Annotated in this window: 41 protein-coding genes and 1 tRNA gene (1 of these 42 cut by a window edge); 24 read left to right on the top strand and 18 right to left on the bottom strand. The window is 63.2% G+C overall.

Annotation, left to right across the window (positions count from 1 at the left end; all coding sequences use genetic code 11):
- The 3 genes from clpB to rraA all read left to right on the top strand — a co-directional run.
- On the top strand, nucleotides 1-2,500 hold a 2,500-nt coding region (gene clpB, locus VE092_RS16575), incomplete at its 5' end, for an ATP-dependent chaperone ClpB (protein WP_324878605.1).
- A gap of 415 nt (nucleotides 2,501-2,915) precedes the next feature.
- Nucleotides 2,916-4,664, top strand: coding sequence for a diguanylate cyclase (locus VE092_RS16570; RefSeq protein WP_324878603.1), 1,749 nt, complete (start codon nucleotides 2,916-2,918; stop codon nucleotides 4,662-4,664).
- A gap of 43 nt (nucleotides 4,665-4,707) precedes the next feature.
- On the top strand, nucleotides 4,708-5,199 hold the full coding sequence (gene rraA, locus VE092_RS16565; RefSeq protein ID WP_324878601.1) for a ribonuclease E activity regulator RraA: 492 nt from the start codon (nucleotides 4,708-4,710) through the stop codon (nucleotides 5,197-5,199).
- 113 nt (nucleotides 5,200-5,312) lie between these two features.
- On the opposite strand, the gene VE092_RS16560 is transcribed toward rraA, so the two are convergent.
- On the bottom strand, nucleotides 5,313-7,544 hold the full coding sequence (locus VE092_RS16560; RefSeq protein WP_324878599.1) for an FUSC family membrane protein: 2,232 nt from the start codon (nucleotides 7,542-7,544) through the stop codon (nucleotides 5,313-5,315).
- Between the two features lie 400 nt (nucleotides 7,545-7,944).
- On the opposite strand from VE092_RS16560, the gene aceA reads away from it, so the two are divergent.
- A complete protein-coding gene (gene aceA / locus VE092_RS16555; protein WP_006462605.1) occupies nucleotides 7,945-9,249 on the top strand; it encodes an isocitrate lyase in 1,305 nt (434 codons plus the stop codon).
- A gap of 163 nt (nucleotides 9,250-9,412) precedes the next feature.
- Here the strand turns inward: aceA and VE092_RS16550 are convergent, their stop codons facing one another.
- Genes VE092_RS16550 through modA form a run of 3 tightly spaced genes read right to left on the bottom strand, consistent with a single transcriptional unit; the run spans nucleotide 9,413 to nucleotide 11,581 of the window.
- Nucleotides 9,413-10,081, bottom strand: a complete 669-nt coding sequence (locus tag VE092_RS16550) for a sulfate/molybdate ABC transporter ATP-binding protein (protein ID WP_324878597.1) — start codon at nucleotides 10,079-10,081, stop codon at nucleotides 9,413-9,415.
- Between the two features lie 38 nt (nucleotides 10,082-10,119).
- The gene (modB, locus tag VE092_RS16545) at nucleotides 10,120-10,794 is read right to left on the bottom strand and encodes a molybdate ABC transporter permease subunit (protein ID WP_324878595.1); all 675 of its coding nucleotides are present in this window, start codon (nucleotides 10,792-10,794) and stop codon (nucleotides 10,120-10,122) included.
- A 16-nt stretch (nucleotides 10,795-10,810) separates the two neighbouring features.
- Nucleotides 10,811-11,581 carry a molybdate ABC transporter substrate-binding protein gene (modA, locus tag VE092_RS16540; RefSeq protein ID WP_324878593.1) on the bottom strand — a complete coding sequence of 257 codons (771 nt, stop codon included), beginning with the start codon at nucleotides 11,579-11,581 and terminating at the stop codon, nucleotides 10,811-10,813.
- 128 nt (nucleotides 11,582-11,709) lie between these two features.
- On the opposite strand from modA, the gene VE092_RS16535 reads away from it, so the two are divergent.
- The 4 genes from VE092_RS16535 to VE092_RS16520 all read left to right on the top strand — a co-directional run bounded on the left by VE092_RS16535 (nucleotide 11,710) and on the right by VE092_RS16520 (nucleotide 16,485).
- Nucleotides 11,710-12,111 (top strand): winged helix-turn-helix domain-containing protein, encoded by a 402-nt coding sequence (locus tag VE092_RS16535; RefSeq protein ID WP_324878591.1) that lies wholly within the window; start codon nucleotides 11,710-11,712, stop codon nucleotides 12,109-12,111.
- Nucleotides 12,104-13,840, top strand: a complete 1,737-nt coding sequence (locus VE092_RS16530) for a ClcB-like voltage-gated chloride channel protein (protein WP_324878588.1) — start codon at nucleotides 12,104-12,106, stop codon at nucleotides 13,838-13,840. The genes VE092_RS16535 and VE092_RS16530 overlap by 8 nt, the downstream gene beginning before the upstream one ends.
- A 245-nt stretch (nucleotides 13,841-14,085) precedes the next feature.
- Nucleotides 14,086-14,973 (top strand): 23S rRNA (adenine(2030)-N(6))-methyltransferase RlmJ, encoded by an 888-nt coding sequence (locus VE092_RS16525; RefSeq protein ID WP_006462599.1) that lies wholly within the window; start codon nucleotides 14,086-14,088, stop codon nucleotides 14,971-14,973.
- Between the two features lie 147 nt (nucleotides 14,974-15,120).
- Nucleotides 15,121-16,485 carry an EAL and HDOD domain-containing protein gene (locus VE092_RS16520; protein ID WP_324878586.1) on the top strand — a complete coding sequence of 455 codons (1,365 nt, stop codon included), beginning with the start codon at nucleotides 15,121-15,123 and terminating at the stop codon, nucleotides 16,483-16,485.
- Between the two features lie 113 nt (nucleotides 16,486-16,598).
- On the opposite strand, the gene VE092_RS16515 is transcribed toward VE092_RS16520, so the two are convergent.
- Together VE092_RS16515 and VE092_RS16510 are read right to left on the bottom strand one after the other, a co-directional pair.
- Nucleotides 16,599-17,219, bottom strand: coding sequence for a hypothetical protein (locus VE092_RS16515; protein WP_324878584.1), 621 nt, complete (start codon nucleotides 17,217-17,219; stop codon nucleotides 16,599-16,601).
- Nucleotides 17,220-17,226: 7 nt separating this feature from the next.
- The gene (locus VE092_RS16510) at nucleotides 17,227-18,114 is read right to left on the bottom strand and encodes a methylglyoxal synthase (protein ID WP_324878582.1); all 888 of its coding nucleotides are present in this window, start codon (nucleotides 18,112-18,114) and stop codon (nucleotides 17,227-17,229) included.
- Nucleotides 18,115-18,332: 218 nt separating this feature from the next.
- On the opposite strand from VE092_RS16510, the gene greB reads away from it, so the two are divergent.
- Both greB and VE092_RS16500 read left to right on the top strand, forming a co-directional pair.
- Nucleotides 18,333-18,896: a transcription elongation factor GreB gene (greB, locus tag VE092_RS16505; protein WP_324878580.1), complete on the top strand. Its 564-nt coding sequence runs from the start codon at nucleotides 18,333-18,335 to the stop codon at nucleotides 18,894-18,896.
- 119 nt (nucleotides 18,897-19,015) lie between these two features.
- Nucleotides 19,016-20,356, top strand: a complete 1,341-nt coding sequence (locus VE092_RS16500) for a DUF3422 domain-containing protein (protein WP_324878577.1) — start codon at nucleotides 19,016-19,018, stop codon at nucleotides 20,354-20,356.
- 96 nt (nucleotides 20,357-20,452) lie between these two features.
- On the opposite strand, the gene VE092_RS16495 is transcribed toward VE092_RS16500, so the two are convergent.
- Nucleotides 20,453-21,061, bottom strand: coding sequence for an FMN-dependent NADH-azoreductase (locus VE092_RS16495; RefSeq protein WP_324878575.1), 609 nt, complete (start codon nucleotides 21,059-21,061; stop codon nucleotides 20,453-20,455).
- Between the two features lie 146 nt (nucleotides 21,062-21,207).
- Between VE092_RS16495 and VE092_RS16490 the strand changes: the two genes are divergently transcribed.
- Complete coding sequence (locus tag VE092_RS16490; RefSeq protein WP_324878573.1) at nucleotides 21,208-22,179, top strand: LysR family transcriptional regulator; 972 nt, start codon at nucleotides 21,208-21,210, stop codon at nucleotides 22,177-22,179.
- A gap of 91 nt (nucleotides 22,180-22,270) precedes the next feature.
- Here VE092_RS16490 and VE092_RS16485 read toward each other — a convergent pair whose 3' ends face one another.
- From VE092_RS16485 to VE092_RS16465, 5 genes are all read right to left on the bottom strand, one after another.
- Complete coding sequence (locus tag VE092_RS16485; RefSeq protein WP_324878571.1) at nucleotides 22,271-24,535, bottom strand: bifunctional (p)ppGpp synthetase/guanosine-3',5'-bis(diphosphate) 3'-pyrophosphohydrolase; 2,265 nt, start codon at nucleotides 24,533-24,535, stop codon at nucleotides 22,271-22,273.
- A 35-nt stretch (nucleotides 24,536-24,570) separates the two neighbouring features.
- Nucleotides 24,571-24,774, bottom strand: a complete 204-nt coding sequence (rpoZ, locus tag VE092_RS16480) for a DNA-directed RNA polymerase subunit omega (protein ID WP_006462590.1) — start codon at nucleotides 24,772-24,774, stop codon at nucleotides 24,571-24,573.
- A gap of 59 nt (nucleotides 24,775-24,833) precedes the next feature.
- Nucleotides 24,834-25,472, bottom strand: coding sequence for a guanylate kinase (gmk, locus tag VE092_RS16475; RefSeq protein ID WP_006462589.1), 639 nt, complete (start codon nucleotides 25,470-25,472; stop codon nucleotides 24,834-24,836).
- Between the two features lie 82 nt (nucleotides 25,473-25,554).
- On the bottom strand, nucleotides 25,555-26,469 hold the full coding sequence (locus VE092_RS16470; protein ID WP_324878568.1) for a YicC/YloC family endoribonuclease: 915 nt from the start codon (nucleotides 26,467-26,469) through the stop codon (nucleotides 25,555-25,557).
- 122 nt (nucleotides 26,470-26,591) lie between these two features.
- On the bottom strand, nucleotides 26,592-26,768 hold the full coding sequence (locus VE092_RS16465; RefSeq protein WP_158243294.1) for a hypothetical protein: 177 nt from the start codon (nucleotides 26,766-26,768) through the stop codon (nucleotides 26,592-26,594).
- Nucleotides 26,769-26,824: 56 nt separating this feature from the next.
- Here VE092_RS16465 and rph point away from each other — a divergent pair, with 56 nt between their 5' ends.
- The 6 genes from rph (at nucleotide 26,825) to sodC (ending at nucleotide 33,726) form a co-directional block, all read left to right on the top strand.
- Complete coding sequence (gene rph, locus VE092_RS16460) at nucleotides 26,825-27,553, top strand: ribonuclease PH (protein WP_006462587.1); 729 nt, start codon at nucleotides 26,825-26,827, stop codon at nucleotides 27,551-27,553.
- A 155-nt stretch (nucleotides 27,554-27,708) separates the two neighbouring features.
- Nucleotides 27,709-28,299, top strand: coding sequence for an RdgB/HAM1 family non-canonical purine NTP pyrophosphatase (rdgB, locus tag VE092_RS16455; RefSeq protein ID WP_324878564.1), 591 nt, complete (start codon nucleotides 27,709-27,711; stop codon nucleotides 28,297-28,299).
- Entirely contained in the window at nucleotides 28,296-29,540 is a 1,245-nt protein-coding gene (gene hemW / locus VE092_RS16450) for a radical SAM family heme chaperone HemW (RefSeq protein WP_324878562.1), read from the top strand. Before rdgB ends, hemW begins: the two co-directional genes overlap by 4 nt.
- Before the next feature lie 142 nt (nucleotides 29,541-29,682).
- Complete coding sequence (locus VE092_RS16445) at nucleotides 29,683-30,882, top strand: EAL and HDOD domain-containing protein (protein ID WP_324878560.1); 1,200 nt, start codon at nucleotides 29,683-29,685, stop codon at nucleotides 30,880-30,882.
- A 5-nt stretch (nucleotides 30,883-30,887) separates the two neighbouring features.
- Nucleotides 30,888-32,957: a putative bifunctional diguanylate cyclase/phosphodiesterase gene (locus VE092_RS16440; protein WP_324878608.1), complete on the top strand. Its 2,070-nt coding sequence runs from the start codon at nucleotides 30,888-30,890 to the stop codon at nucleotides 32,955-32,957.
- Nucleotides 32,958-33,198: 241 nt separating this feature from the next.
- Nucleotides 33,199-33,726, top strand: a complete 528-nt coding sequence (gene sodC / locus VE092_RS16435) for a superoxide dismutase [Cu-Zn] SodC (protein WP_324878558.1) — start codon at nucleotides 33,199-33,201, stop codon at nucleotides 33,724-33,726.
- Between the two features lie 9 nt (nucleotides 33,727-33,735).
- Here sodC and VE092_RS16430 read toward each other — a convergent pair whose 3' ends face one another.
- The 4 genes from VE092_RS16430 to VE092_RS16415 all read right to left on the bottom strand — a co-directional run bounded on the left by VE092_RS16430 (nucleotide 33,736) and on the right by VE092_RS16415 (nucleotide 37,377).
- Nucleotides 33,736-34,851: a sterol desaturase family protein gene (locus VE092_RS16430; RefSeq protein ID WP_324878556.1), complete on the bottom strand. Its 1,116-nt coding sequence runs from the start codon at nucleotides 34,849-34,851 to the stop codon at nucleotides 33,736-33,738.
- A gap of 200 nt (nucleotides 34,852-35,051) precedes the next feature.
- A tRNA-Ser gene (locus VE092_RS16425) sits at nucleotides 35,052-35,145 on the bottom strand.
- A 152-nt stretch (nucleotides 35,146-35,297) separates the two neighbouring features.
- A complete protein-coding gene (locus VE092_RS16420; RefSeq protein ID WP_006462578.1) occupies nucleotides 35,298-36,551 on the bottom strand; it encodes an aspartate kinase in 1,254 nt (417 codons plus the stop codon).
- A 547-nt stretch (nucleotides 36,552-37,098) separates the two neighbouring features.
- Nucleotides 37,099-37,377, bottom strand: coding sequence for a DUF4148 domain-containing protein (locus tag VE092_RS16415; protein ID WP_324878553.1), 279 nt, complete (start codon nucleotides 37,375-37,377; stop codon nucleotides 37,099-37,101).
- Between the two features lie 229 nt (nucleotides 37,378-37,606).
- Here VE092_RS16415 and VE092_RS16410 point away from each other — a divergent pair, with 229 nt between their 5' ends.
- Nucleotides 37,607-38,518 carry a LysR family transcriptional regulator gene (locus tag VE092_RS16410; RefSeq protein ID WP_324878551.1) on the top strand — a complete coding sequence of 304 codons (912 nt, stop codon included), beginning with the start codon at nucleotides 37,607-37,609 and terminating at the stop codon, nucleotides 38,516-38,518.
- A 27-nt stretch (nucleotides 38,519-38,545) separates the two neighbouring features.
- On the opposite strand, the gene VE092_RS16405 is transcribed toward VE092_RS16410, so the two are convergent.
- Nucleotides 38,546-38,974 (bottom strand): thioredoxin family protein, encoded by a 429-nt coding sequence (locus VE092_RS16405; protein ID WP_324878549.1) that lies wholly within the window; start codon nucleotides 38,972-38,974, stop codon nucleotides 38,546-38,548.
- A gap of 111 nt (nucleotides 38,975-39,085) precedes the next feature.
- On the opposite strand from VE092_RS16405, the gene tsaB reads away from it, so the two are divergent.
- From tsaB to VE092_RS16385, 4 genes are read left to right on the top strand one after another with little or no spacing between them, the layout of a single operon-like run.
- A complete protein-coding gene (tsaB, locus tag VE092_RS16400) occupies nucleotides 39,086-39,805 on the top strand; it encodes a tRNA (adenosine(37)-N6)-threonylcarbamoyltransferase complex dimerization subunit type 1 TsaB (RefSeq protein ID WP_324878547.1) in 720 nt (239 codons plus the stop codon).
- Nucleotides 39,802-40,296: a ribosomal protein S18-alanine N-acetyltransferase gene (rimI, locus tag VE092_RS16395; RefSeq protein WP_324878545.1), complete on the top strand. Its 495-nt coding sequence runs from the start codon at nucleotides 39,802-39,804 to the stop codon at nucleotides 40,294-40,296. Before tsaB ends, rimI begins: the two co-directional genes overlap by 4 nt.
- Entirely contained in the window at nucleotides 40,293-41,300 is a 1,008-nt protein-coding gene (locus VE092_RS16390) for a uracil-DNA glycosylase (protein ID WP_324878543.1), read from the top strand. The genes rimI and VE092_RS16390 overlap by 4 nt, the downstream gene beginning before the upstream one ends.
- A gap of 25 nt (nucleotides 41,301-41,325) precedes the next feature.
- Nucleotides 41,326-42,333, top strand: a complete 1,008-nt coding sequence (locus tag VE092_RS16385; protein WP_324878541.1) for a DUF1853 family protein — start codon at nucleotides 41,326-41,328, stop codon at nucleotides 42,331-42,333.
- A 35-nt stretch (nucleotides 42,334-42,368) separates the two neighbouring features.
- Here the strand turns inward: VE092_RS16385 and lplT are convergent, their stop codons facing one another.
- On the bottom strand, nucleotides 42,369-43,640 hold the full coding sequence (lplT, locus tag VE092_RS16380) for a lysophospholipid transporter LplT (RefSeq protein WP_324878538.1): 1,272 nt from the start codon (nucleotides 43,638-43,640) through the stop codon (nucleotides 42,369-42,371).
- Nucleotides 43,641-43,879: 239 nt separating this feature from the next.
- Here lplT and alr point away from each other — a divergent pair, with 239 nt between their 5' ends.
- Both alr and radA read left to right on the top strand, forming a co-directional pair.
- Nucleotides 43,880-44,959 (top strand): alanine racemase, encoded by a 1,080-nt coding sequence (gene alr, locus VE092_RS16375; RefSeq protein ID WP_324878536.1) that lies wholly within the window; start codon nucleotides 43,880-43,882, stop codon nucleotides 44,957-44,959.
- 47 nt (nucleotides 44,960-45,006) lie between these two features.
- On the top strand, nucleotides 45,007-45,024 hold the 5' portion of the coding sequence (gene radA, locus VE092_RS16370; RefSeq protein ID WP_324878534.1) for a DNA repair protein RadA. Its footprint extends 1,368 nt past the window's final position; only the first 18 of its 1,386 coding nucleotides appear in the window; the start codon lies at nucleotides 45,007-45,009; its stop codon lies off the right edge, out of view.

Genomic DNA, 45,024 nt, shown 5'->3' with positions numbered 1-45,024 from the left:
CGAACCCGTTCACCTGATGACCGCCCTGGTCAATCAGGATGGCGGCTCCATCCGTCCGCTGCTCACCCTGACCGGGATGGACATCAATTCTCTGCGCTCGCGCCTCGGCGAGGAGCTGGATCGCCTGCCGCGCGTCAGCGGCGTGGAAGGGGACGTGCAGCTCTCCAACGGCCTCGGCCGGCTGCTCAACGTCTGCGACAAGCTGGCTCAGCAGCGCAAGGATCAGTTCATCTCATCCGAGCTGTTCGTGCTGGCTGCCCTCGACGAGAAGGGCACGCTGGGCGAGCTGCTGCGCGCTCAGGGGCTGACCAAAGAGAAGCTCGAAGCGGCCATCGACAAGGTGCGTGGCGGCAAGAAGGTGGAGGATGCCAACGCCGAGGAGAATCGCCAGGCGCTGGAGAAATACACCATCGATCTGACCGAGCGGGCCGAGATCGGCAAACTCGACCCGGTGATCGGCCGTGATGACGAGATCCGCCGCACCATCCAGGTGCTGCAACGCCGTACCAAGAACAACCCGGTGCTGATCGGTGCCCCCGGCGTCGGCAAGACCGCCATCGTCGAAGGGCTGGCCCAGCGCATCATCAATGGCGAGGTGCCGGAGGGGCTCAAGAACAAGCGGGTGCTGTCGCTGGACATGGGGGCGCTGGTGGCCGGTGCCAAGTATCGCGGCGAGTTCGAGGAGCGGCTCAAGGCCGTGCTGAACGATCTGGCCAAGGAGGAGGGCAACGTCATCCTCTTCATCGATGAGCTGCACACCATGGTCGGCGCTGGCAAGGGTGAAGGCGCCATGGATGCGGGCAACATGCTCAAACCGGCGCTGGCCCGTGGCGACCTGCACTGTGTCGGTGCCACCACGCTGGATGAGTACCGCCAGTACATCGAGAAGGATGCCGCCCTGGAGCGTCGCTTCCAGAAGATCCTGGTGGATGAGCCCAGCGTGGAAGCCACTATCGCCATCCTGCGCGGCTTGCAGGAAAAGTACGAGGTGCACCACGGTGTGGACATTACCGACCCGGCCATCGTGGCCGCGGCCGAGCTGTCGCACCGCTATATCACCGACCGCTTCCTGCCGGACAAGGCCATCGACCTGATTGACGAGGCCGCCTCCAAGATCAAGATCGAGATCGATTCCAAGCCGGAAGTGATGGACAAGCTCGACCGTCGCCTGATCCAGCTCAAGATCGAACGCGAAGCCGTCAAGCGCGAAAAGGACGAGGCTTCGCAGAAGCGCCTGCAGCTGATCGAGGAAGAGATCGAAAAGCTGGAGCGCGAGTACGCCGATCTGGAAGAAATCTGGAAGGCCGAGAAGTCGACCGCCCAGGGTGGCCAGCAGTTGAAGGAAGAAATCGAGAAGGTGCGCCTGCAGATGGAAGAGGCTACCCGCAAGAGTGACTGGCAGAAGGTGTCCGAATTGAAGTACGGCAAGCTGGCCGAGCTGGAAGCCGCGCTGGAAGTGCAGAACAAGAAGGACGCGGCCGGTGCCACCACCGAGAAGCCCAAGCTGGTGCGTACCCAGGTGGGCGCCGAGGAAATTGCCGAGATCGTGGCCCGCGCCACCGGTATCCCGGTGTCGCGCATGATGCAGGGCGAGCGTGAAAAACTGCTGCACATGGAAGACGTGCTGCATGAACGCGTGGTGGGCCAGGAAGAAGCCATCGTGGCCGTTTCCGACGCCATCCGCCGTTCGCGTGCCGGCCTGGGCGACCCCAGCAAGCCTTACGGTTCCTTCATGTTCCTGGGCCCCACCGGCGTGGGCAAGACCGAGCTGTGCAAGGCGCTGGCGTCCTACCTGTTCGATACCGAGGAGGCGATGATCCGCATCGACATGAGCGAGTTCATGGAGAAGCATTCCGTGGCCCGTCTGATCGGCGCGCCGCCGGGCTATGTCGGCTATGAAGAAGGCGGTTACCTGACCGAAGCGGTGCGGCGCAAGCCCTACAGCGTGATCCTGCTCGACGAGATCGAGAAGGCGCATCCGGACGTCTTCAACGTGCTGCTGCAGGTGCTGGACGACGGTCGCATGACCGATGGCCAGGGCCGTACCGTGGACTTCAAGAACACCGTGATCGTGATGACCTCCAACCTGGGTTCGCACAAGATCCAGAGCATGGAAGACAGCGACCCGGCCTTGGTCAAGCTGGCCGTGATGGCCGAGGTGCGCACGCACTTCCGTCCGGAGTTCATCAACCGGGTGGACGAGATCGTGGTCTTCCACGCGCTGGACGCCAAGAACATCGGCGCCATCGCCAAGATCCAGCTGCGCATCCTGGAGCAGCGCCTGGCCAAGCTGGAGATCGGCCTGCAGATCAGCGAAGCCGGCCTGCAGAAGATTGCCGAAGCCGGTTTCGATCCGGTCTATGGTGCAAGGCCGCTCAAGCGCGCCATCCAGCAGGAGATCGAGAATCCGCTGTCCAAGGAAATCCTGGCAGGCAGGTTCGGTCCCAAGGACGTGGTCCATGTGGATGTGCAGAACGGGCAGTTGAGCTTCAGCAAGTAATTTCCGGCGTGTCACGACACGATAGGGCGGCGGGACATGGCTTCATGTCCCGCTTTTTTTTTATGCATGTTTGGTAGGCATCGATTCATCGCGGTCGGCATGCGCTGCACATCCGTTCCAGGGACTTGTAATACATTTAATTTACTTGCCTGATTTGCTACACTGCACGCCCAGCGTGCCTCCAGGGCGGATCGCGCGCTGCTTTTTCTTTCGCCGCATTGCAAAAAACGCTCACCAAGAGCAGGCGAAATGTGATATTTACATCCTCCAAGGGGGACGCGCCAGAACACCAGGGGCAGGTGCGCCATCGATAGGGCCTCAGGCCCGCGCTGCAATCGCCGGGATGGATTTAATTTCCCGGGAGCAAGGAATTCATGGTCAGATCTGGAACTCGCGGTCAACGCAGCAAGAGCACATGGGGGCGATTCTGAAGCAATCGTCCCTGCAGCGGCTATTCATCCTGCCGTTCATTTTCCTGATGGTCTGCCTGGTGCTGACCATTGGCTGGTTCCTGTATCGCGCCGGTGACGATGCCACCGAGGTATTGGCGCGCAACGCCCTCACCGAGATCATGGGCCGGGTCTCCCAGGGTATCGACCGCCAGACCATGGGCGCGCGCGAGACTCTCAACGTGGTGGCGCCACAGCCGGTGCCGCCGGCGGAGGCCGGACAGCCGCCGGCGACGCTGCCGTTTCCCAAGACCCGCAAGGAACTGGAAGAGCGGCTGTGGCTGGCCAATTCGTTGTTCGACGACCCCAGCTACGTCTATTTCGGTGGTGTCGACGGCAGCTTCCTGGGCATCAAGCAGGAGCAGATCAACGTCTTCATGTACAGCGTGCGAGAGCCGGGCGAGAAGAACTACGTCTATTACCTGCGCGGCCCAGGCACCGAGATGAAGCTCACCGCCGTGCAGGACTACGAACCGCGCAAGCGACCCTGGTATGTGCAGGCGGTCCAGCAGGGGCGCGAGACCTGGTCGCCGGTGTATGCGGATTACCGTCAGCCCAATGTGGTGGGCATCAACCTTTCCAAGCCCATCTTCGATACCGACGGCACGCTGCTGGGCGTGGCCAACAGCAGCATCGGCCTGCAGCAGCTCTCCACCCTGTTGCGCCAGCTTCCCTTGAGCCCGCATGGCGCGGCCTTCGTGACCGAGCTCAAGGGCGACATGGTGGCCACCTCGCTGGATGAGTCGATCTACCAGTCCAACGACCAGGGCTCGGACCTGTTGCGCCTCAACGCCGCGCACAGCAAGGCTCCGCTGGTCCAGCAGGCTTTCGAGGAAGTGCGGCGCTACCTGAGCATCCACAACCCTGCCCCCGGCCGGCTGGTGCTGCTGGGTTCGCGCAGCGAGGGCAGCAAGATCGAAGTGGCCTTCCGCCTGCACCATGACCAGGCCGGGCTGGACTGGCTGGCCATCAGCGCTGCGCCGCGCTCGGACTTCCTGGGTTCGGTCACCAGCGGCGTCTACCAGACCCTGCTGCTGGGCCTGATGGCGGTGTGCCTGACTTTCGTGATCGGCTTCCTGCTGCTGCGCTGGGTGCTGCGCGATATCCGCAAGCTCACGCTGGCGGCAAAAAGCATCGGCAATGGCAGCCCGTTCCCCGCGCTCAACATCGATCGTAATGACGAGATCGGCCAGCTGGCGCTGAGTTTCGTGGAAATGGAGCGCAACCTGCGCACCGACCGCCTCACCAATGTGTTGAACCGTGACTCCCTGATCGCTCAGATCGACTTCCGCCGCCGCAACAGCTCCGAGGCCAATCCGCTGCACTTCGCCTTGCTCTTCATCGACCTGGACCGTTTCAAGGCCGTCAATGACGAATATGGTCACGACGAGGGCGACAAGGTCCTGATCGCCATCGCCGAACGCCTGCAGCACAGTCTGCGACATGATGATTCTGTAGCGCGTTTCGGCGGCGACGAATTCGTGGTCTACCTGCATGGCGTGACCGACATCGAGGTGGCGCGCAGCATTGCCGACAAGATCCGCCACGCCGTCAACAAGCCCATCGAGGGGCGCGATGGCCAGCAGTACACGGTGGACGCGTCGGTGGGCGTGTCGCTCTATCCGGTCGATGGACTGGATGTGGAAACCTTGCTGCGGGTGGCCGATTCACGTATGTTCGACCAGAAGCGCCTGCACCGCATTCTGTCGGTCTAGGCGGCCGTCCTGATCCACCCCTTCAGCGATAGAGGAAACCCCGATGTCCTTTGCCACCTGCGACCTGTGCGATGCCAATGAAGACAAGCTGGCCAGCGGCACCCTGCACGTACTGCCTCCCATTTTCGCCTCCTTCGGGCGGCGCCAGGCCTTCAGCGGCCCGGCCAAGACCCTGAAGGTATTCGAGGACAACGTGCTGGTCCGCGCTACGCTGGAGACCCCGGGCGACGGCCAGGTGCTGGTGGTCGATGGCGGCGGCAGCCTGCGCTGCGCGCTGGTCGGCGGCAACCTGGCGCAACTGGCGCAGGACAACGGCTGGGCCGGCATCCTGGTCAACGGTTGCGTGCGCGATGCGGCCGAACTCAATGCCTGCGACGTCGGCATCCGCGCCCTGGCCACCCACCCTCAGCGGAGCTTTCGCAAGGGGGCAGGGGATGCCGACCTCAAGGTCGGCATCGCCGGTGTAGCGGTCTATCCGGGCGACTGGATCTATGCCGACGTAGACGGCGTGCTGGTGGCGCGTACGCCACTCTGAGCGACTTCAGCCAAACGCGGCGTCCCCGCGCAGTACATGGACAATAGCCCGCAGACGCGGGCTATTGTCCATTGTCCATGTCTTGCGCGGGGCACTGAATGTCGTTCCAGGCATCAGTCCGGTATCTTGCGCAGTTGCTTGTCGATGGCGGCCGTCTGGGCCACGATTTCCTTGAGATCCTGATTGAGCAGACGACTGCGTCGGCGCAGGTTGTCCCATCCCGACCAGGCGCTGGCCTCGGCCGGGATGGGTTCCGGCGTGACCGGACCGATCAGCTCGATCTTGCCCGAGAGCGCCTTGTCTTCCGGCGCCTGCGGCGATACCACCACCGCACCGCCACGCTTGCGCGGCTTGGGCGCCAGCAGGCGCTGGGCTTCGGCCAGGTGTTCGCTGGCTTCCAGGTAGGTATCTTCGATGAGCTTGCTGATGGCGGCCTGCGGCAGATTTTCCTGCTGGCGCCGCAGCATCAGGCGCAGCGCCGCGATATGCGCCGCCACCAGGTAGTTCTGCACGATGAAGCGGTTCAGTTCGTGTACCGCCCGTTGCTTGGTGGCCGGTTCATCCATCATGCGCACCAGCGCCGAGATCAGGGCCGCCAGGCTGTCCATGAAGCCCTTGCGGCAGACCCGATAGAAGAAATCGTCCTGCACCTTCCCTTCGAGCATGTCGCGGCTGGCGGTCAGGTAGCGCTGGCTGGCCTTGAGCACGTTGCGCAGCAGCTTGGGCAGGTCGCGGTATTCCCAGGCCGGCAGCACATAGGAGAAGACGGTGGCGATGAGCACGCCGATGATGGTGTCGATCAGGCGTTCGCCGATCACGCCCTGGTGGCCGGCCGGCACCAGCAGGTTCAGCAGCATCAGGATCTGTACCGAGGCGGCGATGGCGGTATAGCGATACTTGATGTAGGTAAAGGCCGGTGCCGCCACGCTGGCCGCGAACAGCACCGCCAGTTGGCCCAGCGGATTGTGCACGAAGCGCAGGATCAGCATGGTGATCAGGCAGCCGATGACGGTGCCGATCAGGCGGTCCGCCATGCGCTGCTTGGTGGCGCTGAAGTTGGGTTTGAGGATGATGACGATGGTCAGCACGATCCAGTAGCCGTGCGCCATGTAGGGCAGGTGGCTGGCGATCCAAAGACCCGTGGTCACGGCCAGCGCGACCCGGATGGCGAAGCGGAAGATCGGTGACTGCCAGCGCAGGTTCACCAGCAGCATGTTGAACTTGAACTTCTGCTGGGTCAGGAAGGGGGTCATGTCCGAACCCGGCAGGATGGGCAGCGGATCCACCGGGTTCTGGGTGGCCTGGTGCACCTGGCCGATCAGCTCGATGATGTCGCGGATCTTGTTATAGGTCACGCGCAGGATGGTGCGGGCTTCTTCCGAGGCCTGGCGCGGGCCTGGCAGGGCCAGTTCCTGCATCTCGAACTGCACCGCGCGCAGTTCGGCCTTGTAGTTCACGCTGGGCTCGGAGGCCTTCTTGCGGGTGATGGCGTAGGCGATAGATTCGATGTCCTGGGCAGCTTTGGTGGCCAGGTCGCGCAGGAACACCATGACATCGCTGTCGCCGAAGTGCTGGCGCAGGAAGGCGTAGTCGGCGTGGGTGGAGAGCACCTGCTCGTACAGCTCCAGCATGGACAGGTGTACCTGCACCAGCAGGCCATCCTGCTTGGTATGCAGGTCGCGCAGGATCAGGTCGCGCGAAGCCTGCTGCTTGTCGGCCACCACGATCTGCTGGCGCACCAGGCGGTTGAACTGTCCGGCCAGGTCATGCTTGACGTCGTAGAAGTCGGCCTTGATGCGCAGGTAGCGTGCCAGTTCGAACAGCGCCTCGGCCAGCACCTGCTGCTTGATGCGGCGGCGCAGGAACCACGACACCGTCATCGAATAGGCCAGGTAACCCAGGCCGCCGCCCAGGAACAGTACGGCATGCAGGAAGGCGTCCGAGATCGGCACCTGGTTTTCCATCGACAGGGTCATCACCATGAGCGCGGCGAACTGCAGCGGCATGGTCTTCTTACCATAGACCACCATCATGCTGGCGAAGAAGCTGACCACCACCATCATCGCGCTGACCAGCCAGGGCACCGGGGCGCACAGGCTGATGACCAGCATCACCACCGTACAGAGCAGCACGCCGGCCAGCATTTCGTTGAACTTGTGGCGCAGCGGGCTGGGCAGGTCCATCAGGCTGGTACACAGCGCACCCAGGAATACCGTCATGGTGGTGGGCATGTCGGCCACGTTGAACACCAAGAGGGTCAGGCCGACCACCCCGATCGCGATCCGCACACCTGTATAGAAATAATGACTGAAGAGGAAGGTGCGAATGTCCAGGGCGTAGTGCATGTAGACAGGGCGGCGTGATATCGCCGTTTCATGAGTTAGGTGCTTATTCTCTGCCTTCTTGGTTGTTTAAACAACCTGAGAGGACAGGTGCGAGTGGTGTGGATATGAACGATGACGACGCAAGAGGTTTCACATTGCGCCTTTTTTACGATACGAAATCTTCATTTCGCAATATGAAAAGTGCAGGTGCGCTGCATCAAAATCCTTTTTCATTGTCCGGATTTTCGTTCCGCATCGCAAAATCGTGATCATAAGTCATTGAATTTATTGGTATAAAAATTTTACAGATATCTTATATAAGACATTGTTGCTCCGCTCCCGCAGGCCTACTATGAAGTCATGGAATTCGCGATTTCATCCAGTTTCAAGCCACTTCATCATTGACCAAAAGGAGATCCACATGAGCACACGTGAACAGCAAATCCAGGCCCTGGAACGCGACTGGGCAGAGAACCCGCGCTGGAAGGGCATCAAGCGCAACTACAGCGCCGCCGATGTGGTCCGCCTGCGTGGTTCGCTGCAGATCGAGCACACCCTGGCCAAGCGCGGTGCCGAGAAGCTGTGGAACCTGGTGCACAACGAGCCCTTCGTCAACGCCCTGGGCGCCCTGACGGGTAACCAGGCCATGCAGCAGGTCAAGGCCGGCCTGAAGGCGATCTACCTGTCCGGCTGGCAAGTGGCCGGCGACGCCAACCTGGCCGGTGAAATGTATCCCGACCAGTCCCTGTATCCGGCCAACTCGGTGCCGATGGTGGTCAAGCGCATCAACAATACCTTCGCCCGCGCCGACCAGATCCAGTGGTCCGAAGGCCGTGACGACATCGACTTCTTCGCGCCCATCGTGGCTGATGCGGAAGCCGGTTTCGGCGGCGTGTTGAATGCCTTTGAACTGATGAAGTCAATGATCGAGGCCGGTGCGGCCGGCGTGCATTTCGAAGACCAGCTGGCCTCGGTGAAGAAGTGTGGTCACATGGGCGGCAAGGTGCTGGTGCCGACCCGCGAAGCCTGCGAAAAGCTCAACGCGGCGCGCCTGGCGGCTGACGTCATGGGTACCCGTACCCTGGTGATCGCCCGTACCGATGCCGAGGCGGCTGACCTCCTGACCTCGGACGTGGATGCCAACGACAAGGCCTTCCTCTCCGGCGAGCGCACTGTCGAAGGCTTCTTCAAGACCCACCCGGGCATCGACCAGGCGATCTCGCGTGGCCTGGCCTATGCGGAATACGCCGACATGGTCTGGTGCGAAACCGGCAAGCCCGACCTGGCCTTCGCCAAGACCTTCGCCGAAGCCATCCACGCCAAGTTCCCGGGCAAGCTGCTGGCGTACAACTGCTCGCCGTCCTTCAACTGGAAGAAGAACCTGGATGACGCCACCATCGCCAAGTTCCAGCGCGAGCTGGGCGCCATGGGCTACAAGTTCCAGTTCATCACGCTGGCGGGTTTCCATGCGCTGAACTACTCGATGTTCAACCTGGCCCACGGCTATGCCCGCAACCAGATGTCGGCCTTCGTGGAGCTGCAGGAAGCCGAATTCGCCGCCGCCTCCAAGGGCTTCACTGCGGTCAAGCACCAGCGCGAAGTCGGCACCGGTTACTTCGACGCGGTGACCCAGGCGATCCAGCAAGGCCAGTCGTCCACCACGGCCCTGCATGGTTCGACCGAAGATGAACAATTCTTCGATGACAAGGCCAAGAAGGCGGCCTGATCCGAGCGTGCAATGGTTTGAGTGTGAATGTGTGATGTAGCGCCGGTCCGCATCCTTGCGCGGGCCGGCGGGGTGATCCCCGAACTTGCGACCGTACCTCAAAAGGGTGCGGTTTTTTTTCGTCTGTAGTTTTCGTCTCTAGTCTGGGCTGTCCCGGGATGCGTCAGGCCGCCCGCAAGCGGCCGTCGCGTACTTCGAAGACTGTCTGGCCCAGGGCCTCGACATCGGCCGGGTCGTGGGTGATCAGCAGCATCGGCACCTGCAGGCGGGTCTGCAGGTCAGCCAGTTCCTGGCGCATGCGCTGGCGCAGGGACAGGTCCAGGGCCGAGAAGGGCTCGTCCAGCAACAGCATGTCGGGCTCGGCTACCAAGGCGCGCGCCAGAGCCACACGCTGGCGCTGGCCACCGGAGATCTGCGCCGGATGGCTGTGGGCGATGGCCTCCAGCTCGAAGGCCTGCAGCCACTTCATCACCGCCGGGTGCTGGGCCGGGCGGCGTGTGTTGAAGCTGCCTCGGGTCAGGCCGAAGGCGATGTTCTGCGCCACCGTCAGGTGCGGGAAGAGGGCGTAGTCCTGGAACAGGTAGGCCACGTTGCGCTCCTGCACGCGCAGGTCGATGCCTTGTGCGGCGTCGAACAGAGTGCGGCCATGCACGCGGATATGACCGCTGTCGGGGCGCATCAGGCCGGCGATGGCCTTGAGCGTGAGGCTCTTGCCCGAGCCGGAGGGACCGTAGAGCACGATGCGCTGGCTGTCGGAAGCCAGGGCGATATCGAGCTCGAAGACACGATCAGCGGCACGCAGTTGTTTCTGGATCTGGAGGTCGATGCTCACGGCAGGCAGGGGCAGGTAAAAGGAATCACCGCGACAGTCTAGCGAATCTGCAGCTGCGAGCGGTCCGGTACCAGTCGTCCGGCCAGCATCAGCAGCACCACGCAAGTGATCGAGGTAATCACCACCAGCAAGGTGGCCGCGCCGTCGTCGCCGGCCTGTACCGCCTCATAGATGGCCACCGACAGGGTCTGCGTGCGGCCCGGCAGGTTGCCCGCCACCATCAGGGTGGCGCCGAATTCACCGAGGGCGCGGGCAAATGCCAGTAGCACGCCAGCGGTGATGCCGCGCGTAGCCAGCGGCAGGCTGACGCGAAAGAACACGCCGGCCTCGGAGACGCCCAGCACGCGGGCCGCGTTTTCCAGTTGATGGTCCACGCTCTCGAAGGCGGCCCGGGCCGCTTTCAATACCAGCGGGAAGGCCACCACGGTGGAGGCCAGCACCGCGCCTTGCCAGGTGAAGACCAGTTGGATGCCCAGGCTCTCCAGCCAGGCGCCGAAGGTGCCACGGCGGCCGAACAAGACCAGCAGGTAATAGCCCAATACGGTAGGCGGCAGTACCAGGGGCAGGGTCAGGACCGAATCGATGAAGTCGCGCAGCGGCGAGCGCCAGCGCGACAGCCCATAGGCGGCGGCCACGCCCAGGAGCAGATTGAGCAGGGTTGCCAGACCCGCGACCTTTAGCGACAGCAGCAACGGTGTCCAGACCGGATGCATCAGGCGACCTTGGGGTTCAGGGCTTCAGGAAGCCGTAGCGCGCCAGGACGGCTTGCCCGTTCGGCGAGAGCACATAGGCCACGAACTGCGCGGCCAGTTCCTGTTGCCGGCTGCCTGAGGTGACGGCGATGGGATAGGTGGCCGGCGTGTTTGAGGGAATGCGGATGGCGACCTTGACCTTGTCCGGCATCACTGCGGCATCGGTGGCGAAGACGAAGCCGGCATCGACTTCGCCACGGGCCACGTAATCCAGGCTGGTGCGCACGTTCTCGGCCATCACCCCCTTGGCCTGGACCTGCGACCACAGGCCGGCCTGTTCCAGCGCGCCCTTGGTGTAGCGGCCGAAGGGCACCGATGCCGGGTTGCCGAGGGCGATGCGCTGGTAGTCCGGCCGGGTCAGATCGGCCAGCGTGGCCGGCTGGTGCCGGGCGTCATGCGGCACGATGACTACGATCTGGTTGGCGGCGAAGTTCTTGCGGGTGGCCGGGTTGACGGCCTTTTCCGCCACCGCCTTGTCCATGGCGGTCTGGTCGGCGGAGGCAAATACGTCAGCCGGGGCGCCGCGCACGATCTGTTGCATCAGTACGTCCGAGGCACCGAAGTTGCTGATGACCTTCACACCGGGGTGCTGTTGTTCGAAGGACTGTGCCAGCTCCTTGAAGGCATTGGTCAGGCTAGCGGCGGCGGACACCACGAGATCGGTGGCCTGGGCGGCGCCGGCGGAGAACACCAGCGTGGCGGCGAAGGCGGCGCCGATGGCGGCCTTGAGACGGATTTTCTTCAGCATCGGCAATCCTGGAAATGAGAATAAGGGAGCAGGGCGGGTGAGTGGCGAAATATACGTAAGGATATAACGAACGTCAACCGCCCGCTCTGCATTGGCCGCACGTACAAGGCCCTTGTACAATCACGCGCATGAATGATGCCAAGACCTTGAGAGTGCGCGTGATGCTGGGCCAGACCATTGCCTTCGGGCCGGGCAAGGCCGATCTGCTGCAGGCGATCGCACAGACCGGATCGATCTCCGGGGCGGCCCGGGAGATGGACATGTCCTATCGCCGTGCCTGGCTGCTGGTAGAGGAAATGAACCGCTGCTTCGCCAGCCCGCTGGTGGCCACTGCGACCGGCGGCGCCCGTGGCGGTGGTGCGGCGGTGACCGAACTGGGGCAGGAGGTGCTGGCACGCTACCGTCGCATGCAGAAGAAGGCGGCGGCCAGCATTGCGGGCGAATTACGCCAGTTGCAGGCATTGATGCGACCGGCCGACGAGCAGGAAGCTGAAGACCAGAGGCAAGGGCAGGACAGCGACCATGCATGAACTCTGGATCAAGTACCGGCTGCGGGTACTCAATGCCTGTCGTGTGTCCGAAAGCCATTCCATGCTGCTGTGGGGCGCGCTGGCCGGTTTTGTCGGCGCCCTGGCCACCATCGCCTTTCGCGAATGCATCGCGCTGCTGCAGATCTGGCTGACCGGACATGACGGGAGCTTCGTCGACATCGCCAAGGGCTTGCCCTGGCATGTGCGCATCCTGCTGCCGACCTGTGGCGGCGTGATTGCCGGTCTGTTCCTGGTCTGGGCCAAGCGCACCCCGGCCGGCAATGGCGGTGACTACATGGAGGCGGTGGCCATCGGTGATGGTGCCATTCCGGTGCGCAACACGCTCTTGCGCAGCATCTCCTCGCTGGCGTCGATTGCTTCCGGCGGCTCCATCGGCCGCGAAGGTCCGATGGTGCAGTTGTCGGCCCTGTGCGCGTCGCTGGTGGGCAAGTTCTCGCACTTTCCTTCTTCCCGCTTGCGCTTGCTGGTGGCCTGCGGGGCGGCGGCCGGCATCACCTCGGCCTACAACGCGCCCATTGCGGGGGCCTTCTTCATCACCGAGATCGTGCTCGGCTCGCTGGTGATGGAGAGCTTCGGCCCGGTGGTGGTGGCTTCCGTGGTGGCCAACATCACCATGCGCGAATTGCCGGGTTACCGGGCGGCCTACGAAATGCCGTATTTCCCCGAGATCGGCGGCTGGGAAGTGCTGCTGTTCCTGGTGCTGGGCGTGCTGGCCGGCATCCTGGCACCGCAGTTCCTGCGCGTGCTGGAGCTGGGCAAGCAGGGCTTCGGCAAGTTCCGCCTGCCACTGCCGGTGCGGCTGGGCGTGGGCGGGCTGCTGGTCGGGCTCATTTCCATCGAGGTGCCCGAGGTCTGGGGCAATGGCTATAGCCTGGTCAATTCGCTGCTGCATACGACCTGGCTGTGGCAGGCGGTGTTGACGGTGTTGGTGATCAAGGTCCTGGCCACTGCCATCACAGTCGGCTCGGGGGCGGTCGGGGGGATCTTCACGCCTACGCTGTTCGTGGGGGCGGCGGTCGGCTACCTGTTCGGCGATACGGCCCAGGCTTTGCTGCCGTTCCACATGTCGCAACCCTTCGCCTATGCGATGGTGGGCATGGGCGCTTTCCTGGCGGCGGCATCCTATGCGCCGTTGATGGCAATCCTGATGATCTTCGAGATGACCCTGAGCTATCAGGTGGTGCTGCCGCTGATGCTGTCCTGCGTGGTCGCCTATGTGGTGGCGCGCAGCACGGACGGCCGTTCGATGTACGAGATCACCCTGAAGCGCCATCGCGACAACGAAGAACGCCTGCGTCTGCGCGGCACCCACATGCGTGCCCTGATCCGGCCGGCCGAGACCGTGCTGCAGGAACAGGCCAGTCTGGAAGAGATCAGCGCCCTGTTCCTGAAATACCCGGTGAAGTATGTCTACATCGTGGACGACCAGCAGCGTTACCTCGGCGTGGTGGCGTTGCAGGACATCACTTCCTGGCTGCTGGACAAGAAGGAAGCTGCAGGCCGGGTAGCTCGCGATTTTCTGCGGCCGCATTTTCTGCACGAGGTGACGCCCGACATGTCCCTGGGCGAGGCCTTGCAGCTGTTCCTTGACCATCAAGGCGAGCGCCTGCCGGTGATCGCCAGCGCAGAAGACCCGCGCCTGCTGGGGGTGGTGTTCAAGACCTCCCTGCTGGATGCGTATTTCCGGCTGGACCGGGCCGGTAGCTAAGCGCGTCGCGCCCCTGCCCGGGCGCTGGACTCGCATCCCGGGTCGGCGCCGCGGGCGGCGGCCGGGCCGCATCACCCGGCGCTGCGGGCATGTCTTCTTTGTAACAATGCCGGATTAGTCCGACAACTGCTCACGTATCCTTGATAAAATGCATGAGCTTTTCCTCTTTTCGGTGGCCCACCCAGTGACCCGCGTCGGTCCGTGCCGCCACCCGCTATCAACCCCATCCAAGAAGTGAATTTTCCATGCTGAGTTATCGCCACGCTTTTCACGCCGGCAACCACGCCGATGTCCTGAAGCACATGGTGATCATCCAGTTGATGCGCTATCTCGGGCAGAAAGAGACTGCCTACATGGTCATCGACACCCATGCCGGCGCGGGCGTCTACGCGCTGGATGGAGATTACGCCAGCAAGAACGCCGAATATGAAACCGGCATCGCCAAGCTGTGGGACCGCAAGGACCTGCCAGCGGCGGTGCAGGAATACGTCGATGTGGTCAAGTCGCTCAACCCAAGCGGCAAGATGCGCTATTACCCCGGTTCTCCCTATTGCGCCGAGAAGATCATGCGCGAGCAGGACCGCTTGCGTCTGTTCGAATTGCATCCCAGCGAAGTGAAGGTGCTGACCGATAATTTCCGCAAGCTGGAGGCGCATGCCGCCGCCCAGGGCCAGCGTCCGGCAGCGCGCGGCAAGCGCGTGATGGTGCATCGGGGCGATGGCTTCGACGCCCTGAAGGCGCTGTTGCCGCCGCCCTCGCGTCGTGCCCTGGTGCTGATCGACCCGCCCTACGAAGACAAGCGTGACTACAGCCACGTGGCCCAGGTGCTTACGGATGCGCTCACGCGTTTTCCGGGTGGCACCTATGCTGTGTGGTATCCGGTCCTGCATCGCAATGAATCGCGCCAGTTGCCCGAACGCTTGAAACGCCTGGGTGCCAAGAGCTGGCTCAATGTCACGCTGGCCATCCACGGCCCGGCACCGGATGGCTTTGGCCTGCATAACAGCGGCATGTTCATCCTCAATCCGCCGTGGACGCTGGAAGCCACGTTGAAGGAAGTCATGCCCTACCTGATCGAAGTGCTGGGCGTGGATGACAGTGCAGAATATGTCCTGGAGTCGGGAGAACTCTGATGACAGGGGCTCCTGGCGATGTGAATATTTGTGATTTTGTCGTCGAGGGTAGTCTCGCTGTCGTCGATATCGTGAGAAATCGGCTTACAATAGTAAGATTGCCACACGTCAAGAATTGCAACGCGAGGGGTTAGTAAAAGAACAATCATGTCAGACCAGTCCGCCGACCCATCCGCTTTGCCCCCGCACGCGCAACACCCTCATCACGCTCTGGATTTCTTCCTGGCCCGTCAGCCCATCCTGAGCCGCGAGCAGGATCTGATCGGCTACGAACTGCTGTTTCGCAGTGCGGCCTTCGGCCCGGCCAACGTCAAGGATGACGTGACGGCGACGGCGGCGGTGATTGCCCATGCCTCCGAGCTGGGCCTGTCCAATGTGATCGGTAATCTGCATGGCTTCATCAATGTCGATGCGGCCGTGCTGATGAGCGACTTCATCTATTTCCTGCCCTCCGACAAGGTGGTACTGGAAATCCTGGAGACGGTACGCGTGACGCCGGAACTGGTGGCGCGTGTACGCGAGCTGGTCAAGGCCGGCTATGTGTTCGCGCTGGATGACGTGGTGGCCGAGTCGCAGGAGATCGAGGAGCTGCTGCCGCTGGTGAAGATCATCAAGATCGATGTCATGGAAGTCGATCCCAGCAAGCTGCTCAAGCTGTCGGTGCACTTCAAGCGCGCCTGCAAGGAGCTGCTGGCCGAGAAGGTCGAGACCCTGCAGCAGTTCAATGACTGCATGACCTTCGGCTTCGATTACTTCCAGGGCTATTACTTCGCCAAGCCGATGATCCTCCAGGGCAAGAAGCTGGAGGCCTCGAAGATGATCATCATGCACCTGCTCACGCTGCTGGTGCGCAATGTCGACAATGCCGAGATCGTGCGTTTCATCAAGCGCGACGTTGCCCTGAGCCTGACCCTGCTGCGGCTGGTCAATACGCCGGTGTACGGCTTCCAGAAGTTCATCGATTCGCTGGGCCAGGCGCTGATCGTGCTGGGCCGCCGGCAGCTCAAGCGCTGGCTGCAGATTCTGCTCTTCGCCAATACCGAGAAGGACCGTGCCCATGCGATGTCGCCGCTGATGATCCTGGCGGCCACACGGGGCAAGATGCTGGAGCTGATCACCGCGAGGATTCGCCCGGGACGGCGCAAGATGTCGGAGATGGCCTTCACGGTAGGCATCATGTCGCTGGTCGATGCGCTCTTCGGCATGAGCATGGAAACCGTGCTGCGCCAGATCACCGTGAGCACCGAGATCAGGGAAGCGCTGCTGCGCCGCAGCGGCTTCTACGGGGTCGCCCTGCGGCTGGTGGAATGCACCGAGCAACGCGCGCCTGACCAGGCCGAAATGCAGCGCCTGCTGGATGAGCTGCAGCTGTCGGCCGATGATTTTTTCGCCGCCGAAAAGCATGCCTTCGAGTGGGGTAACAGCATTTCCAACAACAATATCGGCCAGCATGCCACCATGCAGATGGCGCCTCCGCCGGAGGGCTACATCGACGACGATGACGATGACTGAAGTTGCCGGCCGTGCGCCCGGCCCGGTTCATCCAATGACACAAGGCTGCCGCGGCAGCCTTGTGTCATTGTGGTCCTTGGGCATTGTGACGGCCGCCCCCGCTGTACGCCTCCCTACTTGCTGCGCATGCGCGCCGCCAGCCGCCGCAACAGTCGCACCAGCCGCGCCGCCGGTGACTGCGGCGAGGATGCGGCGCGCCTCCTGAGATATTGTCCGAATGAGGCAAGCTGCCGTCTGCAGGCCTGCAGCAACCGCTGTGCCTGCTGCCAGCCGGCGGTGGCCTGCAGTTGCGCGGTCAGGCGCGCCTTGATGGCCAGCAGCTGGTCGTGATAGCGCTGGAACCAGGCCAGCGACAGCAGGCTGCGTCGGGTCAGCGCATAGATGCGCGCCACCAGGGCCGTTCCCAGCACCTTGGCCGCCAGCACGATGGCCACGCCCAGCGTCGGATGGCCGTGGGTGATGGACAGCAGGGCCAGCAACTTGACCGGCAACAGCAGCAGGGTGGGCGCCAGGAAGATCAGCAGTGCCGCATAGGGCGAAAGCCGCTCCACCCAGCGCTGTAGTCGCACCAGCCAGGGCCAGTCCGGAATGCGCGCCAGCAGGGCCTGGGTGGCATCCCAGAGCCACTCTTCCAGCATCAGCAGCAGCGCCGCCGTATAGATCAGCGGTGCCAGCAGACGCCGCCGCCAGCGGCCGGCGCGCGCAGAACGATGCGGCGGGGAGGGGTGGGTCATGCCTGGATCAGAGGGCGCGCGCCTTGATCAGCGACAGCCAGCGGTCCCCCCACTTGACGTCGCTCATGCAGGAGGCATAGCCGGTCACGGTGCGGGCGGCACGTTCCAGCAACTGGATGTCGGCTTCGTGCTGGCGCGCCACGTGCGGGTCTTCCAGGAACAGCACACGGCGGCACTGTCGCTCGAGGATCAGTTCGGCAATCTGGGCGTCGCCCCCCAGCGGGCCGGACAGGAAGGGACGCACCCAGTTGCGGCCGGCATCTCCCTTGATCTTCATGGCCAGCTGGTTGAGCAGGCCGCCGGTGGTGCCGGTGGCGCAGCGGAAGGCGAAGCGGTCCAGCACCTCGAAGTGCTTCTCGGCCAGTTCCAGCATGCGCGACTTCATGGCGTCGTGGGCGATCAGGGCGATGCCTTCCTGTTGCAGGTGGAAGCGGTCATCCAGGAAGCTGTCCGGCGCCTCGCCATTGGCGATGGCTTCCAGTTCGAACCACTCCTGGGCACCGGCCAGCGTCGACAGGAAGGGCTTGCCATGGATGACGCACTGGCGTTTCAGGGCCACCGCCTCGGGGAAGGTGGAGGAGGGATCGACCGGATCGACCAGATAGATCACGGCGTCCAGCGTGCGCTCGGGGTCGGGATCGACCGTGCGCGAGACCAGCTTCATCAGGCCACCTTGCCGACCGTAGGGGAAGCGCACCAGATGCGGGTAGCCGGGCAGCAGGTTCATCTGGCTGATGGCATCGAGTGTACGGCCGACCACGATCAGCTCGGGCTGCAGGCTGTCGATGCGATGGCGCGAGCCGGTGAGCAACTTAACCAGGGCGGAATCGCCGGCGTCCTGGTGGGCGCGGTTGGCGATGAGGCCGATGCGATAGCGGGGGGCGATGGAAGACATGGGGTGCAGGAAGCAGTGGATTGGTAAAACCTGTGGCCAGGCGGGAAGGCAGATTATCGCCGAGTGCGGCCCAAAGGGCGAGCCTTGCCGTCGCCGCGCGAGGTGCGCGAGCCTGCGGCAAGCACACTGAGGCAAGGATTAATCGTCGCAACTGTACCGTTGTGGTGGCGTGCATGCGGCTACAATAAGAGCGAACCTGCATACCCATCCATTCCAGCATGAACAAGGCATTTGTAAAAGAATCCGACGGCGCCGACGACGATGACGAGATCGCCTTGCCGGCCATCCCCGCCGGGGCCAAGAACTACATGACGCCCCAGGGCCATCAGCGCATCAAGGATGAGCTGCTGCACCTGATCGACGAAGAGCGGCCGGAGGTGGTGCGCGTGGTCTCCTGGGCCGCCTCCAATGGCGACCGCTCCGAGAACGGTGACTATCTCTACGGCAAGAAGCGCCTGCGCGAGATCGACCGGCGCATCCGCTTCCTCACCAAGCGGCTGGACAATGCCGAGGTGGTCGATCCCTCGGTCCATCACGGCAGCGACCAGATCTTCTTCGGTGCCACGGTGCATTATGAAAACCAGCGCGGCGAAGAACATACGGTGACCATCGTCGGCATCGACGAGCTCGATCCGCTCAAGGGGCGCATCAGCTGGATTTCGCCCGTGGCGCGGGCGCTGACCAAGGCGCGCGAAGGTGATGAGGTGGTGCTGCAGACCCCTTCGGGCGTGGAGCAGCTGACCATCCTCGACGTCACTTATCCGCCGCCGCAGGCGCAGTAGACGCGCCGGCACACCAGCCGTTTTCGCCGCGGCCCGGCCTGACTGGCCGGCCGGCGCTGAGTCTGTCGCCATCAAGAGCGACCGGCGCACAGCATTGCAATCATCCACGAGAAAGTCCCATGTCCATCGTTTTTGCCAGCCTGAACCACCCGCAGCGCGTCGTCCTGGCTGCCGAGGTGCACTCGCGCCCCTTCCTGCAGCTGACGCGCTCGGAAACGCTCACCCACCTGGCCGTCTATGTGCGCGAAGAAGGCAATGGCGGTCGCCATGCCAGTGCCCAGCATGCGCTGCTTGACGACCTGTGCGCCCATTTCGGCGTGGTCGCTCCGGGTGGTGAGGCCAAGCACTTCTATCACGATTTCGGCCGCTTCCGGCTGAAGTGGGAGTGCCACACCGAGTTCGCCACCTACACCTTCGCCCAGGCGCACGAGGAGCCGCTCTCCACCGACCAGGCCTTTGCCCGCGCGCCGCTGGCGCACATCCCCCAGCAGTGGCAGCTCTCGCTCAAGGGCAAGCTGATGGTGGCCGCGCATGTGGTGGTGGAGCCCGGCGACGATGATCCGGCAGCGACCGCACGCCAGATGCAGCGCATCTTCGAAGGCAAGCTGATGAGTTCCAGCAAGGTCTTGCAGGGTGGGGAAATCTGGACCGATTTCCAGATCCAGTCGGATGGTTTTTCGCGTTTCGTGGTGCGTGACATCGGCCTGCGCGAGCTGCAAGGCGGGCGCCTGGCCCAGCGCATCCTGGAAATCGAGACATATCGCATGATGGCCTTGCTGGGCTTGCCGCACGCCCAGCAATCCGGCCCGCTGCTCAACCAGATCGAGGGTGACCTGGCGGCGCTGACGGCAGCCATGGTGCAGTCCGAACAATCCACCGCCGGCACCCCCGAAGAGCAGGCCGAAGACGAGCGGATACTGCGCAAGATTACCGGCCTGGCGGCACGCATCGAAAAGCTGTCGCTGGAGAACAGCTACCGTTTCTCGGCCTCGCAGGCCTATTTCCGGCTGGTGCAGGCGCGCATCGAGGAATTGCGCGAGCAGCGCATCGAAGGCGTGCCGACCATCGGCGAATTCATGGAGCGCCGGCTGGCGCCGGCCATGGATACCTGCCAGGCCATCGCCCGTCGCCAGGAAGCCCTGGCCGAGCGGATCGCCCATACCAACGACCTGTTGCGCACCCGGATCGGCATCGTGCAGGAACGCCAGAACCGGCAGATCCTGGAATCCATGAATGCCCGCGCCGCCCAGCAACTGAAGCTGCAGCAGGCGGTGGAAGGCCTGTCGGTGGCGGCCATCTCGTATTACGTGATCGGTCTGCTGGGGTATGCCGGCAAGGCGGCCAAGGCGGCGGGCCTGCCCATCAATCCGGACCTGGCCACCGGTCTGGTGGTGCCGGTGGTGGCGGTCTGTGTCTGGCTGGGCTTGCGGCGCATGCACAAGGGGCTGGGCAGCCACTGAGCCTGACACGGAACACGGCAAACGGGGCGCACCGCTGTTGGCGGTGCGCCCCGTTCACGTGGGCAGCGCAAGAGCGGGGCAAGCCCGCTGGCGCGATCAGACGGTGGCGTTGATCTTCGCCTCGGCGCCCGCAACGGCCTGCTTGGCGGCCTCTTCACCCATGGAGACGCCTTCGGCGATCACCAGCTCGACATCGGTGATGCCGATGAAGCCCAGGGCGCTCTTGAGGTACTTGCCCTGGAAGTCCAGTGCTTCCATCGGACCTTCGGAATACTTGCCGCCACGGGACAGGATGATGATGGCCTTCTTGCCGGTGACCAGGCCGACCGGGCCGGTTTCGCCGTACTTGAAGGTACGGCCGGCGCGGAAGACGTGGTCGATCCAGGCCTTCAGGGTCGAGGGTGGCGCGAAGTTGTACATCGGCACGCCGATGACGATGGTGTCGGCGGCCAGCAGCTCATCGACCAGGGCGTCGGATTGCTTGATCACGTCGGCTTGCTCGGCGCTGCGGGCATCGGCCGGAGTGAAATAGGCACCCATCAAGGATTCGCTCAGGTGCGGCAGGGTGTTGGCGGCCAGGTCACGATGAACGATCTTGCCGCCTGGATTCTTGGCCTGCCATTGCTGGGCGAAGGAGGCAGTCAGCTGGCGCGAGATGGAACCGCCGGTACGGGCGCTGGAGTCGATATGCAGCAGGGTGCTCATGGTCATTCCTTTATATTGTTCGGTTGGCATCGCCTCGACAGGAAGGCGTTTGCATTGGGATGAACAATACCCAGTTTTCATTTCTTCCAATAGATGCGAGAATCGCATTTCACTGATCCAGTTTTGGCAGGAATGCCCTCATCCCCATGTTAGACCTGAACGACATCTGGCTTTTCGTCCACGTGGTGCGCTCTGGCAGCTTCGCCGCTGCCGGACGCAAGCTGTCCATGCCGCCCAATACCATCAGCCGCCGCCTGCAGGCGCTGGAGGCCAGCATGGGGGTGCGCCTGCTGCAGCGCTCCACGCGCCAGCTCAACATGACCGCAGCCGGACGTGAATTTTTTGAGCGCTGTGCCCCGGGACTGGAAGACATCGAACACGCCAGCGCCAGCCTGACCGAGAGCCAGGGCGAGCCGACGGGCAGCCTGCGGGTGGCGGCGCCGGTGGATTTCTTCGACAATTTTTCGATCGAGTGGATGCATGAATTCATGCATCTCTATCCCAAGGTGCAGCTGGAGTTCGTGCTCAACGATGGCCGCGCCGACCTGATCGCCGAAGGGATCGACTTGGCCTTCCGCGGCGGGGTATTGCCTGATTCCAGCCTGGTGGCCAGAAAACTGGTGCAAAGCCATCTGGCGCTCATTGCCAGTCCACGTTACCTGGAGCGGCAGGGTACGCCGCAGGCCCTGTCGGACCTGGTCGCCCACGCCTGTCTGGCGACCTCGCAGGCGCCGCAGCACACGGTCTGGAAGCTGGAGGGGCCACATGGTCCCGAGAGTGTGCGGGTGGTGCCGCGCCTGTGCGTCAATACGGCCCAGGGCCAGCTGAGGGCTGCGCGGGCCGGCCTGGGGATCGCCTTGCTGCCGACCATGCTGGCGTCCGAAGACCTGCGCAATGGCACCCTGGTGAACATCCTGCCGGATTATCAGCGTGACACCATGGGTTTCTATGCGGTCTATGTGCACCGCCGCCAGTTGCCCAGTGCAGTCAGTGCCCTGATCGAGTTCTTCGCCGACAAGCTGGAGCGGGGCATCGCCGACAAGGGCGCGCAGGCCTGCCAACGTCATCTGGAAGCAGAGGTGAAGGTCGGCCTGGCGCAGGAGAAGGCGGCCGCCTGAATAGGCCCGGATATTCACCCTGATGCCCCAAATGAAGAACGCCCGCGATTGCGGGCGTTCTTCATGGCGTCATCTCATGGCATGACCGGCATCAGCCCCGGTCGCGCAGGATACGTGCGACGCTGTCGATCTTGCGGATGCCGCGCATGATGCGCGCCAGGTGCACCCGGTCCTCGACCTGGATGGTGAAGCGCAGGTATTTCATCGAGGCATTGCCACCTTCATCATCCATGGCCACCGAGACGATATTGGCGTCCGATTCGCCGATCTCGGCCGCGATGCGCGCCAGCGTGCCGCGCTCGTTGTGGATCAGGATGGTGATGCGGCAATCGAAGCGGCGGTTCAGGTCGTGGCCCCAGACCAGCTCGATCCAGCGTTCCGGTTCCTTCTCGTGCAGGCGCTTGGCGGTCTCACACTCTTGGGTATGCACGATCAGGGTCTGGTCCGGTCGCAGGTAGCCGGTCAGGCGGTCGCCCGGGATCGGCATGCAACAGGAGGACAACTGCGCCGATGCGCCTTCACTGCCGGTGATGACCACCGGGTCGGGCTTGTTGGGCAGCATGTGGCCTTCCGGATCCAGCTGCGGCACGCTCACCCCGGTGTCCATCATGGTCATGATGTGACGTGCCACCAGCGGCGCCATGCGGGTGCCGATGCCGATCTCGGCATACAGGTCATCCATGGTCTTGGCGCTGGATTCGTTGAGCAGGCGCTCGACGATGTGGGATGGCAGTTCTGGGTCGATACCCAGGGTGTGCAGGGCATTACCCAGCAGGCGGCGACCGACCGCTTGCGACTCGACCTTGTTGGCCGTGCGCAGGCGATGGCGGATCGCCGAGCGGGCCTTGCCGGTGCGTACATAGCCCAGCCAGTTGGGGCTGGGGCGCGAGGTCGGCGAGGTGATGATCTCGACGATGTCGCCGTTGTGCAGCTCGGAACGCAGCGGCGCCGGTTCGTGATTGATGATGGCCGAGGTGGTCTGGTCGCCGATGTCGGTGTGGATGCTGTAGGCGAAGTCCAGCGCCGTGGCGCCACGGGGCAGGGCGATGATCTTGGACTTGGGCGTGAAGACGTAGACCGAATCGGGGAACAGGTCGACCTTGACGTGCTCCAGGAACTCGGCCGAGTCGCCGGTCTGTTTCTGGATGTCCAGCAGCGATTGCAGCCAGGCATGGGTGCGCTGCTGCAGGTCGGTCAGGCTGCCCTCGTCATCCTTGTAAAGCCAGTGCGCGGCCACGCCGGACTCGGCCACGCGATGCATTTCGGTGGTGCGGATCTGGAACTCGACCGGCGTGCCATAGGGGCCGATCAGGGTGGTATGCAGCGACTGGTAGCCATTCAACTTGGGGATGGCGATGTAATCCTTGAACTTGCCCGGCATGGGCTTGAACAGCGAGTGCAGGGTGCCCAGCGCCACATAGCAGTTGGCGAAGCTGTCGACCACCACCCGGAAGCCATAGACGTCCAGCACCTGGGAGAACGTCAGGTGCTTGTTGCGCATCTTGCGGTAGATGCCGTAGAGGGTCTTTTCGCGGCCGTCGACCTGGGCCGGGATGCCGGCGGCGATCAGGGTCGAGGTGACCGATTCCATGATCTTGGTGACGACTTCCCGCCGGTTGCCGCGCGCAGCCTTGACGGCCTTGGAGAGCGTGCGGTGGCGCAGCGGGTAGAGGTGCGAGAATGACAGTTCCTGCAGCTCGCGGTAGATGTTGTTCAGGCCCAGGCGGTGCGCGATGGGCACATAGACTTCCATGGTCTCGCGCGAGATGCGGCGCTTCTTCTCGGGCGGCATGGAGCCCAGCGTGCGCATGTTGTGCAGGCGGTCGGCCAGCTTGACCAGGATCACCCGCACGTCGCGGGCCATGGCCAGCAGCATCTTGCGGAAGTTTTCGGCCTGCGCCTCGACCTGGCTCTGGAATTCGATCTTGTCCAGCTTGGACAAACCATCCACCAGGGAGGCCACGGAGGCGCCGAAGCGTTCGATCAGCTCTTCCTTCTTGACGCCCTGGTCTTCCATCACATCGTGCAGGAAGGCCGCCATCATGGCCTGGGCGTCCAGTTTCCATTCGGCACAGATCTCGGCTACCGCCAGCGGGTGCGAGATGTAGGGCTCGCCCGACTTGCGCATCTGGCCCAGGTGCATCTCATCGGCGAAGCGATAGGCTTCCTTGACCTTCTTCAGTTCGGAAGGGGTCAGGTACTCTTCGAGCTTGGGAATCAGATGCGCAAAAGTCGCCACGCCGCTGTGGGCAGCGGTGGGGGCGACTTCGTTGGGAGGTGCGGTGCGACCGGAACCGGTGGCACGTTTGGGGCTAGGAGCGGCTGATAAGGTGGAGTCGGTAGTGGTGAGGCTCATACTTGTCCGTTATCAGCTTCATGGACGGACCAGGATCAGGCCGGAACCTTCTTCAGCATTTCCACGCCGACCTTGCCCGCTGCGATTTCACGCAGGGCGGTCACGGTCGGCTTGTCCTTGGCTTCCACCTTGGGGGTGTGGCCTTGCAGCAGCTGGCGGGCGCGGTAGGTGGCCGACAGGGTCAACTGGAAACGGTTGGGGATCTGCTTGAGGCAATCTTCGATGGTAATGCGGGCCATGTAAAACTCCTGAATGACGGTCTTGCGTGTGGATGGATCGGTCCGGCGCCCTGACAGGCTCAGCTCGCGTGGATGCCCAGCTGTGTGAACAGGTAGGCGTTGCGGGCGGCTTGTTGCGGGAATCGGCAGCGGGCTGCCTGGACAATGGCCGTCAACTCGGATAAAGCGACGGCAAACTCTTGATTGATAATAACATATTCGAACTCCGGGGAGTGCGCGATTTCGCCGCCAGCAGCCAGGATGCGGCGGGTGATGACATGCGGTTCGTCCTGTCCGCGCTTCTTCAGGCGCTCTTCCAGCGCCGCGATCGACGGCGGCAGGATGAAGATGCCGATGGCATTGGAAAACTGCTTCTTGACCTGCTGCGCGCCTTGCCAGTCGATTTCCAGCAGCACGTCGGTGCCGTTGGCGATCTGGTCGGCGATCATCAGGCGCGAGGTGCCGTAGTAGTTGCCGTGGACTTCGGCCCATTCGAGGAATTCGCCCTCGGCCTGGCGCTTCAGGAAATCCTCCGCATCCGTGAAATAGTATTCACGGCCGTGTTCTTCGCCCGGGCGCGGGGCGCGGGTGGTGTAGGAGATGGACAGCTTGATGGCCGGCTCCTGCTTCAACAGGGCGTTGACCAGGGTCGATTTGCCGGCGCCGGAGGGCGCAACCACCATGAAGAGGCTGCCGGAAGTGGGTTTTTGGACGGGCATGGGGTCCTCGCTGAAAATGTCGTGAATATCTTGAATATCGTGAATCTCTGCCCGACAGGTCGGGCAACGCTGGCGCCTGGGCTTACTCCAGATTCTGCACCTGCTCGCGCATCTGGTCGATCAGCAGCTTCAGTTCCATGGAGGCGTCGGCCAGTTCCTTGACGGCAGCCTTGGAGCCCACGGTGTTGGCCTCGCGGTTGAGCTCCTGCATCATGAAATCCAGACGCTTGCCGACCTGCCCACCCTTCTTCAGGATGTGGCGGGTTTCGCCCAGGTGGGCCGACAGGCGCGCCAGTTCTTCGGCGATGTCGATGCGGATGCCGTAGAGCGTCACCTCCTGGCGGATGCGTTCCAGCGATTCCTCACGGGTGGCCACCGGCGCGGCGCCGTTCTGCGTCTGCAGGGCCAGGCCCAGGGCTTCGGTCATGCGTTCGGTGGCCTTTTGCTGGAATTGCTCGACCAGTTGCGGCACCAGCGGGGTGATGCGGGCCACGATGGCTTCCATTGCATCGACCCGCGCCAGGATCACCGCCTGCAGCGCCGCGCCTTCACGGGCACGGCTGTCGACGAAGGCGTCCAGGGTCTGCTGCAGGGTCGCCAGGATGTCGGTCTGCAGGGTTTCCTGGCTGATCTCGGCTTCCTCCATGACACCCGGCCAGCGCAGCAGTTCGTTGACCGACAGCGGCGCAGCATCCGGGAATTGCGCACGCAGCTGGTCTTGCAGGTTGGCCAGTTGCGCCACCACATTGGTGTTGAGCGCCTGGCTGTTGCCGCTGGCCACCTTGCGGCCGAAGGACAGGCGGCATTCCACCTTGCCGCGCACCAGGCGGCCCATGATGGCCTCGCGCAGCATGGGTTCGACCGCGCGCAGGTCGTCGTTGATGCGGAATTGCAGGTCCAGGAAGCGCGAATTCACGCTCTTCATTTCCAGGGTGACCGTACCGGCGGTGGTTTCACGGGTGGTGACGGCGTAGCCGGTCATGCTGTAGATGGTCAAGGTCGGGGCTCCATAAGCGGGCGCGGCGCCGGGTAGGGCGCGCTGACAGGTCGGGTTGCGGGCGGTGCGGGCAGTGACGGGGCAAACTCGGCTGCTGCCGCGACGGCAGTCTTGCTGATCCATTACAATGCCGGACTTGAACGTTCCGGCAGCGCCTGTGCGGTCTGCCCGGGATGTCGCCCGGTCGGAGCCCGCATTTTAATGAAGATTGGCGGCGCCGCGCTATCAAAAACATCAAAATGAGCGGTTTTGGCGGTCATCGACCGGCCCGGCACCCGGTTGCCGCCGTCGATTTCCATCCACCCGCACCGCTACCTGCTTAGCCAAGACCCTACAAACCTAGACAAGGATCACCATGACAGCTTCCCATCGCCCCAGCGGCCGTAGCGTTTCGCAGTTGCGCGAGGTTCGCCTGACCCGCCAGTACACCAAGCATGCCGAAGGATCGGTGCTGATCGAGTTCGGTGACACCCGCGTGCTGTGCACCGCCTCGATCGAGGAAAGGGTGCCTGGCTTCCTCAAGGGCAAGGGCCAGGGCTGGCTCACCGCTGAATACGGCATGCTGCCCCGTTCCACCCACACCCGCATGGACCGCGAAGCCGCAAAGGGCAAGCAGTCCGGCCGTACTCAGGAAATCCAGCGCCTGATCGGGCGCGCCCTGCGCGCCGCCTTCGATCTGGAGGCCTTCGGCGAGCGCACCCTGCAACTGGACTGCGACGTCCTGCAAGCCGATGGCGGTACCCGTACCGCGGCCATCACCGGCGCCATGGTGGCGGCCTACGATGCGTTCTCGGTGCTGCAGGGGCGCGGGCTGATCGAGACCATCCCCGTCAAGCAGTTCGTGGCAGCGATCTCGGTCGGCGTCTATCGCGGCGTGCCGGTGCTGGACCTGGATTACCTGGAGGATTCGGACTGCGATACCGACATGAACGTGGTCATGACCGATGCCGGCCACTTCGTCGAGGTGCAGGGCACGGCTGAAGGTGCGGCGTTCGACCGGGCCACCCTGAACAGCCTGCTGGACCTGGCTCAGCAGGGTATTGCCACCCTCAACGGCCTGCAGAAGCAGGCCCTGGGCCTGTAAGGCGATCAGTCCACCGGCCACCGTCGCACCATCGGGCGGCCCGGGGCAAATCGCATTACAATGCGGCCTACACCAGACACAGGGAAAACGCCATGTTGCAGCCAGGACATGGCGTTTTTCATTATTGCGACTCCTGTAACCCATTCGGACCAAGCATGCACACCAAGCAAAAGATCGTCATGGCGTCGAACAACGCCGGCAAACTGAAGGAATTCGCCAGCCTGCTGGGCGACATCGGCCTGGACGTGCGCCCACAGGGCGAGTTCGACGTCCCCGAAGCGGAAGAGCCTTTCGGCACCTTCGTCGAAAACGCCCTGACCAAGGCCCGCCATGCGGCGCGCCTGACCGGGCTGCCGGCACTGGCCGACGACTCCGGCGTCTGCGTCAATGCCCTGGGCGGTGCGCCCGGCGTCTATTCGGCGCGCTATGCCGGCGAACCCAAGTCCGACGCCAACAACAACGCCAAACTCATCGCTGACCTGGCGGCCCATGCCGACAAGTCGGCCTATTACTACTGCGTGCTGGTCTATGTGCGCCATGCCGACGATCCGCAACCGGTCATCGCCGACGGCGTCTGGAAGGGCGAAATCATCGGCCAGGCGCGCGGGGAGGGCGGTTTTGGCTACGATCCGTATTTCCTTTTGCCTGGACTGGGCAAGACCGCAGCCGAGCTGAGCCACGCCGAGAAGAACGCCATTTCCCATCGCGGCCAGGCCCTGCGCGCATTGATCGAGAAGTTGAAATGATTCCCATCAAACCGGTTCCGGCTGACATTCCCGCCGGCCAGGCCAGCGCTGGCCCGGCGCAGGCGGCACTGGCTTTCCTCAAGCCTGGCAGCCTGCAACTGACGGCCTTGCCGCCGCTGTCCCTGTATGTGCATTTTCCCTGGTGCGTGCGCAAGTGTCCGTATTGCGACTTCAATTCGCACGAGGTCAAGGGCAGCTTCCCCGAGCAGGATTATCTGGACGCACTGCGCCTGGACCTGGAGCAGGCCCTGCCGCTGATCTGGGGCCGCAAGATCAATACCATCTTCATCGGGGGCGGCACACCCAGCCTGCTGTCAGCCGCCGGGCTGGACCGCCTGTTGTCGGACCTGCGCACCTTGCTGCCTTTCGACGCCGACATCGAGATCACGATGGAGGCCAATCCCGGCACCTTCGAAGCCGACAAATTCCGTTCTTACCGGGAAAGTGGCATCAACCGGCTCTCCATCGGCATCCAGAGCTTCAACGGCCATCACCTTCAAGCGCTGGGACGCATCCATGACGGCGACCAGGCGCGCAAGGCGGTGGAGATCGCCCACGCCAACTTCGACAATTTCAACCTCGACCTGATGTACGCCTTGCCGCAGCAGACCCTGGCCGACGCCCGGGCCGACATCAGCACCGCAATCGGTTTCGCTCCACCGCACCTGTCCCTGTACCACCTGACGCTGGAGCCCAACACACTGTTTGCTCGCTTTCCGCCGGCGGTGCCGGATGAAGATGCCAGCGCCGACATGCAGGACATGATCGCCGAGCTGACCCAGGCCGGCGGCTACGCCAACTACGAAGTTTCGGCCTATGCCCGCCCCGGCCGTCGTGCCAGGCATAACCTGAATTACTGGCAGTTCGGCGATTATCTGGGCATCGGTGCCGGCGCGCATTCCAAGCTGTCCTTCCCGCATCGCATCGTGCGCCAGATGCGCTACAAGCATCCGCAGGCCTATCTGGACCACGTTCGGGCCGGCCAGCCGATCCAGGAAGAAGCGGAGATCGGTCGCGACGCCCTGGGCTTCGAGTTCATGCTCAACACCCTGCGCCTGACAGAGGGTTTCCCGCCCAACCTGTTCGCCGAGCGCACCGGCATGAGCCTGAACCAGATCGAAAAGCAGCTCGACCTGGCCGAACGCAAGGGGATGTTGTACCGCGATCACGCTTTGATCCGGCCTACCGATCTTGGACGTCGTTTTTTGAATGATTTGCAGGAAATCTTCCTGTCAGGATAAAGCCTTGTTGCAAGCTTGCCTTTATCGGGTATATTTAGAAAAAATTTAATTTTAATTAAGTATTCTGCTGGGAAACTTATTTAGAGTTTTTCAAGATGAGAGAGCGTTCCGGCAGGCTAACGGAGCGCGCCACGATAAAAATATGGCTGTTCAGGATAAAAGCGTTCCGTTTCCACTCGTGTTTTTGCAGCCGGTCGCCGACGTTCATCACGTCTGGACGGCGCTGTCGCTGCATATCTCGCCGGCCGTCGAAGACGGCAGTGCCTTGCTATCGCGCCTGTTCAACGAATTCGAACTGCATGACGCGCTCGGCGGCCTCAACTGCATCATCCCGGTGCGTGACCCGGCGATCTTCGCCCCCGAATTCAAGCATGAGATCCCCCAGGGACAACTGGCCCTGCGGGTGCCGGTGGAGCATTGCGTGGATCCGGGCAAGATCGATGCCCTGGACTGGCTGTACAGCCGCGGCTTCGCCATTATTGCCGACGGACTGCCGGCGCAGGGCGCCAGCGTATTCCCGTTCGTGGAGTCGATCGCACTCGATGCCAGCATGGGCAAGCTGCCCGAAACCTCCCAGTGGCTGCACCGCCTGCGCGGACCGCACCTGGCCGAGAACGTGGCCGACGCCCTGCAGTTCGACACCTGCCGGGTGGAGGGCTTCCGCTGGTTCTCCGGCGAATATGCCCTGCACCCCGACAGCCGGCTGTCACAAAAGAACTCGATTTCCCGTGCCCGCCTGCTGAAGTTGCTGGAGCTGGTGGCGCGCGATGCCGACGCCAATGAACTGGAATCCCTGCTCAAGCAGGACCCGGCGCTGTCCTACCAGCTCTTCAAGCTGGTCAGCTCGGCCGCCTTCGGCTTCTCGGCGCACATCACCAATTTCACCCAGGCCATCAACCTGCTGGGCCGCCGCCAGCTGCAGCGTTGGCTGCAGCTCCTGCTGTACGCGCGCTTCCCCGGCGACGAATCGGCCAATCCGCTGCTGCCGCGTGCGGCGGCGCGGGCGGCCATGATGGAGGCGATGGCGCAGCGCGTGGACTGCACCCCGGAGGAACTGGACCGGGCCTTCATCACCGGCATGTTCTCGCTGCTGGACATCCTGCTGGGCATGCCGCTCAATGACATCATCGAACCGCTCAAGCTGCCGGTGGACATCTGCAATGCACTGGTCTATCGCAGCGGGCGTCTGGGCAAGCTGCTGGACGTGGTGGAACGCTCCGAAGATGGCCGCATCCCGTTGCGACACGTCGATCTCGATGCCGCCGGGCTGGATGCCGAGGTCTATTGCCGTTGTCTGATCCAGGCCTTCAATTGGGCCACGCGTGTCAGCACAGAGGCGTGATGACGATGATTTCCTCCGTGGGCAGCGATGATCTGGCTTGCTGTTCGGCATTGCTGGACGCGATGCAGAACCTGCAAGGCATGGCATTGCATGCCGCGCTGGGAGGGATCGCATCGGGCTTTCTGAAGCGTCCCGGCGGACGTTACGTGGTGGGCGCGCCGGCCGAAGCCGGCAATGGCCTGTGTCAGCCGGTAGCGCACGAAGAGGCGCAGTTCGGCTATTTCGTCTTTCCCTCCCTGACCCGTCCCTATACCGAGCTGGAACGCGGCCGGCTGGCGATGCTGGCGGCCTTCCTCGGGCGTCTGATGCAGCGCCGCGCCGAAACCGAAAAGCGCGCCCGCTCCCTGGACCAGATCGAAGCCAAGCTGGAACAGCAGGCGCAGATCCTGAACCAGATGCACGAGTCGGTGATCACCATGGACCCGGCCGGTTTCATCACCAGCTGGAACCGTGGTGCCGAACAATTGTTCGGCTACACTGCCCTGGAAGCCATCGGCCGCAACGTGCTCTTCCTCTATGAAAACGAGGAAGAGGAAGATTCGCTGCAGGATCTGTTCCTGGAGCAGGGCGGTCGCGAGATGGAAGTACGTCGTCGCAAGAAGTCTGGCGAAGTGTTCTGGGCCAGCCTGTCGCTGTCGGTCATGCGCGACCAGCATGGCCACCCGATCGGCCTGATCGGCTACCTGAGCGATATCACCGAGCGCAAGAACGCTGAAAAACTGATCCATCACCTGGCCTATTACGATGCTCTGACCGGTCTGCCCAACCGCACGCTGCTCACCCGCACGGTAGACCAGGCCCTGCTGGAAGCCAAGCATGACAACATGCACGGCTGCGTGATGTTCATCGACCTGAACCGTTTCAAGCCCATCAACGATACCCTGGGCCACGTCGCCGGCGACATGTTGCTGGTCGAGGTGGCGATCCGCCTGCGCCGCGCCTTGCGCGAGCAGGATGTGGTGGCTCGCCTGGGTGCCGATGAATTTGCCGTGGCGCTGTTCGATATCGACAAGGACTACCATCCCGGCTATGTGGCCCAGAAGCTGCTGGCCCTGTTCGACGATCCCTTCTTCATCGATGGTCACGAATTGCGGGTGGGCGCCAGCATCGGCGTGAGCATGTATCCGGAAGATGCCAGCGATACCGAGACCCTGCTGCGCCTGGCCGACATTGCCATGTACCGTGCCAAGCAGGGCGGGGACAATAACGAAGGCGGCTACGTCTACTACAGCGAAGAGATGAACCGCAACACGCTGGACCTGTTGCGCATCGAGACCGGCCTGCTGCACGCCTTCGAATACAACGAGCTGCTGCTGTACTACCAGCCCAAGGTCGATATGAACACCCTGGCCATCACCGGCGCCGAGGCGCTGGTGCGGTGGCAGCATCCCGAGCGGGGCCTGCTGCTGCCGGGCGAGTTCATCCCGATTGCCGAGGAAACCGGACTGATCGTGCAGCTGAGCGACTGGGTGCTGGACGCCGTCTGCCGCCAGGCACGCGCCTGGAAGGAGGCCGGGCTGGCACCGATCCGCATCGCCCTGAACGTGACGGCGCGCGAATTCACGCGTTCGCTGCCCGACCGGGTACGCGCCGCGCTGAGCCGTCACATGCTCAGTGGCGACTGGCTGGAGCTGGAAATCACCGAAAGCATGCTGATGCACAGCACCGACCGCGTCATTTCCATCATGGAAAAGATCTGCAGCCTGGGCATCACCATTTCGCTGGATGATTTCGGCACGGGCTATTCCAGCCTGTCCTACCTGAAGCGTTTCCCCATCAATACCCTCAAGATCGACCGCTCCTTCACCATGGGCATCCCCGACGATACCAATGACTGCGCCATCGCCAGCGCCATCATCGGCATCGCCAAGCAGTTGCGCCACAAGGTCATCGCCGAAGGGGTGGAAACCGAGAAGCAGTTCAATTTCCTGCGCGAAGCCGGTTGCAACGAGCTGCAGGGCTACATCTTCTCGCGCCCTATCCCGGCCGTGGACTTCCATGCGATGCTGCTGGAAGGCCGCAAGCTCAAGGTGGCGCCGGACAGCGCGGCACCCGGCGCCACCCCGGCAGCCTGAGCCGGCGCTCGGTGGGGCATCCGGGGGCATCCCGGCGCGGCCTCGCGTACATTGCCTCCGACGCCATCCGGCTCTATGCTGGCAGAAGGCTGGCGGAGTGGTACGGCTCGCAGTTTTCTAGTACTTTTTTGAACCCGATCAAGAATTCCGTCCAGTTTCAGTGACGAGAGTGCGTCTCTGGCACTGGCGGGCTGGCGGCTGTCCTATGCTCCCATATTTCACTTTCGGAAGGAAAACAAGCATGAAACGACTCATTGCCGTGCTGGCCCTGATGAGCTGCGGCGCCGCGATGGCGGCTTCCCCGGCGACGATCAAGGTGCCGATGAACCTGGTCGATGCCAATGGCGTAGCCGCCGCGGTGGGCGAGGTGACCATCAGCGAGACCCCCTACGGTCTGCTGTTCACGCCGTCCATCAGTGGTCTGCCGGGCGGCCAGCACGGTTTCCACGTGCATCAGAATGCCTCCTGCGCGCCGCTGGAGAAGGATGGCAAGATGGAGCCGGCGCTGGCCGCCGGCGGTCACTGGGACCCGCAGAAGACCGGCAAGCATGAAGGCCCGTATGGGGAGGGGCACCAGGGTGATTTGCCGGCGCTCTACGTGAATGCCGCCGGCAAGGCCGATTACCCGGTCCTGGCACCGCGCATCAAGACGCTGGCCGAGGTTCGTGGCCATGCCCTGATGATCCACGTGGGCGGCGATAACCACGCCGACCATCCTGCGCCGCTGGGTGGAGGCGGGGTCCGGCTGGCCTGCGGCATCATTCAGTAAGCGAAGAGTTCAGAACAAGGCGTAGGCGGCTACCGCTGCCGCGACGTCAATGGCAAGCATCAGCGCGCCGCCCAGGCGGCGCTGCATGTAGGCCCCGAGCGCCCAGAAACCGGCGAGCAAGGCGGTGCTGATCGCCAGCAGGTGCAGGTAGGATTGTGCCTCCGCCACCCACAGCAAAGTCGAGGCGGCCGCCAGCAGTGCCAGGAATTGCAGACCGGAAAGCCACTGCCTCACGCGCGGCAGATGGACGTCGTAGCGACGGCGCGCGGCCTCGAGGTCGAATGGCGGATACGGTTCCATCCCTGCGGGGCGCCAGCCGGGCGCCTTGAACCAGATTTTCAACTTGTCCTGCCAGCGCGGCATCGTTGCCGCGCTGTGCAATAGCTGCCAGTAGCCGGAAAGGACCGCCCACAGCGGATCCCAGCTATTGAGGGGCGTTCTGGTGCCATAGACCACTTTCTCCTTTTCCTCGGCGAAGGTGCCGAACATGCGGTCCCAGATCACCAGCATGCCACCATAGTTCTTGTCGAGGTACTCATCGTTCACCGCGTGATGGACCCGGTGGTTGGAGGGCGAGGAAAACACGCGATCGAACCAGCCCAGCTTTCCGATGTGCTCCGTATGGATCCAGAATTGGTAGGTCAGCACCACCAGCCCGGCGATGCCGAACTGCTCGGGTTGCACGCCGAGGATCGCCATGGGCAGGTAGAACACCCAACCGAGCAGCGCCACGGTGCTTTCTTGGCGCAACGCAGTGGAGAGATTGAAGTCCTGGCTCTGGTGATGCACCGAGTGAGCCGCCCAGCCCAGCGCGTTCTCATGGCCAAAGCGGTGCAGCCAGTAATCGAAAAAATCGAACAGCAAGATGGCGGTGATCCAGCCCAGTGCACTTTGCCAGAAGCGTGCTGCCGGGAAGATGGCTACGGCACGATAAGCCAGTGAATACAGCCCGACCTGGAACAACTGGGTGAGCAGCGCCACCAACTGGCTGATGATCCCTTGCGACATGCTGGACACGACATCGGGCAGGCGGTAGGTATTGCGGCCGCGAACGTAGCCATAGGTGAATTCCGCCACGATCAACAGCAGGAACACGGGAATGATGTAGACAATGATTTTTTCCATGGCGGATATTATGCCGCGATGCACAAAAAGCTGTCTGACAGGACACTGACGTCCCCGTCCAGCCGCGCGCAGACGCAGAGGGCCAGAATCTTCTGTTTGCCGGCCATTCTGCAAGCAAATCAGTCGCTGGCCCTGGGAAGGACGGAGATGTCGAAAAAGCAATAAAAAAGCCCCTGTAAAAACAGGGGCTTAGTAATGCTTGGCGGAGACGGAGGGATTCGAACCCTCGATACAGGTTTAAGCCCGTATGCTTCCTTAGCAGGGAAGTGCCTTCGACCACTCGGCCACGTCTCCACACTGAAGGCTGTTATCGCATTGCTGCGTTGCCTCAGCGAAGACCGAGATAATATCTTCTCATTTGCATCCGGTCAACAGTCGTCTTGCAAATAATCACTGTTTTTTACCGGTGCGGTCTTCGCTATTGCAGGTAGTGCAGATGACGCAGATTACTTGGCGCTGTCCAGGTCGAAAGCCTTGTGCAGGGCGCGCACGGCCAGTTCCATGTACTTCTCGTCGATGAGCACCGAGATCTTGATTTCGGAGGTGGAAATCATCTGGATGTTGACGCCTTCTTCGGACAGGGTGCGGAACATCTGCGAGGCGATGCCCACGTGGCTGCGCATGCCCACGCCGACCACCGAGACCTTGGAGACCTTGGTGTCGCCGTTGATGGCGGCCGCGCCGATGTGCGCCTTCACGCTGCTGTTCAACACTTCCACGGCCTTGGCGTATTCCGCGCGCGGGACGGTGAAGGTGAAGTCGGTCTTGCCTTCCACCGACTGGTTCTGGATGATCATGTCCACTTCGATGTTGGCGTCGGCCACCGGGCCCAGGATCTGGTAGGCGATGCCCGGACGATCCGGTACGCCCAGCACGGTGATCTTGGCTTCGTCGCGGCTGAAGGCGATGCCGGTGATGGTTGCTTGTTCCATGTTCTTGTCTTCCTCAAACGAAATCAGGGTGCCGGAGGCGGCTTCTTCGGCCAGCGGCGTGAGCGGGTCGGTCAGAGACGACAGCACGCGGGTCGGCATCTTGTAGTTGCCGGCGAATTCCACCGAGCGGATCTGCAGGACCTTGGAGCCCAGGGAGGCCATTTCCAGCATCTCTTCGAAGGTCACGGTCTTGAGGCGGCGGGCATCGCTGACCACGCGCGGGTCGGTGGTATAGACGCCGTCGACGTCAGTGTAGATCAGGCATTCGGCCGCCTTGATGGCCGCAGCCACGGCAACTGCCGAAGTGTCCGAGCCGCCACGGCCTAGGGTGGTGATGTTGCCGTCGGCGTCCACGCCCTGGAAGCCGGTGATCATGACGATCTTGCCGGCGTTCAGGTCCTTGCGGACCTTGGCGTCGTCGATGGAGCGGATGCGCGCCTTGGTGAAGGCGGAATCGGTCTTGATCGGCACTTGCCAGCCAGCATAGGACACGGCCTGCTTGCCCAGCGCCTGCAGGGCGATGGCCAGCAGGGCCACCGAAACCTGCTCGCCGGTGGAGGCCAGCATGTCCAGTTCGCGACCATCAGGCTGGGCCATGATTTCCTTGGCCATGCCCAGCAGACGGTTGGTTTCACCAGACATCGCCGAAGGCACGACGACGATCTGGTGGCCTGCGTCGTGCCATTTGGCAACGCGCTTCGCGACATTCTGGATGCGCTCGATCGAGCCCATCGAAGTGCCGCCGTATTTGTGAACGTATAAAGCCATAGGGGGATAAAAAAAGGTGGCCCGACTTTGACAAGAAACCCTTAGCTAGGCCGGAAGGAACAAACCCTTGACTTTACATGCGGCGCGCCAAAATCTCAAGGGAAAGCTTGATCTGGCTTGCGTTTGCTGCGATTTTCCGCGGTGGTCGAGGGATGTCGCGACGCAGCAAAATTCGGATTCAAGGGCGCGTTATGCATGAATATGCAGCCTCAGCACGCGAGAATGCGCACTCCGTGCATCCGCTGCCGGTGCGGCGAAAAAGCGTTGAAACCGGGGAGAAGGAAATCGGGAGGGACGGGTGGGGCACCAGCTGTCATGCGCCCGTTGATGACTGGCGGCATGGCAGGTGGTGCTGCGGTACTGTGGAACGACGGTACTGCTGGTCAAGCATGGCGGCGATGATGTCCTTGTTTCAGGAGCCGGTGGTTCGGACGCGCTCTGGGCACACATTCGCGTTCATTCACGGGGAAACGCGGGGGAAGCACCGAGGCGGAACACTGCCTGTCCGGAATCGGTCAATGCATCGACCGTGATAGGTACTGAGCGATCAGGCGCCGCTGTACAGGCTCTGGCCGGCGTTGTTGGCCTGTCGCACCTGGCTTTCGACATCCTGGCGGCTCAGCTTGGACGGGGCCTGACGCAGGAGCGGATATTCGTTGCGCGAAGCGATCTCGTGGTTGGCCTGGGCGCGTTGCAGTTCAGCCTTGACGTCGGCACGGGTCTGGGTGGAGTGGAACGGGGTTTCCGGGGGATACGGGGCTTCGGCCATGGCGGCACCGGCAGCGGCCAGCAGGGAGGCGGCAACGACGATATTCTTGATGTTCATGATAGGTCCTCTGTTTGTTGGATAGGTGGTAAGACATCGCCCGGATGCCGGCGGGTCAGGCGCTCTCCTTGTGGGAAAGCCCACTCGTGGGCCATCTGGGACGACCGGTAGACGCCGATGTTGCGGTGCGCTAACCGATGACTGAAGTGTAAATATTGCGCAGGTAAAGAAAAATGGGTCTAATCGGAATTGACTATTTCTCTTTGCGGAACAATCGGGGGCTTGAAAAATGGACCGTCTGCAATCAATGCGGGTGTTTGCCAAGGTGGTGGAGCAGGGCAGTTTCGTGCGCGCCGCCGAATTACTGGAGATTTCCAACGCGGTGGCGACGCGTTTCATTGCCGATCTCGAAGCCCATCTGGGTACGCGGCTGCTGAACCGCTCTACTCGCCGCCTGTCGCTGACCGAGGCGGGACAGGCCTATCTGGAGCGGGTGCGCATGATCCTGGCCGAGGTCGACGATGCCGAGGCGCTGGTCTCGCTGGAAACCAAGCGTCCGGCGGGGACGCTGGCGCTCTACGCCAATGCCGGTTTCGGTCAGTCGCAGCTGGGCGAGCTGCTGGCCGCCTACGCCGAGGCGTTTCCGGATGTGGCGCTGGATATCAATCTCTCCGATCGTTCCATCGACCTGGTCGAGGAAGGCATCGACATCGGATTCTTCAGCAGCATGCAGAAGTTCGATGCGAGCATGATCGTGCGCCAGCTGGGCGTGGCCAGCGTCATCCTGTGTGCGTCGCCGGCCTACCTGAAGCGGGCCGGGGCGCCGGAGCAGCCGGAAGACCTGTCGCGCCACAGCTGCCTGAATTTTTCGCACGAATACCTGCGCCATCACTGGCACGTCTACGCCGAGGGCGGTGTCATGGACGTGCCCATCGTGAGCAAGGCGGTCTCCAACAGTGGCGTGCTGCTGCGTGATCTGGCCCTGGCCGGCATGGGCATCGTCCTGCGGCCGTCCTATTCGCTGGGGGATGATCTACGCTGCGGCAAGCTGGTGCAGGTGCTGCCGGGCTTCGACATGGGGCAGGTGGTGATCTCGATGGTCTATCCCAGTCGCCGCCTGCTCTCGGCCAAGGTGCGCAGTTTCGCCGATTTCATCAGTGCGCGCTTTCCGCATCCGGAAACCGATCCCTGGTTGACCTGAGGCAGGCTGCCCGGCGGTCGGCGCTCCCTAGCCGATCACGTCGGCCAGCTTGTCCAGCAGGCTGCAGTCTTCCTGCCAGCTGCGACGCTCGGGCGAGCTGGCGGCTTCGCGCTGCAGTTCGGCGTCGCTCTTTTCCACCTGCGCCAGCAGGATGCGCTCGGCCAGCCGGGTGTCGGGCTCCATGGGGCCGAAGAAGGCCACGGTGGCGCCGCGTTCGATCAACAGGGTAGGGAAGTTGTCGATGTCGAGATCGCCGACCAGGTCGGCCTGGTCTTCGATGTCGATCCAGGTGAAATGATGCTGCGGGTAGCGTTCGGCCCAGGCCTGGAAGGCGGCTTCGTATTCGCGGCAGCTGCCGCACCAGTTCGCGCACAGGCAAGCCACGACCCAAGTGTCGTTGCGTAGGGCCTCTGCGAGGTGACGGCGATTGGTCTGGTCAAGTTTCTGATAGGACATGGCGCGCCTATTTTACTCGCTTCGGGCGCGGCAGTTTTGCGCTGCCGCACGAAGGCGCGGGATCATGGCAAAGGCACCGAACAATTGCCCGCCTCACGGTAAAATAGCGGGATGTCCACGATTCTTGCCATTGAAACTTCCACCGAGCTGGCTTCGGCGGCCTTGCTGTACCGGGGTGAACTGATCTCGCGCCAGTCTGCTGGCACGCAGACCCATTCCGATGCCATTCTCCCCATGATCCAGCAATTGCTGGCCGATGCCGGCCTGGCCTTGTCCCAGTGTGATGCGCTGGCCTTTGGCGTGGGCCCCGGTTCCTTCACCGGGGTGCGCACGGCGTGCGGCGTGGTGCAGGGCTTGTCCTTCGGCAGCGACCGCCCCGTGGTTCCGGTGGTCACCCTGGAAGCTGCGGCCCAGGCCTGTCATGCCGTGGACCGGCAGGCCAGCGATGTGCTGACCATTCTGGATGCGCGCATGGGTGAAGTCTACTGGGCGCGTTATCGCGCCCGCGCCGACGGCGGCTGGGAGGTGCTGGCCGAGCCGGCGCTGGCCGCCGCTGCCCAGGTCCAGACCGACGGGCGTCCGCATGCCTGCGGCAACGGGCTGTCGATGTATGCCGAGTATTTCAGTCCGTCCTTCTGTGCCGGCCGGTTTGCCGCCACTTATCCGGATGCGATGCCGCATGCGCGCCATGTGGCCACGCTGGGGCAACTCCATTTCAGCCGCGGCGGCGCGCTGTCGGCCGAGGCGGCCCAGCCGCTCTACCTGCGCAACAAGGTGGCCCTGACCACCGCCGAGCGCGAGCTGCGCGACGCCGCCAAAGGCGCTGCATGAGCGGCACGTCCTTGCCGCAGCCGATCGCGCATCCACAGCTGGGCGCATTGCAGTTCGCGGCCATGGAGGCCGCTGATCTGGACGCGGTCGTAAAGATCGAGCAAGCCGTATATTCGCATCCCTGGAGCCGGGGCAACTTTCAGGATTCGCTCTACAGCGGCTACCAAGCGCAGACCCTGCGCGCCGCGCAAGGCCTGTTGCTGGGCTATTTCCTGGTCATGCTGGCGGTGGATGAAGCCCACCTGCTCAATGTCAGCGTGGCAGCGGCCTATCAGCACCAGGGGCTGGGACGCCTGTTGCTGGATCAGGCCACTGCCGTGGCGCGCCAGCACCAGATGCGCAGCATGCTGCTGGAGGTGCGCGAGTCGAACCAGCATGCCGCCAAGGTCTATCGTCGCTATGGATTTACCGAAATCGGCCGGCGCAAGAATTACTATCCCGCCGCCAATCAGACCCGAGAAGGGGCTATTGTCATGAGCCTGCCCTTATGAATGAAGAAATGAAACAAGACCCCGGCTTCGGCTCCTCGCTGGCGTTGCTCGACGCGCTCGGGATCGGTCCGGTATGGGTCAGGCGCGAACTGGCCGTCGAGGAAATCGCCGCCGAGCAGGTGCAGCATCAGGCCGCCCCTGCCTTGGAAGCCGCCGCGCCCGATCCGGCGATCACGTCCGCCACGCCGCCCCCCGTTCCCGTGAACGTCGTGGCGCCCGTCGCCAGGTCCGCGCCGGCAGCCAGTCCTGTCTCCCCTCAGGCGCCGGCGATGCCGCGCCGCGCGGCGCCGGTAGAGGAAGAGGGCGGGCCGCCGTCCTGGCTCGACGAGATGGATTTCGCTGCGGCCATGGAACCCGTGCTGATCCCCGAGGGCGACGAGGACGAGGAAGTGCCAGCAGTCGATCCGGTCATCGCCCGGATCAAGACCATGGATTTCCCGCAACTGCAGCAGCAGGTGGCCGGATGTCGCCGCTGCGGGCTGTGCGAGGGGCGCAAGAATACGGTGTTCGGCGTCGGTGACGAAAAGGCCAGATGGCTTTTCATCGGCGAAGGCCCGGGCCGCAACGAGGATCAGCAGGGCGAACCCTTCGTCGGTCCGGCCGGCAAGCTGCTGGACAACATGCTGCTGGCCATGGGCGTCAAGCGTGGTGCCAACGCCTACATCGCCAATATCGTCAAATGCCGTCCCACCGACGACAATGGTCGTGACCGTCCGCCTTCGCCGCAGGAGGTGGCTTCCTGTCTGCCTTACCTGCAACGCCAGATCGAACTGATCCAGCCCACGGTGCTGGTGGCGCTGGGCAAGACGGCGGCGCTTTCGCTGCTGGGGCTGGATCCGGCCACACCGGTGTCGCGCCTGCGCGGCAGCGTGCACCGTTACCAGGATCTACCGCTGGTGGTGACCTATCACCCGGCCTATCTGCTGCGCACGCTCAATGACAAGAGCAAGGCCTGGGCCGATCTGTGTCTGGCCCTCAGTACCTACCAGGCGCAGGCCAACTGAGACCATGCCGCACGGCGCCGCACCCATGGCAATCGAAGCTTCTACGCATCAGGCGCGCTTTCACCAGCGCTGGCCTGAGCTTCGCGATCCGCACGTGCGCGCGCTGGCCTGGCTGCTGTATGCCCCCGATCTGCTGGCGCCGCAGGCTGCCTGCTGGGAGGGGCGGGTCGCCACGCTGGGCCAGCTTTCTCCCGAGGTGGTCAACTGGCTGCACGACTTGCAGGACGACCCTGTCCGCCACGCCGCGCTGCACGCGGAAATGGCCAGGCAACCGTCGGCCCGGCTGGGCCGCTATGCGGAAAAGCTGCTAGGTTTCTATCTGCGCGAGCAGGGCCTGCTGGTGGCTGCCAATCTGCAGGTAAGCAACCAGGGTCCGACGCGCGAGACGCTGGGGGAGTTCGATTTCCTGGTGCGCCCTCCCGACTTCGAGGAGGCTGGAGGGATCGTGCACTGGGAATTTGCGACCAAGTTCTATCTGTTGCAGTCGCGCGATGCCTGTCAGGCTGATGCCTTCGTCGGCCCCAATCTGGCCGATTCCCTGGGGCGCAAGATGCGCAAGATCATGCAGCAGCAACTGCAGCTATCGGCCCATCCAGCGGCCCGGGCCGTGCTGCCGGCCCCGGTGGTGGCAGCGCGCGCACTGGTGAAGGGCTGGCTGTTCTACCGGCACGATGAAGCCCTGACCCTGCCGCCGACGATGGGCATTGCGCCGGATCATTGCCGCGGTTTCTGGGGGGAGGCGCAGTTCCTGCGCGAGCGCGCCGTTGCGGCCGACCGCTATGTGCTGCTGCCGCGCCTGGCCTGGCTGGCACCGGCAAGACTGCCGCTGGCCGAAGGATTGACGCTGGAAGAGTTGCTGTTGCGGCTGGAGACCCTGTTTCAGACCGACGATAGTCCGGTGATGGTGGCCCGTTGCCGCCCGAGTGCATCGACCGGAGCGGAATTGCTGGAAACGGCGCGGGGTTTCGTCGTGCCGCCGCAGTGGGAAGAGCGCGCCGCCGCTACCGTGCAGCACGCTGTTGTTCAGGTCTGACGCTGCCGAAGTGCAGCTTCAGATTCGCCAGGGCTTCAGTGGTGAGGGTGCTTGTCCTCGCCGATCAGCGCCAGTGAATCGTGTTCGCGCTGGTTGGCGGCGTGACGGCGCATGATCAGGTACATGATGCCGGCCACGAAGGAGCCGAAGATGATGATGACGGTATTCACATCCAGGTTCATGCGCACCATGAACGCGTACAGCACCAGCATGGTCAGCACCGAGAGGTTTTCATTGAAATTCTGGACCGCGATCGAATGGCCGGCGCTCATCAGCACGTGGCCGCGATGCTGCAGCAGGGCATTCATCGGCACCACGAAGTAGCCCGACAGTGCACCCACGATCACCAGCAGCGGATAGGCCACCCAGACCGAGGTGGTGGTGGTCATCAGCATCACCACGATGCCCATGACGATGCCCAGCGGCATCACGGTCAGCGATTTCTTCAGTGGAACGAAGCGGGCGGCGGCCATGGCGCCCAGCGCCACACCGACGGCGACGATGCCCTGCAGGATGGCAGCCTTGTCCAGCGGCATGTGCAAGGATTTTTCGGCCCATTTCAGCACGATGAACTGAAGGGTTGCGCCGGCGCCCCAGAAGAGCGTGGTCACCGCCAAGGAGATCTGGCCAAGTTTGTCTTTCCAGAGGGTGGTGAAGCAGCCGGCGAAATCGACGATGAGTCGGATGGGATTGCGTTCCTGGTGATCGTAGCGGGCACCGGTATCAGGAATGTAGAAGTTGAACAGCGCGGCGATGACGTAGATGCAGGAGATGATGCACAGTGCTGCTTCGGTGGGGGTGTCGATGGGCAGATCGATCATCGGGAAGTCGAAGCTGAGGATCACCGCCGAGATCTTGGGATTGACCAGCGCCCCTCCCAGTACCGTGCCCATGATGATGGACCCCACCGTGAGCCCCTCGATCCAGCCGTTGGCAGCCACCAGTTTCTCAGGCGGCAGCAGTTCGGTGAGGATGCCGTACTTGGCCGGCGAGTAGGCCGCTGCGCCGAAGCCGACCACGGCATAGGCCAGCAGCGGATGCACGGTGAAGAACATCAGGGAACAGCCGCCGATCTTGATCATGTTGGTGATCAGCATGACCTTGCCCTTCGGGAAGGCGTCGGCGAAGGCGCCCACGAAAGCCGCCAGCAGCACGTAGGAAAGCACGAAGAACAGCTTCAGCAGCGGGGTCATCCACGCTGGCGAATGCATTTCGGCAAGTAGGGCGATGGCGGCGATCAGCAGCGCGTTATCGGCGAGCGACGAAAAGAACTGCGCCGCCATGATGGTATAGAAACCGCGATTCATCCCTGTCCAAGATGTATAACAAATGATGTCCGGCTAGCTTTATACCATGAAACCATGAGCTCCCCGTCATAAGTCAAACCAGAAAGATGTTCGTCCGGTAAAATGCCCGCTTGTTCCGCGCCGGGCAAAAACTTCCGGGCGCACTGCGAGAGACTGGCCCCTGGCGGCCTTGTGGACTCTGTCGGCTTGCGGTGCGCGTTGCCTCTCATCTGCCCGCTGTCATCACCTTACCCGAGATCATGCCCAGACCGATCCTTGCCTCCATCAGCCTTTCCGCACTTCAACACAATCTGGCCGTCGCCCGTGCCCACGCTCCTGCCGCCAAGGTCTGGGGCGTAGTCAAGGCCAACGGTTATGGCCACGGTCTGGAGCGCGCCATGCGCGGCCTGGCCGCCGCCGACGGGCTGGCGCTGGTGGAGCCGGACTACGCGGTGCGTCTGCGTGAACTCGGCTGGACCAAGCCCATCCTGCTGCTGGAAGGCTTTTTCGATGCCGATGACCTGCCGGTGCTGGCGCGTCACGATATCCAGTTCGCCGTCCATTGCGACGAACAGATCGCCCTGCTGGAAGCCTATGCCGGCGACGCCCACTGGCATGTGCATCTGAAGATGAACAGCGGTATGAACCGCCTGGGCTTCCAGCCACACCTCTATCGCGCCGCCCACGCACGCCTGCAACAGATTGCCGGGGTGCGCAGCATCACCCTGATGACCCACTTCGCCAATGCCGACGATGCCGGCAATCCGGCGCTGCCGCTGAAGGAACAGGTGCGCCGCTTCGAGGCCGCCGCCGAAGGCCTGACGGGCGCCCGCAGCCTGTGCAACTCGGCCGCCGACCTGATGCACGGTGAGCTGGCCAATGACTGGATCCGTCCTGGCGTGATGCTCTACGGAGGCACTCCGGGCGGCGGCACGGCGGCTGATTTCGGCTTGCGCGCCGTGATGACCCTGGAGAGCCGCATCATCGGCGTGCAGGAGATCCAGCCGGGCGAGGCGGTCGGTTATGGCAGCCGCTTCGTGGCCGACAAACCGATGCGGCTGGGCGTGGTGGCCTGCGGCTACGCCGACGGTTACCCGCGTCACGCTCCCAGCGGTACTCCCGTGCTGGTCGATGGCGTCAGGACGGCGACCGTGGGCCGGGTATCGATGGACATGCTGGAAGTCGACCTGAGCGCTCTCCCCGGTGCGGGCGTGGGCAGCCATGTCGAGCTGTGGGGCCAGCGCCTGCCCATCGATGAGGTGGCCTTTGCCGCCGGCACCATCGGTTACGAGTTGATGTGCGCACTGGCCCCACGGGTGGCCGTGCGCGAAGTGGAATAGGTCGCGGCCTTAGTCCCGGCGAAGCAACAGCAAACAGCAAGGCGAAGATGGCGAAGCTCAAGACC

Origin of the sequence: Herbaspirillum sp., assembly GCF_035644555.1 — a bacterium.
In the GTDB taxonomy this organism is placed as follows: domain Bacteria; phylum Pseudomonadota; class Gammaproteobacteria; order Burkholderiales; family Burkholderiaceae_D; genus Herbaspirillum.
Note: the sequence above shows the minus strand (reverse complement) of the source record. Positions and strands in the feature narration are given on the sequence as shown.

Coding starts and splice junctions, on each gene's coding strand:
- VE092_RS16535 (WP_324878591.1), top strand. CDS start 11,710: ATGAATGATGCCAAGACCTTGAGAGTGCGCGTGATGCTGGGCCAGACC.
- VE092_RS16570 (WP_324878603.1), top strand. CDS start 2,916: ATGGGGGCGATTCTGAAGCAATCGTCCCTGCAGCGGCTATTCATCCTG.
- VE092_RS16490 (WP_324878573.1), top strand. CDS start 21,208: ATGTTAGACCTGAACGACATCTGGCTTTTCGTCCACGTGGTGCGCTCT.
- VE092_RS16520 (WP_324878586.1), top strand. CDS start 15,121: ATGTCAGACCAGTCCGCCGACCCATCCGCTTTGCCCCCGCACGCGCAA.
- alr (WP_324878536.1), top strand. CDS start 43,880: ATGCCCAGACCGATCCTTGCCTCCATCAGCCTTTCCGCACTTCAACAC.
- VE092_RS16410 (WP_324878551.1), top strand. CDS start 37,607: ATGGACCGTCTGCAATCAATGCGGGTGTTTGCCAAGGTGGTGGAGCAG.
- rph (WP_006462587.1), top strand. CDS start 26,825: ATGACAGCTTCCCATCGCCCCAGCGGCCGTAGCGTTTCGCAGTTGCGC.
- VE092_RS16485 (WP_324878571.1), bottom strand. CDS start 24,535: ATGAGCCTCACCACTACCGACTCCACCTTATCAGCCGCTCCTAGCCCC.
- rimI (WP_324878545.1), top strand. CDS start 39,802: ATGAGCGGCACGTCCTTGCCGCAGCCGATCGCGCATCCACAGCTGGGC.
- rpoZ (WP_006462590.1), bottom strand. CDS start 24,774: ATGGCCCGCATTACCATCGAAGATTGCCTCAAGCAGATCCCCAACCGT.
- aceA (WP_006462605.1), top strand. CDS start 7,945: ATGAGCACACGTGAACAGCAAATCCAGGCCCTGGAACGCGACTGGGCA.
- gmk (WP_006462589.1), bottom strand. CDS start 25,472: ATGCCCGTCCAAAAACCCACTTCCGGCAGCCTCTTCATGGTGGTTGCG.
- VE092_RS16415 (WP_324878553.1), bottom strand. CDS start 37,377: ATGAACATCAAGAATATCGTCGTTGCCGCCTCCCTGCTGGCCGCTGCC.
- VE092_RS16510 (WP_324878582.1), bottom strand. CDS start 18,114: ATGTCTTCCATCGCCCCCCGCTATCGCATCGGCCTCATCGCCAACCGC.
- VE092_RS16385 (WP_324878541.1), top strand. CDS start 41,326: ATGGCAATCGAAGCTTCTACGCATCAGGCGCGCTTTCACCAGCGCTGG.
- VE092_RS16530 (WP_324878588.1), top strand. CDS start 12,104: ATGCATGAACTCTGGATCAAGTACCGGCTGCGGGTACTCAATGCCTGT.
- modB (WP_324878595.1), bottom strand. CDS start 10,794: ATGCATCCGGTCTGGACACCGTTGCTGCTGTCGCTAAAGGTCGCGGGT.
- VE092_RS16560 (WP_324878599.1), bottom strand. CDS start 7,544: ATGCACTACGCCCTGGACATTCGCACCTTCCTCTTCAGTCATTATTTC.
- lplT (WP_324878538.1), bottom strand. CDS start 43,640: ATGAATCGCGGTTTCTATACCATCATGGCGGCGCAGTTCTTTTCGTCG.
- VE092_RS16445 (WP_324878560.1), top strand. CDS start 29,683: ATGGCTGTTCAGGATAAAAGCGTTCCGTTTCCACTCGTGTTTTTGCAG.
- modA (WP_324878593.1), bottom strand. CDS start 11,581: ATGCTGAAGAAAATCCGTCTCAAGGCCGCCATCGGCGCCGCCTTCGCC.
- VE092_RS16420 (WP_006462578.1), bottom strand. CDS start 36,551: ATGGCTTTATACGTTCACAAATACGGCGGCACTTCGATGGGCTCGATC.
- rdgB (WP_324878564.1), top strand. CDS start 27,709: ATGCACACCAAGCAAAAGATCGTCATGGCGTCGAACAACGCCGGCAAA.
- VE092_RS16465 (WP_158243294.1), bottom strand. CDS start 26,768: ATGGAAATCGACGGCGGCAACCGGGTGCCGGGCCGGTCGATGACCGCC.
- VE092_RS16405 (WP_324878549.1), bottom strand. CDS start 38,974: ATGTCCTATCAGAAACTTGACCAGACCAATCGCCGTCACCTCGCAGAG.
- sodC (WP_324878558.1), top strand. CDS start 33,199: ATGAAACGACTCATTGCCGTGCTGGCCCTGATGAGCTGCGGCGCCGCG.
- VE092_RS16390 (WP_324878543.1), top strand. CDS start 40,293: ATGAATGAAGAAATGAAACAAGACCCCGGCTTCGGCTCCTCGCTGGCG.
- greB (WP_324878580.1), top strand. CDS start 18,333: ATGAACAAGGCATTTGTAAAAGAATCCGACGGCGCCGACGACGATGAC.
- VE092_RS16525 (WP_006462599.1), top strand. CDS start 14,086: ATGCTGAGTTATCGCCACGCTTTTCACGCCGGCAACCACGCCGATGTC.
- VE092_RS16495 (WP_324878575.1), bottom strand. CDS start 21,061: ATGAGCACCCTGCTGCATATCGACTCCAGCGCCCGTACCGGCGGTTCC.
- VE092_RS16440 (WP_324878608.1), top strand. CDS start 30,888: ATGATTTCCTCCGTGGGCAGCGATGATCTGGCTTGCTGTTCGGCATTG.
- VE092_RS16430 (WP_324878556.1), bottom strand. CDS start 34,851: ATGGAAAAAATCATTGTCTACATCATTCCCGTGTTCCTGCTGTTGATC.
- VE092_RS16500 (WP_324878577.1), top strand. CDS start 19,016: ATGTCCATCGTTTTTGCCAGCCTGAACCACCCGCAGCGCGTCGTCCTG.
- VE092_RS16515 (WP_324878584.1), bottom strand. CDS start 17,219: ATGACCCACCCCTCCCCGCCGCATCGTTCTGCGCGCGCCGGCCGCTGG.
- hemW (WP_324878562.1), top strand. CDS start 28,296: ATGATTCCCATCAAACCGGTTCCGGCTGACATTCCCGCCGGCCAGGCC.
- rraA (WP_324878601.1), top strand. CDS start 4,708: ATGTCCTTTGCCACCTGCGACCTGTGCGATGCCAATGAAGACAAGCTG.
- tsaB (WP_324878547.1), top strand. CDS start 39,086: ATGTCCACGATTCTTGCCATTGAAACTTCCACCGAGCTGGCTTCGGCG.